Annotated in this window: 24 protein-coding genes (1 of these 24 running past the window's edge); 17 read left to right on the forward strand and 7 right to left on the reverse strand. The window is 47.6% G+C overall.

The window, feature by feature from the left end:
- Window positions 1–247: 247 nt before the first annotated feature.
- The 3 genes from ACN4EK_RS13980 to ACN4EK_RS13990 all read left to right on the forward strand — a co-directional run bounded on the left by ACN4EK_RS13980 (window position 248) and on the right by ACN4EK_RS13990 (window position 7,666).
- Window positions 248–2,266: an ATP-binding protein gene (locus ACN4EK_RS13980; RefSeq protein ID WP_431658555.1), complete on the forward strand. Its 2,019-nt coding sequence runs from the start codon at window positions 248–250 to the stop codon at window positions 2,264–2,266.
- Window positions 2,267–2,348: 82 nt separating this feature from the next.
- Window positions 2,349–7,052: an eCIS core domain-containing protein gene (locus tag ACN4EK_RS13985; RefSeq protein WP_431658556.1), complete on the forward strand. Its 4,704-nt coding sequence runs from the start codon at window positions 2,349–2,351 to the stop codon at window positions 7,050–7,052.
- Between the two features lie 353 nt (window positions 7,053–7,405).
- On the forward strand, window positions 7,406–7,666 hold the full coding sequence (locus tag ACN4EK_RS13990) for a hypothetical protein (protein WP_431658558.1): 261 nt from the start codon (window positions 7,406–7,408) through the stop codon (window positions 7,664–7,666).
- Between the two features lie 1,200 nt (window positions 7,667–8,866).
- Here the strand turns inward: ACN4EK_RS13990 and ACN4EK_RS13995 are convergent.
- Window positions 8,867–9,031, reverse strand: coding sequence for a hypothetical protein (locus ACN4EK_RS13995; protein ID WP_431658559.1), 165 nt, complete (start codon window positions 9,029–9,031; stop codon window positions 8,867–8,869).
- Window positions 9,032–9,272: 241 nt separating this feature from the next.
- Between ACN4EK_RS13995 and ACN4EK_RS14000 the strand changes: the two genes are divergently transcribed.
- On the forward strand, window positions 9,273–9,563 hold the full coding sequence (locus ACN4EK_RS14000; RefSeq protein WP_431658560.1) for a hypothetical protein: 291 nt from the start codon (window positions 9,273–9,275) through the stop codon (window positions 9,561–9,563).
- Window positions 9,564–9,702: 139 nt separating this feature from the next.
- Here ACN4EK_RS14000 and ACN4EK_RS14005 read toward each other — a convergent pair whose 3' ends face one another.
- Complete coding sequence (locus tag ACN4EK_RS14005; protein WP_431658561.1) at window positions 9,703–10,584, reverse strand: hypothetical protein; 882 nt, start codon at window positions 10,582–10,584, stop codon at window positions 9,703–9,705.
- A gap of 489 nt (window positions 10,585–11,073) precedes the next feature.
- On the opposite strand from ACN4EK_RS14005, the gene ACN4EK_RS14010 reads away from it, so the two are divergent.
- From ACN4EK_RS14010 to ACN4EK_RS14050, 9 genes are all read left to right on the forward strand, one after another.
- Entirely contained in the window at window positions 11,074–12,492 is a 1,419-nt protein-coding gene (locus ACN4EK_RS14010) for an NB-ARC domain-containing protein (RefSeq protein ID WP_431658562.1), read from the forward strand.
- A 296-nt stretch (window positions 12,493–12,788) separates the two neighbouring features.
- Window positions 12,789–14,072 (forward strand): hypothetical protein, encoded by a 1,284-nt coding sequence (locus tag ACN4EK_RS14015; RefSeq protein ID WP_431658563.1) that lies wholly within the window; start codon window positions 12,789–12,791, stop codon window positions 14,070–14,072.
- A 549-nt stretch (window positions 14,073–14,621) separates the two neighbouring features.
- Window positions 14,622–21,722 carry a SpvB/TcaC N-terminal domain-containing protein gene (locus tag ACN4EK_RS14020; protein ID WP_431658564.1) on the forward strand — a complete coding sequence of 2,367 codons (7,101 nt, stop codon included), beginning with the start codon at window positions 14,622–14,624 and terminating at the stop codon, window positions 21,720–21,722.
- Between the two features lie 46 nt (window positions 21,723–21,768).
- On the forward strand, window positions 21,769–22,806 hold the full coding sequence (locus tag ACN4EK_RS14025) for an IS5 family transposase (protein ID WP_431655305.1): 1,038 nt from the start codon (window positions 21,769–21,771) through the stop codon (window positions 22,804–22,806).
- A gap of 93 nt (window positions 22,807–22,899) precedes the next feature.
- Window positions 22,900–23,751: a hypothetical protein gene (locus ACN4EK_RS14030; protein ID WP_431658566.1), complete on the forward strand. Its 852-nt coding sequence runs from the start codon at window positions 22,900–22,902 to the stop codon at window positions 23,749–23,751.
- A 116-nt stretch (window positions 23,752–23,867) separates the two neighbouring features.
- Window positions 23,868–24,542: a hypothetical protein gene (locus ACN4EK_RS14035; RefSeq protein WP_431658567.1), complete on the forward strand. Its 675-nt coding sequence runs from the start codon at window positions 23,868–23,870 to the stop codon at window positions 24,540–24,542.
- An 860-nt stretch (window positions 24,543–25,402) separates the two neighbouring features.
- A complete protein-coding gene (locus ACN4EK_RS14040; protein ID WP_431658568.1) occupies window positions 25,403–36,814 on the forward strand; it encodes a Tc toxin subunit A-related protein in 11,412 nt (3,803 codons plus the stop codon).
- An 18-nt stretch (window positions 36,815–36,832) separates the two neighbouring features.
- Window positions 36,833–37,015 carry a histidine phosphatase family protein gene (locus ACN4EK_RS14045; protein WP_431658569.1) on the forward strand — a complete coding sequence of 61 codons (183 nt, stop codon included), beginning with the start codon at window positions 36,833–36,835 and terminating at the stop codon, window positions 37,013–37,015.
- Between the two features lie 53 nt (window positions 37,016–37,068).
- Window positions 37,069–38,133 carry an IS4 family transposase gene (locus tag ACN4EK_RS14050; RefSeq protein ID WP_431656348.1) on the forward strand — a complete coding sequence of 355 codons (1,065 nt, stop codon included), beginning with the start codon at window positions 37,069–37,071 and terminating at the stop codon, window positions 38,131–38,133.
- A gap of 1,011 nt (window positions 38,134–39,144) precedes the next feature.
- Here the strand turns inward: ACN4EK_RS14050 and ACN4EK_RS14055 are convergent.
- A complete protein-coding gene (locus tag ACN4EK_RS14055) occupies window positions 39,145–40,125 on the reverse strand; it encodes a transthyretin-like family protein (RefSeq protein ID WP_431658570.1) in 981 nt (326 codons plus the stop codon).
- Between the two features lie 183 nt (window positions 40,126–40,308).
- Window positions 40,309–41,235, reverse strand: coding sequence for a lipase family protein (locus ACN4EK_RS14060; protein WP_431658572.1), 927 nt, complete (start codon window positions 41,233–41,235; stop codon window positions 40,309–40,311).
- A 493-nt stretch (window positions 41,236–41,728) separates the two neighbouring features.
- On the opposite strand from ACN4EK_RS14060, the gene ACN4EK_RS14065 reads away from it, so the two are divergent.
- The 4 genes from ACN4EK_RS14065 to ACN4EK_RS14080 all read left to right on the forward strand — a co-directional run bounded on the left by ACN4EK_RS14065 (window position 41,729) and on the right by ACN4EK_RS14080 (window position 52,223).
- Entirely contained in the window at window positions 41,729–43,420 is a 1,692-nt protein-coding gene (locus tag ACN4EK_RS14065; RefSeq protein ID WP_431658573.1) for an AAA-like domain-containing protein, read from the forward strand.
- Window positions 43,420–47,532: an AAA-like domain-containing protein gene (locus ACN4EK_RS14070; RefSeq protein WP_431658574.1), complete on the forward strand. Its 4,113-nt coding sequence runs from the start codon at window positions 43,420–43,422 to the stop codon at window positions 47,530–47,532. The genes ACN4EK_RS14065 and ACN4EK_RS14070 overlap by 1 nt, the downstream gene beginning before the upstream one ends.
- A gap of 69 nt (window positions 47,533–47,601) precedes the next feature.
- Window positions 47,602–51,750 (forward strand): tetratricopeptide repeat protein, encoded by a 4,149-nt coding sequence (locus ACN4EK_RS14075; protein WP_431658576.1) that lies wholly within the window; start codon window positions 47,602–47,604, stop codon window positions 51,748–51,750.
- Window positions 51,751–51,827: 77 nt separating this feature from the next.
- A complete protein-coding gene (locus ACN4EK_RS14080) occupies window positions 51,828–52,223 on the forward strand; it encodes a CU044_2847 family protein (RefSeq protein ID WP_431658577.1) in 396 nt (131 codons plus the stop codon).
- A gap of 19 nt (window positions 52,224–52,242) precedes the next feature.
- Here ACN4EK_RS14080 and ACN4EK_RS14085 read toward each other — a convergent pair whose 3' ends face one another.
- From ACN4EK_RS14085 to ACN4EK_RS14095, 3 genes are all read right to left on the reverse strand, one after another.
- Window positions 52,243–52,443 (reverse strand): hypothetical protein, encoded by a 201-nt coding sequence (locus ACN4EK_RS14085; protein WP_431658579.1) that lies wholly within the window; start codon window positions 52,441–52,443, stop codon window positions 52,243–52,245.
- 53 nt (window positions 52,444–52,496) lie between these two features.
- Entirely contained in the window at window positions 52,497–56,279 is a 3,783-nt protein-coding gene (locus ACN4EK_RS14090; protein ID WP_431658581.1) for a WD40 domain-containing protein, read from the reverse strand.
- 486 nt (window positions 56,280–56,765) lie between these two features.
- On the reverse strand, window positions 56,766–57,671 hold the 3' portion of the coding sequence (locus tag ACN4EK_RS14095; RefSeq protein WP_431656348.1) for an IS4 family transposase. 159 nt of this gene lie beyond the right edge of the window; 906 of the gene's 1,065 nt are visible here — the last part of the coding sequence; its start codon lies beyond the right edge, outside the window — the gene reads right to left on this strand; its stop codon occupies window positions 56,766–56,768.

A 57,671-nucleotide genomic window follows, 5' to 3' on the forward strand; every position in this document is an offset into this window, starting at 1 on the left:
AGATGTGTATAAGAGACAGGGCGCAGCCTGATCCGTCGCTGGTGTCGTCGCTATGCCCGGATCGGACTTCCCACCCTGATCCACCGACCCGGAAAACTTCTCGCCACCCGAACCCACATCGATCTCCTGTTTGAGCCTGACCAGGCAGATATCCGTATCCGGCGGGCAGGTCTGGATCTCAATCCCGGTTGGGTGCCCTGGCTAGGACGGGTGGTGCTGTTCCATTACTCTACTGGAGGCTTGACTGATGAGTTCTAACACTAATCTACATACGCTTCCGAACTCTCAGCATCATGGCACTCCAGTTGCGGCAGAATTGCCCAATGGGAAGGAGCGATCGCCGACAATCACCCTCAAAACCTTTGCTCTGGCAGCGATCGCGGCGCACCTTCCTGCCAGCAGCAGTGAACCCGAACTTCAGTTCCTGCAACACCAGCGGCAACAGGTCGATCCCCAACAACAGGGCTGGCACCGCCGCTTTGCCACCTATCTGGAACAGCCGTCCCCTATTGATCAACCCCTGCTGCAACTGGCAGTTGACCTGTCGCTGACGCCGATCGAACTGCTGGCAGTGGCACTGGCAGCAGCAGTGGAAGCTGATGCGATCGTTGGGCGGGCACTGGCACGCATTCAGGCTCCTCTGGGTGGTTCCCGTCCCACCCTCAGCCTGCTCTCAACAGCTCTGGCAGCTATAGCAGAACCGGGGATGAGTCCGATTCATTCCCTGATCAACGGGGTGGCAGTGCATAGTGGACTGCTGCAACTGATGCAGGAAGGAGCGCCCCTACCGGAACGATCGGTGCGGATTCCATTACACCTCTGGTCTGCCCTGGAAGGAGAGGATGGCACCTGGGCAGGCACGACGATCGGACTGGGCACTGTGCCCCCCGTCCCCCTGCCTGCCTCGCTTCTGACCACCGCTCAACACCAGGCAGAAAGCCTGCACCATGCTTCTCGCCTGCTGATCCTGCGGACGGGTTCACTGGCAGAGGGACGATCGGTGGCGGCGGCGATCGCCCAGTGTCTCCAGTGCCGTCCGCTGTTCATTGAAACCGATCTGATTCCGGGTCTGAGTCCCTGGCTGCTGCTGCGTCGCCTGCTACCCGTTTTTTGCCTGGATCTGGCTCCCGGCGAACGGAAGATTCTACCCCATCTGCCGTTTTATTCGGGTCCGATGCTGGTCCTCTGTGGTCCCGATGGCAGTCCCGAAATGGGGGGCGCAGATGTTCTGAACTGGGTGATTCCTGTCCCCGATCGATCGGAGCGGCAAACGCTCTGGCAGCAGGCGGTCGAGAATCCCGACCTGGCGGCAGATCTGGCGTGCTATCACCGACATGGCAGTGGACGGATTGCCCAACTGGGACGACTGGCACAGCATTACAGCAGGTTGAATCACCATCCTCAACCGATCGCCGCAGATGTGGTACAGGCTGCCTGGACGGGGGCAGGTGTCGGACTGGATGCCCTGGCACAGCCCCTTGCCGCACCCATCCCCGATGATGCCCTGGTCGTCACCCCAGCCCTGCGGGAAGAACTGGATAACCTGCTGTTGCGCTGCCGTTCCCGCGATGGACTGGTGCAGGGGTTGGGAACCTCTGCCACGGCTCGCTACCATCCCGGTGTCTGTGCCCTGCTGGTGGGTCCCTCCGGCACGGGAAAAACCTTGGCAGTGGGATGGCTGGCAACCCGGCTGGGTATGCCCCTCTACCGGGTAGATCTGGCAGCGGTGGTGAGCAAGTATATCGGTGAAACGGAGAAGAACCTGGCACAACTGCTGGCACGGGCAGAACAGGCAGAGGTGATTCTGTTGTTCGATGAAGCGGATTCGCTGTTTGGGAAACGGACGGAGGTGCAACAGTCCACCGATCGCTTCGCCAATGCCCAGACCAACTACCTGCTGCAACGGATCGAGTCCTACGATGGCATCACCCTGCTGACCAGTAACAGTCGCACCCGGTTTGATAACGCCTTCTCCCGTCGCCTCGATCTGGTGATCGAGTTTCCCCTGCCCCGTCCCCAGGAACGCCGATCGCTCTGGCAGTCTCACCTGGGTAGCCACCACACTCTCACTGCAAAAGATTTGAACCAGATTGCCACTACCACCGACCTCTGTGGCGGGCATATTCGCAATGCCGTCCTGGCGGCTGCCGTCTTCGCCCAGGCAGAAAATCGCCCGATCGACTACAACGATGTGCTTCAGGGACTCACTGCCGAATATCGCAAACTCGGACGTCAACTTCCAGTCACCCTGAAAGCTGGTGATTAACTGAAGGAGATTTGCCTATGGCATCGGAATTGTGAGTAGCCCGTTGAGGAACTGTTGCTCGGTCGGATTTAGGAGAAAGGACGTGGAAACTGCTGTTGCCTCAAAGTCAGAACCCAGAAAAGCTGCAACTCACAGCGCCACCGACCCGATCGCCGTGCCAATGCCACCCCAGTTGGATGCCGGAGCCACGGCAGGTATGCCCCTGTTTCTCCAGCGAGCGAGCATTTCTGGCTCAAGCCTTCCGCTTCTGCAACAGCAAGCGGAAGAAGAAGAGGTTGAAGAAAATACAGGCACGTTGCCGATTCAACGAAAGTGCGAAACCTGTGCAGCGGAGGCAGAAGAGCAGGAGGAAAAGGATACTTCCCAGGTGCAACTGAAGCCTGTCTCTGAGCAGATCTCTCCTACAGAGGAAGATCCAGATGTTCAATTTCAGCTGACGATCGGACAGCCAGGAGATATATACGAGCGGCAGGCGGATGCCATCGCCGAGCAGGTGGTTAATCAGCCTCCTCCATCGGCTACACCGCAGATTCAGGCTCAATGCACTACCTGTGGAACAACACCCCAACTTCAGCCTAAATTTACTTTTCCGCTGGTTCCAGACGCAGAACAACCATCGGTAACGGAAGCTAGTTTTCCAGAAGAGACAACGGCTGTCCCCGAAGTTGCTGTTGAGGCAGAGGAAGCAGATGCAGGTAAGGGGGGGAGTGCCCAGGTCAACTTACCGAACATTCAACCACCTTCTATCACGGATGAAGAACCGCCCACTTTACAATCCAAGGCGATCGTAGCGGGTGATTCACCGATGGCAGGGGGTTCAGCTCAACAGCAACAATCGGCTAATCAATCCCGCATTGCTCTGAAGAAGAATTTGGACACCAGCCAGGGCAATGGACAGCCCCTCGCTCCTCCAGTTCGATCTCACATGGAACGACAACTGGGTCGAGACTTAAGCCAGATCCGGATTCACATCGATGGCACCTCTGCTCAGATGAATCAGCAGTTGCGATCGCGGGCATTTACCCATCGCAACGATATTTACTTTAACTCCGGTGAGTATCAACCCGATTCGCAGAAGGGGCAATTCCTGCTCGTACACGAAACAGTTCATGCGATTCAGCAAGGCGCGATCGGGGACAGAATTCAGCGATTTGTCCCCCCGGAACAGACGGCCGAACTTCCCTCAGAAGCGGAACGACCGGAAGATGGTACCGAAGTTGAAAGCCGAATGCGAGAAAAAATCAACACTGATTCCAGGGTTCAAGACCGGGATGATTTGAGTGAAGAGGAACGGGAGGAAGCTCGAAATCCAGACCGGGAAGAAGTCCGGCAGGAGTCCAGTGAAATTTCCAGTTCGGGTGAATCTCGACCTTCGGTAGACCGGGGTGCGATTGCCCGAGAACAAACCGAAACTCAACAGACACAAATTGATCAACAGGTACAGGATCAACCGCCAGAAGCCAGCGAAGAAGAGGCTGGAGCTACGGAAGAAGAAAGCAGGGAGCTTTCCGATGCTGAAGCTGCGGCTCAACGGGCTCAGGCTGCGGAGCAACAAGCCTTTGCAGTTCAGATTCCAGAACAACCGCAACCCTTCGAGCATCCTCCTATCGAAGCACCCGTGGACAGTGCTGGAGAACCTCTCCCCCGTAATAGTGAGATCGATACCCAGGTGCGTGGACTCGGCTATGTCGGCGAAATGCTGCGCCAGAAAGGGTATGAGATGAAGCTGTCTGCTGCCGAGCAAGAAATTGGTTCCTATGGTCAGGATGCCGTTATAGAGCGGCAACGGGAAGACCTGGCAAATGCCGAAACGGGGACTGACACAATAGAGGAACACAATGCTGAGCGGCAGGAAATTGCTCAACAATCCCATAAAGTGCTGAGCGAAAGTGTTGAACGACAGCAGTTTGTTGCAGATGCTGCCCCTGGTCTAGCTGCTCAAGCCGATGCCGGACAGGCAGAATCGGGTGAGCTGGCTGGGGAAGCCCGCAGTACTGCCGATCGCAGCGAGGGCGAAATTCCCGATGATCCTGATGCCCGCGCCGATGCCGAAGAGCAAAGCGGGGATATGCAGGATGCTGCTACGGGTGCCGAGTCAATGGATGAAGCCATTCAGCAAACCGGAGCGCGTGCTCGCCAGTATCAGCAAGATGCAGAAATGGCTGCTGAACAAAACCAGGCGTCAGAAGCTCAAATTACTGAAACTGAAGAAATTATTACCCAGACGGATGCTCGCATTGATGAAATGCATGCAGCCAATGCAGCTAGCCAGTCGCAAATTGAAGCGGTTGAATCGGGTCCCGCTCTGATCCGCAGTTTTGCTCGTCGCTCTGCCGAGTCAGGAGATGAACTGGTTGCCGCTTCGATCGTCATGGAAGATGAACTGAATTCACTCCAGGATGAGTACCTGAGTCGTATGGCGGCGATCGAAAGCCGCGAAGAGGCTGAACAACGGTTGCAAGAGCAGTCTGAACAGGAACCTCCACCTGAACTTTCACCAGAAGAACAGGAACTGGTTGAACTGGCAGGTATGAGTGATGCAGAGCAGGAACAGTATATTGCTGAACTGGATCAGAACCATCGAGATAGGCTGCTGGCAGCATTGGAGCGTATGGCGGCTCGTACCCCTGAGCAGGGTGTTGAAGAGGCTGAAGGACAGCGCATTCAGGTTGATACCAGTGAAGCCAGCCAATCACTGATGCGGGCTCAGGGATCTGCCAGCGAGGCAGTGTTTGGCACCGTTGCAAGTGCTTTTGTTGATGATGCAACAGCGGAAGCCTTTGGACAAAGTGCAACCCAAACTCTTGGCTTAGGCGAGCAGGCAGCCGATCCGCGTCAGGAACAGATACAAGAGGTGGAAAACCGCCGTATTGAGCGAGTGGATGGTGTGCTCAATGTTGCTGACCAGAACATGAACCACCTGACGGAAGAACAGCAGCAAATGCTGGCAAATCGCCTGGTGGCTCAATCTATTACTGACGACATTGCCAATATCAACGTTTTGCAAATGGGTGAAGACATGCTGAAAGGCATGATCAACCCTGCGACGGCAATGCAAGGGGTGATTCAGGGCTTCGGTAAGACACTTACTGGACTCGCCAATATCGGCAATTGGGAAGCCTGGCAGCGCGATCCTTTAGGCAATTTACTGCAAATCGCTGCCGATATTTCCACCGGACTGGCAACGGTCTTCTCCTCTATCCTGGGTATTGCCGCGATTATTACGGCTTTAATGGTTGCCCTCACTATTTTCTCCTGGGGCTTCCTTACACCTGTTACCGGACCTGTCATCGCCTGGATGGGCACAGTCATGACCTATGCCGGTTGGGGTGCTATTATTGCGGGCAGCTTAGCGGTCTATTTCAATTACCTCGCCTACATCAAAAATCTACACGATGCAGGGACTGCCGAAACCGCACGGGAACTGTTTGGCAATACTGAGCAGATGCAGCAAAACGCCAGCGATGGCTTCCAGGGTGCAATGGCAGTGGTTGAAGGGGTGGGTGCAGTCAAAATGGGACCCAGCCTCCGATCGGGTGATTTTTTCAGCCATGTACCGCGATCTCCCGGACAATGGGCGCGTCAGACCGTCCAGGGTGTGCGGGAAGGAGCCGCTGCCGTCGCTGCTGCACCGGGACGCTTTGTTAGAGGGGCGCGCAGGCTTTTCAGCGGTGGACGGCAAGGTTTACTTCAGTTCAAAGAACGTCTCCAAAGTCTGTTCCGCCGTCGTCATCCCGGTGAGATGGATGTTGATTTGGATACGCCAGAGACAAGAGCGCGGCATCAATCCCATTTAGATGAGGCACGCAGTAAGCGAGTCCAGGATATGGACGATGCCGAATTTCGGGCAGAAATGCAGGAAGCAGGACAAAATCGCCCCCGTCAGGTCGGACCTGATTCGGAACATTTTGACGATTACGATATTGAAATTGAAGCCAACGGACATACCTATAGAAGAAGACGGGACGGCAGGGGTTGGTGCCGATTCTCCGCTGAAGAGTGTGGTATTACAGATTCTAGCCTTCCACCCAAAATCCGAGATGAAGTTAGAGATCTTGAGCCTTCGCCTCGGAGGCATACCCTTGATGAGCATCAACAGTCTGTACTTGATGAGATTGCGGACGACATGGAAGCTTATGGGCTGGACTGGGAAGATCTCGGTTTGCGGGGGGCAGATGATATTGATGGCTTCCTAGCCAGGTATGATGATGTCTACGACGGCATTGCTGGACTTAATCAAAGACTTGATCGGCAAATCGATATTGCTGGTTCACGAGCAAGTTTGGAAAACAGAGGCATACCTAGCAGACGTCCGGAGCCTGGTCTCCGCCCCGATCAGCCTGGTTGGACACGCCGTACCGAGCGACTTGAAGAAAGCGGCGTATTTGGTAGAGCAAGTGAAATTGAGACCCGTCGTATGCTTGACCAGAGCTTCAATAATGTAGCGGACCAAGTACGTATTCGCCCCATTCTTGATAATGGGCAACCTGCTGATTTTTACTTCATAGTGGATCATTTGGGTAACAGCAGAGCGGGAGGTCAATTGATTGCTTTTGAAAGTAAGATTTCGCCTGGAGCACCACTGACACCCAATCAATCCGCTGGATACCCTCTACTCTCTCGTAATGGAGGTATCGTCGAGAGCCGTTCTGCTGGCATTTACAGACATGGAATGAACCTGCCATCTACTCAATCGTTCCGAGTTCAACCTCGAATCGATCCGCGTACTGGAGGATTTCTGGGTGCAGGACCAAGAGGTTATAAATTTAAGCCACTGAGTGACTGAGGATTTGAGTTCAAAAGCTTCTGTGCCAATTGATCTAAAGAGTGATTGCTATTGCACCTGCTGCAAAAAACACGAAAGCAGTTTTTCGCCAATTAGCAATCGAGGTAGAGCTAAGGAAATTTCCATCGGTTAATGTATGACATTCACCATCCAACTTGGTCATCCTAAGATCAATTCAGTTTTTTTCCTGCCTTTGAACAGGTAAAAGAAGTTTTTCTTGATTTGTTTCGGGCAGAAGAATACTTTATCTATTCTGGAATCAAATTCCACTGCGGTTTTGCTATCGGGAAGAGCTGTATCACGACTTTGATGGAATTCTGGCAATAGTGTAGTTAGTTTGGCAGATAGCGGATGTGCAGCAGACTCATCCCCCTCGATCGCTCCATCCAGACACCGTGAAGGCAGTGTCGCAGGTCATCGATTCCCTGGATGAAGAAGCCCTGTCCACGTTGCTGGCATCCTTGCAGCAATCTGACAACGCCGATCCACCCCCCGTAGTTCAAGCCCTGATTCAGCGCCTGGGACAGTCCCTTTCCCTGGGTGATAACGCCTCTCCAGAGGAAGTTCTCGCAAAGTTGGCGATCGTTGAACCGACATTCCGCACTTCTAACTAGAACATCGAATATTGCAACGAAGCAATCGGATCTCCAAAAGTTACGAACAGAGAGTTATCTCAATAATGCAAGGTGGTTCTCAATAAGGCATAAATGGTTCACTTAAACTAAAAATCTCAGATCCCTTACCTGTCAAAGCTTTTAGCGTTAAATGTTTGAGCGTGACACTTAAAGTGCGGAAAGTAGGTTGAAGTTTATTTTCTCTCGTCACAACCTCTGATATGCTCTAGACTCGATATAGTACATTAGCTCACCTAGACAGGTATTGCCATAATGCAATAACCGTGGCTCGACCTGTCGGTGTTAGTCCAATCGTATGGGTTCCACCATTGATCCAGGCAAAATAATCACACCATCCTTTGTGGGTGAGCGCATAATATGGCGCGATTAGCAAATTAGTGGCGCAACCCTATAAATTCTAAAAGCTCATTCTAGCAAGGCTTTTAGCGTTTTAGCTCGATTTCGGCTTCAAAAGTGTAATGAGCAAATTATTGGCGCATAATTATTATTCTTGCAATCTAAAATCATTGAGGTGAAAATTTGCACCTAAAATAATGGGCAAATTATTGGCGCAGATTTTCTGGTACTTGAAACTGTTGCTGGGTAACCCTTTCAGATGCCAAGCTACTTTAAATTTGTAATTGATACTGCCTATGAATGTTTCCTGCCAAAATTTGCACCTGAAATAATGAGCAAATTAGTGATGCAGATTTTCTGTTCTCCAAAACTGTTGCCAGATGCAGCTTCTATCCGCTTAAACAAACAACAGTGTGACTGAGCACATTATATTGCGCAATTTGCAAATGACTTGCGGTTCTTCATGAAGCCTAAAATCCTTGCATAGCAGCAACTTCAGCCTTTCTAGAACTTTTACATCCATACTAACCCTAAGAGCAAATGACCTGCGCAGAATTATTCTCTGCAAGCCGAGATAATTCTTCAGGTGAAAATTGCCCTTTTTGGACGCTTGCAAATGAGTTGCGCAGAATTTTAGCCGCTGAAACTATTGATGCAAAAGGGTTTCCGGCTGCGTTAGATTTGCGATCGCGAGCCAGTAGCAGACGATCGGCTATCTCTGAAATTGCCCTTCCGCATTGCTCTGCAAATGAGCTGCGCAGAATTCGTGATCGACTATAACTGTTGATGCATAGAGCTCTTGCTGCCTAGAGTGAGACGATCGCAAGCATTTTTTAGCTAGTTTTATTGGCGAATAGATTCAAAGACAACTGCGATCGCGCCAAAACACAGAATGATCATCGCCGATCGCCACAGTAATCCACCAACGGCTGGCAGTGATGGCTCAATCATTGGCAAAACCCCTAAAATCCCTGCCAACACAAAACTGACTGCACAACCAAACAGCATCAGCAGATAATACTTAAACGCTTTCGATGCCCATTTAAAAACAATAGACTTGTCATAGCTATCATTTTTTGATTGTGATAGGCGCAGTAGTTTTGAGGATTTCATATGTATAGAACCTTAGATAAAAATTGCTAAGAAAGATGTAGATTTAAGGTTCGACTAGTACACCAGAACTAAACTGATGTTAATATTGAGCTGAGTTTAGATACTTAAAAGCCATATTGCTGGTAAGGAGGCTTAGATGGATAGCTCTTTTGAAGCTGTAAAAAAGTTAGTTGAGCAAGGTAAAGAAATCTCATCTTCGCTCAAAAGGATATTGGTAAATTTTCAGGAAAAATCTTCAAAAAACGATTTTTCGGAGGCGATTAAATTGCTTGAAGAAACAGGAGATAATTTTGAAAAGGTTGGTGAAAAACTGAATAAACTTGAGGAAGATAAGGTAAGAAGCATTGAGAGTTTTATTCTACAATCTGATAGCGAAAATAATTGGTTTGAGCAGTTGAAAGAAAAGTTTGGTATAGGTAAAAGTTGAAATTTCACAATTTTTCTAGGGGGTAAGCGAGACTATTTGTCCTAGCTAAATCAAACAAGTAGTATGCTTACCCCCTATAATTCATACGGACTGAAGCTCTGATGCTTTAACTATGTCAATCTCGGTATATATAAGCCTTTTAATCACGTAGTTTTTTTAACAGGGAATTAAGAGAAGTCTGAATCATTTCAGCAACGTTATTAGTTAGTTCACCCTGATTTTTTTGTTCTTCAATCTCCGTATTAATATATTCAATTGCATCTGTACAAAAATCTTTTTTTTGTGATTTCAATAGATCAGACTTTTTGAAGTTAAGCTTATTTATAGGAATTCCTGCTTTAATGCATCTAATTACTACTTCTAAACATCTTTCTAAATCTTCAAAAACTCTCATTTCATCTTCTTTTACTAATTTCCGTTCTCCTTTCGCTGTCTTAAGACCTAATTTGATAAGGCTATTTTTTCTTTTGGTCAACCATCTCCCTGCCTCTCTCTCAATTGAAATCATATTATCTATTTCTTTTGCTCTTAAATACAAATTTTCAATTTTTTCATATAATTTTGCTTCTATAAATGCCTTTTTTATTTCTGGGCTTGCTTCTGCAATCTTCTCTAGTAAAGAACCAAGTATCTTTGACTCTTGAGATAAAACTAACACTACATCAACTAATGTTTCATTTTTTGTCTGTAGATCCTTGTTCTTAACCTTTAGGTCATCACTGAGAAGCTCAGCAATCCTTTGAATCTGTACTGCTAATGTTAGTACTGTCGCTATAGGAATTCCTACTTGAAGAGTTACAGTAAGAATTGATGTACCTATGTCTTGGTTAGCGGAAATGTTACTAGTTGCTTGATCTCTTAACTGAATGTTACTAGTTGCTTGATCTCTTAACTGAAGTTGATTGTTCTTAGTTTGATTAGCTTGAATTGTTGTCCAGTTAGTAATCAAAACAAGTATGCAAGCTGTAGCTAAAGTTTCGAGCCAAGCACGTAACGTTAATGAGCGAGATTCACTAGACATTGAGTAACTCCGTAAAAATGTAAAAAAGAGAGCATTTCTTGTTGAGATGCTGTAAGGCGCTTAGGTCACAGCTTCGTTATTCAGTACTTGGGATGAAAAAGCTGCTGAATTTACTTTGTCGTATCAGGTAAAAAAGTGCGATACGGATTTATTCAGGGGTTGTGATTGCTCAAATTCAGCCGAAATGATCAGGAAAAGTTAGGTGATATCAGATTTAGGGTCAGAATCAGAAGCACCGTAGTTGTAGTGATCGTCAAACTGCTTGATTCATCGTGCATTGGGAGGGGTTGCCTCCTATACAGATCACAGGCTGGTTGGTTGTCTATGACGGTAAGCCTGCTGAGCGATCGCATTCAGCCTGAAGTAGCAAAGATCAGAAAAGTTCAGGAATATTCAGGTCAAGTTCAGAAATGTTCAGGTAAAAATCGAGAAAAACTCAGTTAAACTATGGAAAAAGTTTAACCAGGGTGTTCTACTACCTCGCAATCTATGAATTACGGGGAATCGTTTGGTGCAGATGAAGCGCTCAATGTTGCCGATGAGGCTATTGTTTCAACGACAGGTAACCATCTAACGGATATACAGCGAGTGATTCTCATAGGTGCGCTCCAAGGGCATACCTATGAGGACATTGCGGCAGCGTATGATTATTCAGCCAAGTACCTGAAACAAGATGCAGGGCCTGCCTTATGGAAGCTGCTATCTCAGGCGCTGCAAGAAGATGTCAGTAAGCGGAATTTCCGGTTTGCTTTAGAGCGACGGTGGAAGGGGCAACGGGAAATTCCATTCGAGCTGCGATCGACAACCGAACATTCCTCCCAGTCGCAAAAGCAACTAGAACCTGATGTAGCCAATGGCAGATTCGGCAACTTAGCTCCCAACCACAATCCTCGCACCAGTTGGAGTACCCGCTGGGCAGCATCACCTGATATTTCGTCATTTCTAGGACGCGAAACCGAATTAGAACGATTAGAAGATTGGATGATCGGTGGGTGTCGTCTGTTAATGGTGTTTGGCATTCCTGGTGTTGGAAAAACAACTCTGGCGGTCAAGTTGGCACGGCAGGTGCAAGAACAGTTTGATATTGTGATCTGGCGATCGCTGAATAACTGGGAACTGAAAAATCGTCCTCCCTCTTTGCCAGAACTGCTGGAAAACCTCATCCTCTGTATTACCAGTCAGCCAGAGCATCGATTTGACCTCTCTCAATTGCTGGAATACATGACCCGATACCGTTGCCTGATTGTATTGGACGGTCTGGAGTCTGTCTTGCAGGGCGGTAGTTATCAGGGCTGTTACCAACAAGGCTACGAAGCCTATGGTGAGTTGTTATATCAAGTGGGACGAATGACCACCATTCAACAAAGCTGTCTGATTCTCACCAGTCAAGAGAATTGCAAAGCTATTGAAGAAATGGAATTTGAACTGCCGACTCGGGTTCGGTCAGAGCGGTTGAAAGGGTTAGGCGAGATCTCTGGGCGAGATTTTGTTGCCTGCAAAGGCAAGTTTTGGGGATCGGAAAGCGATTGGAACCGACTGATCAACTACTACGGCGGCAATCCCTTAGTCTTAAGCAGAACAGCCAGCCGCATTCAACATCTATTTGGTGGCGATATTGCCAAGTTTGTCGAAAACGTTAAACACAGCCCAGATCAGTTTGGCGATATTCAGGCTCTGTTATCACCCTTATTCGATCGCCTGTCAGCCGCCGAACACATGATTATTCGTTGCTTGACAGATAGCCATCAACCCATTACATTCGAGGTACTACAAACAATCGCCCCATCACTGTCTGAGCAGGAATTATCTGAAGTCCTGTCATCTTTACGTCGGCGGGGATTGATTGAAGGAAACAGCACCTATTTGCTGCCAACGATCGTAGGAAAGTACGTAGCAGCTCATTTATAGGATTCCTGAGTTTGGGGTATATCGGGGATCGCTAGTTGGGTTCGATGGCTGCTAATTGGGTTAAAGGTATAGAGGAATTCTCTAGCGATCAGCATCGCTCACTATTCCAATAACGCTTAAAAGATGCCTTGCCAGCCGTTGTCGTCATGCAGACTTGTCCTTCGTTAAGAGTACACTCTGGACATGACAACTGATAACTTAGAGCAGGCATCTTTCTCAATGATCGGGGTATTTAGCCTGAGCCTTTACGATCGCTGACTCACACTTCTGACTGCAAGTTCTTAAGGGTGTTATTCATGCTACCGAACGACTATCCCAGCCTGAAGTTTAAAACAGATGCAGAACTGATCTGTAATTACTTACTCAAGCTGCGAAATTCAGATGTAGAAATATCCGTTCAGTCCTTTCAACATCTGTTGATTGAAGGAATTAGTTGCCCTGAATCTGAAGTTTTGTATGCGTTAAACCAGATTGTCAACTCAGAGTGGGCAGAGACTGAGTTCACCAATTTCCTGAATCGATGCTGCTATATCCTGATTAATCATTGGTGGTCAAAATCAGAATTCACCTGGGCAACCGAAGATTTAGTCAATTTATTTAGAGACCCTCCACCTGTTGTCTCCAGCACTTTAGTCAATACACAGAAGCTCAGATATCTGATTCATCAATTTACCCAAACACCCCAATATCAAACCTTAGAACGCTATGCCCAGGTTGCAAAAGAGAGTAACAAATCAGAGAAGCTGCCTAATCATGATAAAGCCTCCGAACGGATGGAGAATTTGATTTATCGATATCCGTTTTTGTATCGCTACTTTCTACTGGATGGAAATAGTGGTGAGTTAGGGCATCATGCCGTTAGGCGCAGACAAATGGAAATGGAGCAGAAATTTGAGAATTGCCTCTGGCATTACGCTCCTGGCTTATTTCAAACAACGAATACAGCCGAAGTTAAAAATCCCACTTTGCTCAGTGATCAAGATTTAAAGCTCGCGATCGCACAATTTGCAGGTAAATCTGAAGGAGGCTCTAACTATCAGGACGCATCCCAGCAATTTCTAGTGAAAGCCGGACAATCTCAGTCTTTTAGATTCCTCAAACAAGAGATCCATACCTATTTAACAGATTCTATTAAATACTCTTGTAAACCAAATTATGGCAACCACTCCTTTAATGATTGGCTACAGGAACAACTGAAACACATTCTGCCTGAAAGTGATGATGTTCAACCGACAGGACAGTTATTAATTCAAACCTGTGATCAATTGATTGCTACCCTACTTGCAGATCCTACCCAGGCTCACAAGCACAGTATGTTTCTTGATCTTCACGGCAACTTAGGAGCAACCTTCACGATCGGATTTCTACTTAAAATCGTATTGATCTGCTGTAGCGTCAAATCTAACTTGAAATATATCAAAGATAAGCTGGCTCAACGGTTTTCAGCCATCTTGAGACACTATGAAGCTACCTTCCGAAAAGACGTTGAGTGGTTGGCTGAATGCTTAGACAATTGGATGATTGCCCATACGATTCACTTTGGTCGGTGGGGCGTCGCAAAATGGTCTAAGCTACTGTAATCTCTAGTGTGACTGAGCAGGTAAAGTGGCGCGATTTTCAATCAATGAAGTTTTTCTAAAAAGCCTAAAGCTTCTAGACATCAAGCTTTTTAGAATTCTCACTCTTTTCAATTTCTGAAGGCTCTTGATATTCAGATGTGCTAAGAGGCCAGCCATGCTGGTAAGCACACACTCCAAAACCTTAAAATAGGCAAAACTGTCTGGTTTAGGGATAGGCGACTGGAAACAGGATGCGCCTTCAGCGGCGATCGCTCTGTAAAGAGAGCACAGTTAAGCTTTAGGAATAGACCTGTTGGGAAAATAACGAGGAAGATAGCTAAAACGCTCACACTGGCTAGATTTCAAGGATTTCTGAGCTTATTACCCAGCAACTCTAATATTTTCATTTTTCCTCTCTAAAAGTTAAATTTAGATAAAAAGTTTCCTCCATCTCTTTATAACAACATAGATTTTAAGTAGTTTAAGTAGCGATGCATCTCCCCATTAGTTTGACGCCTACTTTACGTGCAGGAAGGCGCGACCTAGTTAATTAGCTGTGGGAGTTAGTTTATGCCAACCCTCTCGGACAGTCCGGACGGTAGTCAAGTCTCTGATTCGAGCAAAAGCTATTATTCACCTCCTGTGGCGGTGTCTCTACCCAAAGGGGGTGGAGCCATCAAAGGGATGGGAGAGAAGTTTGCGGCTAACCCCGTTACAGGGACAGGCTCCATGACAGTCCCGATCGCCGCCAGTCCTGGGCGTTCTGGGTTTGCTCCCCAACTTTCTCTGTCCTACGACTCTGGTGCAGGTAATGGACCATTTGGGTTTGGCTGGAATTTATCACTCCCGTCGATTACCCGCAAAACAGATAAAGGCTTACCGCGTTATGAGGATGCCACAGAGTCGGATGTTTTCATCCTCTCAGGTGCAGAAGATTTGGTTCCGGTTCTGGTTAAAAATGCTCAGGGAGAGTGGATACTCGAAAGCCCGATCAATCGCACTGTAGGCGATAAGACCTATGTGATCAAACGCTATCGACCGCGTATTGAAGGGCTGTTTGCTCGCATTGAATGTTGGACTAATGTAGCTGATCCCAACGATGTTCATTGGTGTTCCTTTTCCAAGGACAACATTCTTACGCTGTACGGTAAGGATCAAAACTCCCGTATTTTTGATCCAGCAAATCCCCGCCGCATCTTTAGTTGGCTCATCTGTGAAACCCGTGATGATAAGGGAAATGCCATTCTCTACCACTACAAAGCAGAGGATGGAGCGGGTGTGGATCTTAGCCTTGCCCATGAGCGTAACCGGGGCGATCGCAACGCTACACAACGTACCGCAAATCGCTATCTCAAGAATATTCGCTACGGCAATCGTATCCCACTGCTAGATTCAACTGGACAGCGCCCCCATTTCCTCACCCAGGCTGCAATTGACAATGCGGGCTGGATGTTTGAAGTGGTGTTCGACTATGGTGAGCATCATGCCACAGTGCCAACACCAAAGGATTCAGGGGATTGGGACTATCGCAACGATCCCTTTTCGACCTACCGCGCGGGGTTTGAGGTACGCACTACTCGCCTTTGCCAGCGCGTACTGATGTTCCACCATTTTCCCGATGAGCCAGGGGTGGGACAAAATTGTCTGGTGCGATCGACTGATTTCACCTATTCCCATGAAAACCAACCTACCCCTGTTCAGAATCCCATTTATTCCAAGCTGATTGCTGTTACCCAGACGGGCTACAAGCGTAAACCAGAGGGGGATTACCTCCCAAAATCACTCCCGTCGTTGGAATTTACCTATAGTGAACCCGAAATTGATCCGACGGTGCGGGAGGTCGATCGGGGCAGCCTGGAGAATTTACCGATCGGATTAGATGGATCGGCCTATCAATGGACTGACCTGCATGGCGAGGGCATTCCGGGCATTTTGACTGAACAGGCGGGAAGTTGGTTCTACAAGCGTAATCTCAGTCCCATCAGTCAACAGCCAGTTGAGTTTGCGCCAGTTGAGCTAGTGATCAGTAAACCTAATCTGTCTGTGTCTGGTGGGCAGGCTCAGTTTATGGACTTGGCAGGGGATGGGCAACCTGACCTGGTGGTGATGGATGGTTCCATGCCGGGGCTGTACGAGCATGATGGACAGGAGGGATGGCAGCCGTTTCGTCCTTTTACCTCACGGCTCAATCGCGACATGGGAGATCCCAATCTCAAGTTTGTGGATCTGGATGGGGACGGTCATGCCGATGTGTTGATTACGGAGCAGGATGCATTGGTTTGGCATCCTTCTTTGGCGGAGGAGGGGTTTGGGGCCGCACAGCGGGTGGCTCAAGCCCTTGATGAGGAGAAGGGTCCGCGACTGGTGTTTGCCGATGGCAGTCAATCAATTTATCTGGCTGATTTGAGCGGCGATGGGTTGACTGATTTGGTGCGGATTCGCAATGGAGAAGTCTGCTACTGGCCCAATCTGGGCTATGGACAGTTTGGGGCAAAGGTCACGATGGATAACGCACCCCATTTCGATTACCCAGACCAGTTTGACCAGAAGCGAATTCGTTTGGCAGACATTGATGGTTCTGGGACGACAGATATTATTTATCTGCATCAGGATGGAGTCCAGCTCTATTTCAATCAATCGGGCAACGGCTGGAGCGCAGCACAGCTTCTACAGAGTTTTCCTCCCGTTGACAGCTTAGCCAGCATCATGGCAGTTGATTTGCGGGGAAATGGTACGGCTTGTCTGGTCTGGTCATCGCCATTGCCCGGAGATGTTGGTCAGCAGATGCGCTATGTCAGTTTAATGGGTGAGCAAAAGCCCCATCTGCTGATTCAAACCCGGAATAATCTAGGTGCTGAAACCATTGTGCAGTATGCACCCTCAACGAAATTTTACTTGCGGGATAAGCGCGATGGTAAACCCTGGATCACTCGTTTACCCTTTCCGGTGCATGTAGTAGAGCGGGTGGAAACCTACGACCAGATCAGCGGCAATCGGTTTGTGACGCGCTATGCCTATCATCATGGCTACTTTGATGGCGAGGAGCGGGAGTTTTGCGGCTTTGGGATGGTGGAGCAGTGGGATACGGAAGCTTACGCGGAATTGGCAAAGGGGAATTTGTTTGCAGCAGGAACCAATGACGAGGAGAGTTTCCATGTGCCGCCAGTACAAACTAAGACCTGGTTCCATACGGGGGCATTTATTGATCGGGAGCATCTGTCAACGTACTTTGCAGAGACGGAATACTACCGGGAGCACCGACATCGAGTTCCAGAAGAGGCTACTGAGGCTGAGCGTAAACGGATTGAAGCGGAATTTAAGGCAATGCTATTGCCAGATACAGTGTTGCCTGATGGTCTAACAACAACTGTTACAGAACGGTTGCCAGATGGAACCGAGGAGACTCGGACGATCAGGCTCCCGCATCCGTTAACGGTTCAGGAAGAGCGGGAAGCCTGCCGAGCATTGAAAGGGAGTATATTGCGGCAGGAGGTCTATGCCCTGGATAGGACAGGCGAGGCTGAACATCCCTACACGGTGGCGGAATCGAACTATGAGATTCGGCAACTCCAGCCCCGGCAGGATGGGCAATATGGAGTATTCTTTGTCCACCCGCAAGAGAGTCTGACCTACCACTATGAGCGTCATCCGGAAGACCCACGGGTAGCTCATCAGATGACGTTGGAAGTAGATGGGTTCGGTAATGTGCGGAAGTCCGTGGAGATCGCCTATCCCCGCCGCATCCCTGCCTATCCCGAACAGGCTAAGACCTTAGCCACCTACACGGAAAATTGGGTGACAAATAAAGCCAATGTCTCTAACTGGTATCGCATTGGGGTTCCAATTGAAACCTGCACCTATGAGATTACAGGGATTGAAGCTCCTCAATCATCTACCTTTGTTCCCTTAACGCTGGACTTCATTCGCAGTCATCTAGCCGCAGCCGTTGAGATTCCCTACGAAGCGTTTGCCAGTGCTGGAGTGCAGAAACGGCTGATTGAACGGGTTCGATCGCGCTACCGGGCAAATCAGACTGCGAAGACAACTGATCCGAAGCCGTTGCCGTTGGGTGACGTGGATTCCTTAGCATTGCCCTGTGAAAGTTTTAAGTTGGCGTTCACACCGGAGCTGTTGGCACAGGTCTATGGGGCAACGAATGGCAACAAGATTGGACTGAGCGACCTGCAAGCATTGCTGCGAAAGGAGGGAAAATACATTGAACAGGATGGGCTGTGGTGGATTCCTTCAGGACGGCAAGCGTTTGATTCTGATGCTTTCTATCTGCCGATTCAAACGAAAGATCCCTTTGGGGGACTCTATACCGTTACCTACGATGATTTCCATCTATTAGCAATCCAGACTACTGACCCCATTGGCAACCAGATTCAAATTGCAAATGATTATCGGGTGTTGCAGCCTCGGCAGGTGACTGATCCAAATGGCAACCGATCGCAAGTTGTGTTTGATGCCCTGGGGATGGTGGTTGGAACAGCCGTCATGGGCAAGGAAACGGAGTCCCTGGGCGATTCCTTTGAGCGTTTTAATGCGGATCTTACGTCGGATGAAATTGCAGCATTTTTCGCAACGGATGATCCGCGATCGCAGGCGATTCAGCATCTAGGCACAGCAACCACGCGCTTTATCTACGATCTCGAACATCTCCCTGCCAGTGCGGCGGCGATCGCCCGCACAAAACATCACAGCGATTTGCAGGAGCAATCTCTTGAACTGCATGAAATCCAGGTGAGTTTTGTTTATTCAGATGGGTTTGGGCGAGAGGTGCAAACCAAAATTCAGGCAGAGTCGGGCGATGCCCCATTACGAGACGCGAATGGTCAACTGATTTGGGAAAATGGCAGGTTGAAGTTGGGCCATGTTGATCCTCGTTGGGTTGGAACGGGCAGTAAGGTTTACAACAATAAGGGAAAACCTGTTAAACAGTTTGAGCCCTTCTTTAGCAGCACTCACCACTACGAAATGGAATCTGATCTGGTGGAGTGGGGTGTCACATCAATTCTGTTCTATGACCCATTGGATCGGGTAGTCGCGACGCTGCATCCAAATTGCACTTATGAAAAGGTTGTATTTGATGCATGGCAGCAAGCAACCTGGGATGTGAATGATACGGTGATGCATAATCCCAGTACAGATGAGGATATCAAAGGGTTTTTCATAGACGATAAGGGGAAAGAGCGTTTACCCAGACACACCTATTTACCCATCTGGTATCAGCAGCGGATTGATGGAGCGTTGGGAACAGCGGAAAAACGAGCCGCAGAGAAAGCCGCCAACCATGCCGATACACCGGCGATCGCCCATCTCGACACGTTGGGACGACCGTTTCTGACGATCGCAGACAACGGAGACGACCAGAAATATCCGACTCACATCGACCTGGATATTGAGGGCAATCAATGGGTCATTACCGATGCCCGAAATAATCCGGTGATGATCTATGGCATCCCCCAGCGAGATAGCCAGGGGAAACCCGTGAAGGATACTCAGGGTAAACCTGTGCTAATTGGACGGGCGTTTGATCTGTTGAGCCATAATCTCTATTCCTACAGTGGGGATGCTGGAGAACGGTGGACGTTGACCAATGTGGCAGGTAAACCCATCCGTACCTGGAATAGTCGAGGCTTTACGGTGTCAATGACCTATGATGCCTTGCAGCGACCGACCCAACTGTTTGTGCGATCGGCAAACCAGTCGGGAATTTTGGCGGAATGCACGGTGTATGGAGAGAGACATCCACAAGCCGCGCAGCGGAACCTGAAGGGTAAGGTGTATCAGGTCTATGATGCAGCCGGGGTGGTGACAAATCAACAATACGACTTTAAGGGCAATTTGCAGGATAGTCAGCGGCAGTTGAGTCGCACCTATCGGAAAACGATGGATTGGATGGGAATATCTTTCCACCTGTATTCTGCATACTCTGACCGTCCTCTGGATCTTGAGACGATTAAGCGAAAACTGGTTCCGCTGCTTGAAAGTGAGGTTTTTACCTCCAACACAACCTATGATGCGCTGAATCGCCCGATAAGGATGACGACACCCGATCGCAGTGAGATTCGCCCGATCTACAACGAAGCGAATTTGCTGGAACGATTGGAGGCAAATCTACGCGGTGAAGAAACGGTCACTCACTTTGTCAGCAATATTGATTACAACGAGAAGGGTCAACGGGTGTTAATTGAGTATGGCGATCGCGATGCCGATGGCAAACCAACCGTAGCGCAAACCGAATACCACTATGACCTCAAAACCTTCCGGTTAACTCAACTGAAAACCACTCGAAAAACCAACCCGAAGGTATTGCAAGATTTGCAGTATACCTATGACCCAGTCGGCAATATCACCACAATTCATGATGCCGCGCAGCAAGAGATTTATTTCCGTAATCAGGTGGTAAAAGCCTGTGCAGACTACACCTATGACCCGATTTATCGGTTAATTACCGCAACGGGACGAGAACATTTAGGGCAGAAGCCTGATGGTAGTCGAGAACCGATCTCCATTGGTCATGACGATTCACTGCGGATGAACCGACCCCATCCCCATGATGGACAGGCAATGGGGCGGTATCTCCAGAGCTATGTCTATGATATGGTGGGCAACATTTTGGAAATGGCCCACCAGGGAACCGATCCCAAACATCCGGGGTGGAAGCGGTGTTATCAGTATGCGGTGGATAGCAATCGACTCCTTAGTACGGGGTATGCCAGTGATTTGCGGATGCCCTGTCCAACCCCCTATGCACCAGATCCCATGTATGGAGAGATTTACACCTACGATGCCCACGGCAGCATGACCCAGATGCCCCATTTGAAGGTAATGGAATGGGACTTTAAGGACCAGTTGCAGGCAACCCAACAACAGGTAGTGAATAACGGTGCAGGGGAAAAGACCTATTACGTCTACGATGCAGCAGGACAACGGGTACGCAAGGTGACAGAACTACCTGCCGCCGATGGAGCCACACCTAGACGAAAGCATGAACGGATTTATTTAGGTGGCTTTGAAATTTACCGTGAATATAACGGCAATGATATAACGGTAACACTTGAACGAGAAACACTACATATTATAGATGATGAGCAGCGAGTAGCGTTAGTAGAAATAAAAACAATTGAAGTTAAGGACAGTATTGTTAACAGAATTACTTCACCAAAAGCTCTAATTCGCTATCAATTGAATAACCACTTAGGATCTACTTGTATAGAACTAGATGAAAAAGGAAATGTAATTTTTTATGAGGAATATTATCCTTATGGAAGTGTATCTTATCAATCTAAAAATAGCGATATAGAAGTGAGTTTGAAGCGATATCGATATACAAGTAAAGAGCGGGATGAGGAGACTGGATTGAACTATCATGAAGCACGATATTATGCTCTTTGGTTAGGACGCTGGATATCAACCGATCCTGAGGAAATGCTTGATGGTTTAAACCTATACACTTACGTACTTAATATGCCGGTTAAGAAAACTGATCTCAGTGGTAGAGCAACAGATGAGGAGCGGCAAATTCAACAAGTACATATTGACGAGAAGCACCCTGTAGCTAAAGGAGGAAGCTCTGAAGATGCTGCTAACAAGAGCATAATTTACGGAGATGTTAATAAACATAAGGGCACCTCGAAAAATCGAAAAAAGGATGTCTCATTCTGAGATCAGAGAGATAAGATAGCAGCAGTCAGGCCATCCAAGGACAGCAATGGGACAACAAGGGTTCTGGGATTTAGAACAGCGCCAGCAAGAATTAGCCGCCAAGAAAAGCACTTTAGAAGATTTAGACCGGTTAATTCCGTGGGAATCGTTTCGGGCACAACTTGCCGTGATCCATGACAAACCGCGCAAAAGCAACGCTGGACGCAAGCCTATGGATGTGATTTTGATGTTTAAGCTGTTAGTGTTACAGCAGTTGTACAACATCAGTGACGAAGCGTTGGAATATCAAGTCAAAGACCGACTCTCGTTCATGCGATTTTTGGGGTTAGGAATTGAAGATTCGGTGCCGGATGCGACCACAGTGTGGTTATTTCGTCAGCAGTTGCAAGCGCATCAATTAGTAGAGCCGTTGTTTGAGTCCTTTGGAGAATACTTAAGCGCGCAAGGCTATCAAGCCCAAGGGGGGCAAATTATTGATGCGACCTTGATCCCGGTGCCAAAACAGCACTTTGACCAGGATGAAAAAGCCCATCTGGAGGCTGGAAAAAGGCCACCCCAATGGCAAGAGAATCCGCATCAGGGGGCACAAAAAGATGGCGATGCGACCTGGACGAAGAAAAACGGCAAGAGTTACTTCGGCTATAAGGATCACCTGAGTATTGATGCCAACCATGGCTTTATTCGTCGCTATGCCGTGACCGATGCCGCCGTGCACGATAGTCAAGCCTTCACGGCAGTGCTCGATGCTGACAATGAAGGCGATGAGGTGTGGGCGGACAGTGCCTATCGTTCCGTCGCCCTCGAAGGGTTGCTCGTGGTCTTAACCTTCATCAGTCACATCCATGAACGCGCCTATCGCAATCGCCCCTTAAGCGAGGAACAAAAAGCCGCCAACCGAGAGCGCTCTCAAACCCGGGCCAAGGTCGAGCATGTCTTTGGGGCTTGGGTGATGCAAATGGGTGGCAAACTGGTACGCTCGATTGGACTGGAGCGGGCTAAGGTGCAGTTAGGGTTGAAGAATTTGACTTACAACTTCCTGCGTTTGGTCTTCTGGCAAACACGCCCGGTTGAAGCTGACGGATAGATCTATCCAACATCCGGCATGGCAGCAAGTGGAGCGGAGAATCCACAGCAGATTTGACGGCATAGAGGACTGATAATCGACTTTGAGACTGGAATGAGACTTGAAATTTGTAAAACCTCAATTAATCGAGGTTCCCATAAGTCCGACAGACTTATTAAATCTTCCCAAATTGCTGCAGAGGCACAAGCCAATGGAAAACCAATCTCTCTTGCAGATCATCCATCCTTCGACATTATTGGGGTTAGATTTTCAGATGTTGTAGAACTTAATGCCATCCATGAAGAAGCAGTCCGAGCAGTTAAGGAAAAAAGGAAAGACACTTGGGACAAGCTCAGTGAACGACAAAAAGCAAATCTCATTAATGCAAAAACACGACACCTTATTAAGAAGAGTGAGAGTGAGAATGCAAGGCGTGTTCGAGCAGCTTTAGAAGCTCATGGCATTGATGGACGAACAATGCGGATTAAGGCTTCCAAGATTACTGAGATGCGCAGAGAAGCGCACGAACTAGCAAGGCAAGGGCAAGGAGTAAGAAGTAGCAGAACCGTAGGAACAATGAGAAGTGCAGATTCTAAAGCTGGACTAGTCAATACCGTAGTGCAACTTGCGCAAGGAGATTATGAGGGTGCTGTCGAAGGATATGCCACGAATAAAGCAATAGATGCTGCTGAGGTCATACTTCAAAAAGGCGTAGAAAAAGCTGGCGTGAAAGTGCTAAAAGGTGTCCCAGTAGTAGGTGCTGCTGTTGCGGGTTATCAAGCTTACCAGAAATATTCTGAGGGAGATCATTGGGGAGCATTGAGAGAAGGACTGCAAGTAGTTCCAGGGGCAGGTGCTGCAGCACTAGTAGGAGAGGTTGGGGCAGAAACTGCATGGGCAGTAAAGGAATATATTGATCCTAACGAGAATTTAGAATCATGGTTTTACCAGAAATTTCTCAAATGATGATTAGCCAACACACACTAAGGAGAAGTTCAAAAATAATTAGGAGTAAAATAATGAATCTTTACTGCTAAAAAAATAACACTAATAGGCCACATTGAAAATTTTGACAGCACAACATGAATGCAATCAAAATGCAATCAAACTCCGAAATCCTTAAAGATCTGCTGCTTGAAGACTATCGCTATCGTGCTGAGGCGATGAAAAATAGTGAGCAAGTGGGTGAAACACGGTTCAATATTTTTGTCGGTCTGGCGACTCTTTTATTGGGTGCAGTGGTTGCTTTAAGCACCGAAGACAATGGACCGAAAGACGATGCGCTTAAGAGCATTGTACTGGCAATATTCTTCACCCTATTTGTTGTCGGTTCCATGACGCTACTGCGAATTATCAAGCGCAATGAGCATACTGACGAATGTAAACATGACCTCGACCATATTCGCCAAACCTTCATCACCTTGTTTGATCAAGAAGGGTTACTCGTCGATTACCATCCCGTCGGGGCCGCCAATTCCAAACAATCATCAAAACTACAAGTTCGTAGCTTTGGGGGGTTAGCACATACGATGAGTGCCATTAATAGCCTTCTGGTTGCCGGGTTTGTTGCCTGCCTGGTTCTGCCATTCAAAGATAATTTCTCATTGAGTGCCCCCATTACCTGGGTGGCTCTGGTTTGTGCAGCCATTGCCTTTGTGATTTCCCTCCTTATGCAAACTTCCTACATTAAGAACCGAGAGGACAAAGCAAAAGCAAAACTTGAGAAGGCTTGCGAGAGATTAAATCCGAAGCCATGAGGGCGATCATCCCTTCCATCATTGCAAATCAATTCTTTCATTGCTTCAAACCGGGTTGCACTACCTCTTCACCGTCAATGCCTGGATAACACTTACCCAAAAATTAGCAATTTTCGGAGATCACTATGCCGAACGAAAGCCAACCAACTGGAACCTCTGAACAAAACTACACAGTTGTTTGTCAAGTTGTTGATGCCCACGGCAATCCGTTGGTTGGGCTTCTGGTCAAAGCCTTCGACAGCGATCCCAATTTGGTTCACGACCCACTGGGCACACCCGCTCTGACTGCTGCCAATGGGCAAGTCGAATTTCACTTCAAAACCTCCGACTTCACCGAGCATCCAGGAGAAGGTAGACCCGATCTTCGTTTCAAAATTTATCGGGGTAACACAGAGCTTGAATACACCTTAGCTGGGACAAATGAGCAATTTTTGAGAGGGTCTCGACCTCTACCAAACCCCGTGCGAATTACTGTCAACAAACATCACGTTGTTCAAGGCACCATTCGCGATCAGGCAGATGCTTCCCCTGTTAGTAATCTAGTCGTTAAACTATTTGACCTGGATTTAAACCAGACAGGACTGCAAGAGAGTCAGTTAGGGCAAACAACCAGCCATGCTGATGGCACCTATACCCTCACTTACCAACCCCCCGTTAAGCCAACCCTTCATCTTCAAATTCGGGTCTTTGATTCATCCACGGCAACCACTCCATTATTGGAGGCTGACCCGCAGTACCACGCGACAGCATTAGAAACAATAAATTTGAGTGTTAAGAGAACTCAACCAACCCGTTTATCTGAATTCGCGACTCTGAACCAGCAGATCACTAAGACTCTGCAAGATAGAAACATTCTACGATTGGTCGATCTGAAAGATAAACAAATTACCTTTCTGTCTGGAGTTTCTCGCATTCCAGAAAAACACATCACTGCCCTCAGAACTGCCCAACGGCTGGCAACTCCAGATCTTCCTGTTGAAGTCTTCTACGCGCTCCAACAACAAGGCTTGCCAACAGACTTAGACCAGCTCTACAGCCACTCTCCCCAAAACCTCCGAACTGCTCTGGAAGCCGCTATCCAAAAGAACGTTATTTCCATCATTAACCAACAAACTCTAGAACAATGGTGTCAGCGTTTAGAAAGCCGCATTCTCAATCAGGCAATTAGCACCGCCTGCCAGGATCAGCCCACCTCTATGGGTAAACTCCTGACCTCCGTGGAGCCAGACTCGTCCCTACGGCGACGGATTATCCAGTCTCTCTTAACCCTACAACGGATAGAACCCACCAGACCCCTCGATGCCTTCTGGCCCAAAATTGAGGCTGACCTGCACCTGGGTCTCCCCAAAATTAAAGCACTCCGCTTTGCTCTACAGGTGGGGCAGATCACCCGTAATACCCTTCCCCTGGTAAGTTCCCTGCAAACTCTCCATGAGCAAGGCCAGATTCTCTCTGCGATAGATCTGGCGCTCTGGCACACTCAAGATTGGGCAGAGTGGCTTCAAACCATTGCCGATACCGATTTACCTGCCTGGGCAGACGGTGACACCTCTGATGCTAAACGGGACTCTCTAGCTGACTTTCTGCATCAACAAGCTGCTGCCGTTTTCCCGACTACTACCACAAACCAATCCCTGATCTCAGGACGAATTCTCACTTCCACTGGTCGCCCGGTGCCCCATGTGAGGGTGCAGGCGTTCCACCAGGAATTCGCTGCAGACCAGCCAACACCCATCGGTTCTGCTGTCAAAACGCGCGTTGACGGTAGCTACCAGATCGTGCTGGATCCCTTCCAACTGGCTCAGCACCTTTCAACCGCTCCCGCCGCACTTTCACCTCTCCACCTTCATATCAGTGCTACCAGAGCCAATCAGGAACAGGAACCAAAACGTTCTGATGTTCAGTACAACCTCACGTTGCCCGTCACTATCGACCTGACGATGGAAGGGGAACCGGAACCTACAGAATTTGAGCAGGTGCGCGATCGCATCCATCAGGCTATCGGTTTAGCCTCTGACCTGTCCAATCTCCAACCCGAAAAGCTGACCTGGCTAGCTGGCGTTACCCGCATTGACCCCAAAACCCTGGAGCGGTTTACGGAAGCGCATCGATTGTCAACCCAGGCAGCGACTGAGCAATCCCCATCTCTATCACCGGAAGTGCATTATGCTCTCCTCCACCCCATTGCTCAAAAAGTCAGTCAGGAATCCATCTCTGCTACGCAAAGCCTGGAGGCTGCCATTGCCGCTGGCATCGTCGCCCCTACCGTGCAAGACTCAGTCCAGGATGCAGCATCCTGGTTACAAGAGCGGGCACGTCAGCAGGAAATTCAGACCCGCCTGGAACATCTGCGCTCCTCAGCCTCCCAGTTACCAGGAGCCAGCCTGAAGGAAATACTGACTGCTGTAGACCTACCAGAAGCTGAGTTTAGCCATTACACCCAAATTCTGGCGGAGGAACCTGATGTAAAACCAGAGCAGATTGAACATCGGCTGCAAGAAAAAGGGGTTTCTGTTCGTGGACGAGCCATCATTCGCCGCACCCAACGACTGACCCAAATTGTGGGAGCAGAAGACGATCTGGTAAAACATCTAGTAGCTGAAATGCCTCCTCTGTCTGGGTTAGAAGGCATCAGCTCGAAAGATCAGGATGAGGCAAAACTGCGTACCTTTGCCCAAAACGATACCGACGACTGGCAAGGCTGGCTGGCAACCAAACAGATTCGACAAAGAATTCCGGTCAGACCGATTCAATCCTTAAACAGCACCACTGCTGACCAGCCAAGCCTCCGTCTGCAAGCTCGCCACTTGGCCGCTAACTTTGAGAAAGTCTATCCCACAGAGGCATTATTGGGTCGATTGAAAAAAGTTAGTACCCAACCTGAGCAGGTTCCCAACCCAGCTAACTTTGTTGCCCTGAAGAATTTTGTGGAAGCTCAGATCAATCAAGCAGATCTCAATCAGGCAATCAATCTCCACGGGCCGGGACTCAAACTCCAACTTCTGCGCCTGAATCGAGCTAATGGGGTTTCGGGCAATGGAGAGGCAGCCCAGGAAAGGTCAGTGCTCTATGACTTTGTGCGATCGCAAGAGCCAGAAGCAGATGCCACCCTCCTTCAGGAGAAGGCAACCCGACTGGAAAAAGACCTGACCAGTTTGCAACGTCTGCTACGCATTGCTCCCTGTAGCGAAGCCGTACATCTGCTATCACAGGGACATACTTCCGCTCGTTCAATTGCGACAATGAGCCAGGAAAGCTTTGTTCAGCAAATGGTTGAAGCAGGTAAGCCTGCCGATGAGCAAGATCGAGCTTTCTTGCAGGAGCAAGCCAAAGTAATTCATCGTCGGGCAGCTCGGCAGTTTAGTAAAGCACTTGCGATCGCAACCACTCTATCCCCACAACTCCAACAGATTTCACCATCTGCTGTATCGGGGCTGGGGGCGGGCCGTAAAAAGCCTGCCTCTGGTAATGCAGGTGGTGCAGGTAGCACCGGGAGCGGCACCGAAACCCATCCCAATCCTCCTGAATTACCCGAGGGAGCCAATTTAGAGTCGCTGTTTGGTCCTCAGACATCATGCCTGGCCCCTCCCAGCCAATCGGTCTTAGGTACGGGGGCGTACCTGGTGGATTTGCTGGAGATGTTAAAAAACAATGGAGGAGTACCCAATGTTCAGGAGGTGTTGCTTAAACGCCGCCCGGATATTGCCGAGCTTGAGTTATCTGCGGCTAATGCTGAGACTCCAGTTCCTTACATTGACCTAGTTATCGAGCTATTGGAGCAAAAGGTCACTTCAGTTCCAGACTACTATCCACAGACCACATGGACTGCCGAAGAGTTAGCCGCTTTGCCAGAGCATCTTAATTCTCGGGCATATGACACTCTTGCAAACGCTGTATTTCCGTGGAGCTTGCCCTTCAACTTTACCCAAGCAGAAACCGCGATTTATCTGGCAGATCTGGGACTGAGCCGGGATAAATTAATTCGTTGTTTCAGGTCACAATCTTTAGCAAACCAGCATAGGCAGACAATACTTGATAGCACATTAGCCTATCTGGGACTTAGCACTACAGAACGTCAGATTATTACTGCTGTTTTAGAGGTACGTCTTTGCTTGCAAATAGATCCAGCCATACTTTTACCTCGGCTGGTACCCCAACTGATTGATGGGTTTGAACCAAACTCAGGAGATTTGATTCTCATTCGCAACTCTTCCACAAAAGCTCTCTTTCTTGCCAGAATCGAAGGCAATCCTCAAAACAATCTCGCCCTTCGTCTGATCCGAAAACTAAAGATGGGGCAGGTGGTTACAGTTCGGGAAGGCGAAAATTACGGTGGGATGGCTTGGATGACTGGCTTCGACCATCCCTGGCAAGGACAATTTAGCTTGTCCGCAACTATTAACGATTCCTGGAGATATTGGGGTTATTATTTCCGCCCTGATCGCTGGCCTCAGTGTGAGGGAAAAAATGTTCGAACTTTTCTTAATAAGAGTGGTTTAGAGTACTCCGATTTAATGGAGTTACTGACTGCTGATTACATTAATCCGCAACTCTCCGACCCACCTGGTTCTCATCAGGTAACGCTTCACATAACAGGCGATGGCTGTAACCTATCTAAGATGAATTTAGAAGGGGTAGACGAACCTTTCCTTAACCGCTTCCATCGATTTGTGCGTCTGTGGCGACGGCTGGGATGGACTGTTAGAGACTTAGATCGGGCAATAAAGATATTCCAGGCTACTGACTTAACCGATAATTTCTTGATTCAGGTTGTAGCCGTAAAACGGTTAGCTGAACGGCTAAATCTAGCTGTAACTACCGTCCTGACGTTTTGGGGAGATTTGGATACTCAAGCCACCTACGATCGCACTAGCAACCCCGCTCAACTTATCGCCTCACAGTACGACCAAATCTTTCAAGACAAAACCAGGTTGTCAGAGGACGATCGTCGTCTCCTGGCTATCCCACTAACGGCTTCCTTTGCAGATGTGAAAGTTGCTGTATGGTCAGCCCTAGGGTTATCTGCTGAAGATTTAGCTTTGCTAATCAACGAAACTACTCAGTTGAACCTGAATACCCTCTCAAAACTTTATCGCTGGGCTACTTTGTCCAAAGCCGTGCATTGGTCGATTAAAGACCTGCTACGCCTTCAGACTATGAGTGGTTTGGATGATCCCTGGATAAATCCTGAGGCAACCCAACATTTTTTGGATGCCGTTGAACAAGTTCGGAGCAGCAATTTCAATCTTCACGACCTGGATATTTTACTGTGCCATCAAACCAATCCAGAGTTTGAGCAGAAGTTAGAAAAAGATGCGATCGCTCTTTTCGAGAATTTGACAAAACGATTGACAGAGAATGCCCCTTGCGAATCAAGGGAAGAAAAAATTATCGTTTTAGCGCGATTGCTGGCTCAAGCAACTCCTACCGACAATGGAGTACAGTCTCAATTAGCCGACCATATCCCACACGCTACCCGAATTATCGAGATTCTTGAAGGTACTGGGGTCTGTATGCTCAGTCCTGATCAAGAAGGCTATTTAGAAGCTCATGGGGTTGAATTAACTCCTGACCATTCTAACAGCGAGCCTACCAGACTGACGGTTGCTGAGGTCGGTGTATGCCTACAGGGGATTGCAAATGTCTTGACCTACAACCCGGAGACCCTAACAGCCCAATTAGTAGGTTTTGGAACCCCAGAATCAGCTCCAGGTTCCCAACGAAGTACTCTGATCCTCACACCAGCTATTGTTCTGTTAACCCAATCGCTTTTGGTCAATGCATTTGCTCAAGCTTTCCACCTCCCCCAAGGTACTGTTAAGCAGTTGTTAGACAAACTACCAACTGCTCTAGAGCTCAACTTGAAAGCTATTCCAGTCTTGGTAGACTTTATTGCTCCACTCCGTTCAGGGCTAAATCTGCAACACCCTAAAGATCTACGCCAAAACCGAATATGGCCCCTATACGTGCAGTTTGTTAAAGGGGCCTGGTTGTTGCGAACATTCGGCTGGACTGATCAGGCGTTAGCGACAACTGGTATGCAACACCCCTTCAACCTGCTGACGCTCTCAAGATTACCCTATCAGACCACTCACTCTGCATCCTCCTCTGTAGAACAACGCCAAACTCTCTTCCTGTCCTGGTGTAATCTCTGTGACCTTAAACGCCTACAGGAACGATTTGCTGCACGGGGTCTTTCTTTCTGGGTAGCTCACACAGTCGCTTCTCAGGCAGATTCTATGGCCGATAGCTGGGGGGAGATCGCCCGCTATTTTGAAGTGTCTGAGGAAGATGGCAAGATGCTCCTTGACCCAGAACTCTTGGACATCCAACAATCGGCTCAGAACGCTTTACCAAAAGTCTGGCTATGTTTCCTGGATGCCCTTGAACTGGTGCAGTACTTGGGTGTTGCCGCCAAAAACTTAAAACCCTGGTTGGCAAATTCCCTAACAACTGAAGTCTCTAACGACATTCGCTTGATAGCAACGGCCAAACGTGGGGGAGCGGAGTGGCAAAAGGTAGCTCCTGCCCTCCGTAACCAATTACGTCTCCAGCAACGAGATGCCCTGGTGTCCTATGTGCTAGGACGAGATTATGCTGAAGATCTCACGAACAGCGATGCCTTGAACCATCACCTGTTGGTGGATGTGGAGATGGGGACAGAACAAAAAGTCAGTCGCATTGACCTGGCGATCGCCTCTGTCCAAACCTTTGTGCAACGAGTTTTGCTGGGATACGAACAAGATACCGCCGCCACCTTTGACCCATCCTTTGAAACCCGCTGGGAATGGATAAAATCCTATCAAACCTGGCGAGCTAATCGAGAGCTATTTCTATACCCAGAAAATTGGCTAATTCCAGAAACCAGAGATGATCAATCTCCTTTCTTTGTAGAATTCAATCAAGCCCTATCCCAGCGCGACTTAACCGATGAGAGCGTGGAAGATGCTTTCATTGCTTACCTGCAAAAGCTAGATGAAGTTGCCCGCATGGAAATTATGGGCACTTGCATTGAACAGCTCGAAAGCGAAAAAGTCCTGCACATCGTGGCGCGAACTCAAGGAATACCCCACCAGTATTACCACCGAACCTGGTCTTTAGATACACAACATTTTTCATCCTGGGCTCGTCTGGATCTGGATATTGATGGCGACTGGGTAGTGCCCATTGTCTTAAACGGACGTTTAAACCTGTACTGGATTAAACACACCAAACAACTCGAAAGTATGAAAGACGTGCTGGGGATGAATCCCTCACGGCCTTTTCCACTATTACCCCATTACCCGATTTATCAAGATCAATACACCCTGTCCTGGAGTACCCGCCAACGCAGAGGCTGGACACCCAAACGTACCGCAGACCACTACATTGCCCGCCCATTCTTCCCCCTTGCCCCCACTCACTTTGCAGTTCGAGTTGATGATGCGACAAGAATCCGGATTGGCGGCGTGACATTACCACCTTCATTGCTTACACCTGAAACACAATCTAATCCAAAGCTCTCCTATAAAGCTTGGAATCCTAGAAGCGAAATTAATGGATTAAAGGGAGAAGTTGATGGTCTCAAGAAGAAAATAGAGACTTTAAATGAAGAAATTGATTCGCTAAAAAGGGCAAAGGAAACGGCTGAACAAGGAGTCAGAGATCTTTCAGGAGAAGTCACCCGACTAATGAGAGAAGTTACTCAATTAGAAGCTGCTGAGCGAATAGCTCAAGAACTAAAAACTCAGGCTGAAGCCCTTGCCGAACAACTAGCCAAAGAAGTTGATAGCCTAAAGATCGAAATTGCGAGATTGATAGAAGAAGCCACAAAATTAGCTCAGGAAATCGATGTATTACAAAGCATCAAGAGGTCTGTGGATGCTCTTAAAGATAGCTTAGATGCGGTTACTGGAGTTATAAACGGTGTTAAAAGAAGTGTTAATATTATCGCAGATGTTCTGAATAAAACGGTTGGAGAGACACTTCAGGATATTGATAAGGCTATAAATAGCCTAAGCAAGATCTTGGAAAAGGGGCTTGAGTACGCTTGTATAGTAGAGAGATCTCTAAAATCTTTCCCACCCATTGAAACATGGCCACAACATTTGGTATCTAAAACCATTGAAGGAATTGCTCAGGTTGTATCCTCTATTCTAAAAACACTATGGAATGAGCTTAAGAGCCTTTCAGATCCAGAGAAGGTTCTTTTGGGTAGTGATGGTGATGGTTACAACTCAATTTTAAGTGAGTATTTACAAAATCATCTATTTAAAGGAGATTCACCTTTTTTCAAGGATGACCTTCTCAATCATCTTCAAAAGTATAGCCGTCTAGACGCTTATAAACTTGGATGGTCAGAACCTTTAGTTGGATTTGAATTTGGTTATTTTGATATCAATGAAGGTGGGGCAAAAGCTTTACGCTTAAACCTTCCACCAGGCATATTAGGTATGGCAGGAAGCTTCTGGGGTGGGTTAGGAACATTGGGTGTGGGTGCTATAGGTGCTGTTTCAGGTGGCGCTGGGGCAGCACTGGCTTTAGGTGGCTTGGGTCTAGCGCTCACTGCCGAGGCATCTGCTATGTTGTTATACTCGCTCTTTCCAGGATATCCAGGTTTATATGATGTGCCTGTTCTTACTAATTTACTGAGTTTTGACCTGCCCTCATCAAACTTAAAACCTTCATTGAAGAATAAAGATGACTTATTGAATGCTTGGCCAGGTAGTGGTTTTCTTCCCAAATGGGGTAGTTTTATAGAACCTGTAAGCTATTGCAAAGTAAGCGTTAATCTTCAAAAGATTTACGATGAAGAGTTGGCAAAATTGCAAAGTGAGGATAGTCCTTTCGGACGTGAATTAATTGGCCTAATAAGTGGATTAAACAGTGGTCTAGATACTCTTAAACAACAAGAGAAAGTTTCCCTTTTCAATACTAGTATGCGAGTTGTACGACCACTCCTTTTTGGTTCTTTCCCTGGCAGATTGCATTCACCTTTGCCAACCATTATCAGTGATGAACGTAATAGGCGTTCCTATTTGCTAAGATATAGCACCACAGAAAATCAGTGGAAAGCTATTGCCTTTTATCATCCATTAACAACAACATTAAGTCGTGAACTAGAACGTCATGGTGCTGAAGGAATTTATAGTGTTTCAATCCCTGAATCTGAAAATCAAATTTGGGAAAGGAATGGTGCTTTTTCCGATAGTTTTTCTGCACCAGCCAGCATTGCAAATTCTGTTTCAGGAGAGTGTCTTGCCTTAACTTCAGAAGCCGCCTACTCCCTTTATAATTGGGAATTGCTTTTCCACATACCCATTTTGTTAGGCACACGATTTGCAAGTCGTCAAAGGTTTAGTCAAGCTCTTGAATGGTACCGAAAGGTTTTTGACCCAACAATTACTCAAGGCAATACTCCTCAAAGATATTGGCGTTTCAAAAAGTTTTACGATGAATATGAAATAGAGTCTGTAACACGATGGTTGATCCAGCTTGCTAATAGTTCCTTAGCTAAAGATGCTGCTGAAACAACAGCCCAGCAGGATAGAGAGGATTTAATTAAGCGTTGGCAGAAAGACCCCTTCAATCCCCATCTTATTGCCCGTCTACGTCATGGCGCTTACCAACGGGCAACCGTCATGCAAACTATTGATACCCTCATTGCTTGGGCTGATGCGCGCTTCCGTGAAGATACCTGGGAATCTACTAACGAGGCTACTCAGCTTTACTTGTTGGCCAGGGACATTCTCGGCCCACGCCCACAGCTGGTACCTGTTCAATCCACTCAGGCCAGAACTTACAATCAACTCCAGAATGATGCAACAAGCCTTAATCGGGATATTGATGCTTTCGCCAATACCCTGTTGACTATTGAATCAGCTGTAGGAAATGCTCCTGCTTCGACACATGAGGAACGAGATCCGGCAGAGAGTGTAGTTCTTCTTAAAGGCATCTCAACCCTTTACTTTGGCATTCCTGTCAATGAAAAACTCCTCAGTTACTGGGATACTGTTGAGACTCGGCTCTATAACATTCGCCACTGCCTGACCATTGAAGGCAAGCCTCGCTCAGGCTTCACTCCCAACATTCTCGATTTCTCTAGAGGGACTTTTAAGTTAATAGCAGCAAGCTCTACAACCAGCCAAGACAATGAAAGACTATTTATCTTACCTCCCTACCGCTTCCAATTCATGCTGCAGAAAGCCAATGAGTTGGTCGGTGAAGTCAAAGCTTTGGGAAGCACATTATTAGCAGCGATCGAGAAGCGTGATGCTGAACAACTCACTAAAATTCGATCGAATCAGGAGATTAAGTTACTCGATCTGGTCACTCATATCCGGCAACTTCAGATTAAAGAGGCTGAAGAATCCCTTAATGCTGCTAAACAAGGTAAAGTTGGGGCAGAAATTCGTCGTGCCTACTACGCCAGCCAGGAATATAACAACACTGCAGAAAAGGTCAAAGAAGTTCTCTCAGCAGTATCTTCTGGATTCCAAATAGCTTCTGGAATACAAGAACTGGCTGCGGCAATCCTGCATGCAGCACCTGATGTTTCAATAGGTGCAGGAGGGCACGGTAACACTCCCAACGCTTCTATTTCCTATGGCAGTAGCCATCAGGCCAACGCTATCTCAGCAACAGGACGTGCTTTTTCACTGCTTGCTTCTGTCGCTCAAACAGGAGCATCAATGGCTGGCACAATGGCTTCCTATGAACGACGGCAGGAAGAGTGGGATCATCAACTCAACTTGGCCCAAAATGACATTGAGCAATTTGAAAAACAAATTGCTGCCGCTGAGCAAAGGTTATCTATTGTCGAACGAGAACTATCCAACCATGAACAGCAGATTGAACATGCAAAAGCGATAGTAAGCTTTATGTTGGGTGATCCCAATCAAACCTTTTTCGCATTGTCTAAGGAGAAAAAGTTTACAACCCTTGAACTCTACGAATGGATGATTAGCGAGATTGCTAAAGTTTACTTCCACAGCTACACCCTCGCCTTCGACATAGCAAAACAAGCCGAACAATGCTTCCGTTTCGAGCTGGGGTTGGCAGAGACGAACTACATCGAATTTGGCCAATTCGACGATCTTGGAAAAGGACTCCTGGCTGGCGAAAAGCTCCAGTACCATCTGCGCCGCCTTGAAGCCGCCTACCTGGAAAAGAACAAGCGCGACATCGAACTGACCAAACACATTTCCTTAAGACAGATTGATCCCGTTGCCCTGTTGATGCTCCAACAAACTGGGCAATGTTACATGACCCTGCCAGAATCTCTCTTCGATGCTGACTACCCTGGTCATTACATGCGCCGTATTAAGAGTATTAGCCTGACTATTCCCTGCGTTGTTGGGCCTTATACCAACATCAACTGCACCCTGTCTTTAGAAAGTGCCAAAGTACGCATTACTGATCAGGCCGATAACACCTACGGACAAAATGACGAAAGCAAAACCCGCTTCCGCTCTTACTTGGTTGCCGTCCAATCTATCGCCACCAGCACCGCTCAAAACGATAGCGGACTGTTTGAACTCAACTTCCGCGATGAGCGCTATCTTCCGTTTGAAGGATCCGGAGTTGTGTCAACCTGGCGTATCGAAATGCCGAAGGACTGCAATACCTTTGATTTCAACACGATTTCCGATGTGATCTTTAAACTCAGCTACACCGCTCGTCAGGGCAACGATAGCTTTAGAGACACTGTCAGGCAAGCTCGAAATCTGGTGAACACATCCAAAACAACCCAGAAAGATCTAGAACAGCTAGAAGCTATTGTCCAACCTTCAGGCTTTTTGAGCATGTTCAGCGCCAAGCAGGAGTTTTCCGCCGAATGGCATCGATTCCTCCATCCTCAAAACACGGATTCAAGCAGTAAACTTAACCTGCACCTGACGCCCCACCGTTTCCCCTGCCAATTTCGGGACAGAGACATCACCATCAACAGAGTGGATGTCTTCCTGAAATTTAAAGACTCCCAGACCAAGGACACCTACGCTTCTGGTGGTCAACCTTTAGGTATTTACCTGACACCGCCCAAGGGCAACACACAGGGGCCTACACCGCTGAACAGTGAGCCACTCCTGGCAAATACTCCCCATGGAGTTTTTGCCGAAAATGAATGGACTCATGTAGTGAAGGACGCTGATATCTGGGAGCTTGAAGTTAGGGATGATGAAATTGGTGCTATCGCCAGCACCTTATGGACTTCGGTTAGTGGTCATAATCGCTTGAAGGCAGAGGCGATCGATGACTTACTCATCATTTGTCACTATTCAGTTCAGGTGTAGAGAGAAAGCCGAATTCAAATGACACTCTACTTCATCCGTCATGGGAAGAGCGAAGCCAACTGCTTGCATATGATTTCTAACCGAGGCGATCGCTACGGTTTAACCCCCACTGGGAAATTTCAGTCCCAAACTTTGACAGAAAAACTCAAGTCGTTTCCCATTTCTGTTATCTTTACTCTAAGTACAGGACAAAAAGCTTGAAAGATTGAGCAGGGTAGGGTTTCATCAGAATTACGACACTCATCAGAAACCCTATGAGCCAATATAGCGAATTAAGGCGAGTCCTCCAAGCCCAATTGAACTGGCATGGAGCCAGGATTTCATTTCTGGCTTTGTTTTTGTTAGCCTTGCTGAAAGTCAAAACGGTAAATTTAAGCGAACTATGTTTAGGCTTTGGCGGCAAGGCTTTGCCCGAATCGAGCTACAAGCGGTTGCAGCGCTTTTTTCGAGAGTTTGACCTGGATTACACCGAACTGGCGACCCTGTTGGTGAGTTGGATGCAAATTCCACCAGGGTGGGTGTTGAGCCTGGATCGCACGACCTGGAAATTCGGGAGTCATTGGCACAACATTTTGACCTTAGGCATTGTGCATGAAGGGGTTGCCTTCCCGATTCTGTGGTGGCTGTTGGATAAAAAAGGGAACTCCAACAGCGACGAGCGGATGCGGTTTATGGAAACCTTTGCCAAACGATTTCCCACCGCTCGGGTGAACTGCTTGTGTGCGGATCGCGAGTTCGTTGGCCAAGCCTGGGTGCGCTATCTCCTGCTCGAACCGGCTTTAGCCTTTCGCTTACGGATTCGGGACACCGACCAGATTGAGCACGATGGCAAGGTCCTGGCGGCGCGGGTCGTCTTTGCCCATCTGCAAGTCGGTCAATCTCAAAGACTCACTGGCACTTGCCGGGTCTGGGGTTATCCGGTTGCTGTGGAAGCCCTGCGACTTGAGGATGGGGAGTTACTCGTGGTCATTGCGCCCGTCCACACCCAGAATTTGGTTCAAGATTACGCCAAACGTTGGTCGATTGAAACCTTGTTTGGCATTTTCAAAACGCGGGGTTTCTGTCTGGAATCCACTCACTTCACCGATGCCGAGCGGTTGAGCAAGTTGTTCGCCTTGTTGACCTTAGCTTTATGTTGGGCCATGAAAACAGGCGTATGGTTGCATCAATGGCAGCCGATTGAGATGAAAAAACACGGTCGTCGTGCCAAAAGTTTGTTTCGCTTAGGATTCGATTATTTGCGCCATTTGGTGCTCAATCCATCTGCGTCTAATGGGTCCGACTTTTTGCAATCTCTACAACTTTTGTCCCGTACTTAGGTTATTTACACGTCGCCTCTATTACAATCTAGTCTATTGGGAAGAATGAAAGAGGCAGGGGTCTGCAAAACTCCGAACATGCCAAGAGTAGATGGCTGATGTACGTTTTCACGAAAAATGGCGCGGCTTTCAAATTCGTGGCGCGGCATCATAAAGCGTGAAAATCTTTTAAGGTATAGATTCTATCGTTTTTACTGCCTCGAAACCCGTCAGGACTTACTAAATTTTAGTATCAAATTCATGGCGCGAAAGTTTTATTTTATAGAAATAAATTTTTTGGCTACTGTAACTTAAGTCTCTAAAGGTCTTCAAATTCGTGGCGCGGATTTTCGATCGCTCAAACTTCTGCTACATGAGGCTTTCAGTTTTAACAGGACGGTAAATCTTAGCTAGCGACTGTAAGCCAATTTCAGGCAGAAATTTATGCTCTCAAGTGTTTTCAAATTGATGGCGCAGATTTTATTTCTCTAGAAACCTCTCAAATACGAGGTTTCAGGCTTCTGGCTCAGATAGCTTCCATGCTGAGAGGTACCATTGCAACTAGAAACGAGATTGCCTCCCTAGCGATCGTCTTTATCTGTTTCGAGGGCGGTGGGGCAGGAGACACATTTACCCAGAGTCTGCCGATGCCATTTTACGGGCGGTCTTTAAGTAACTGGGGATTGAGGGAGTAGCTTCCGGCGCACAGTAATTACCTGGATTGGATGCACAGCAAATCATGGAATTTTTTATTTTGTGGAAATATTGACAGAAAGGGCTTGGGAGATCGGTGGCGCATCAGGTATTCGATCGTTTTGATGGGAGATGAGAAGTTACCGAGGAGGAGGGCAATCTACCTGCTCAGAGGTTCTGACAACAGGTGATAGAGGAGTATCAACCGATGAATTCTGGCAGGAAATTTCGTCGTAGAAAAGCCTCTGATCTAATGCGAACAGAGGCTTTTGGTAGGTAACAGACGAGAAGTCAGAGGTCGGTTCTTAACCTGTTTATCCGGCAAGACCCTAAAATTTCTCAAGCAGGCAGGGAGGAAATATGCAGATTACCATTACCACCAACACGCCGATAGCTGTTGACATCTTTTGCATATTGGCTAATACCTTCTGCATCAAATTTGGCACTGGCCAGCCTATCCTGTATCCGCAACGGATCAGCTGCATTAGCCGCATTAATTGCCTCCTGAAAGCTACCGCCTAATACCCAGGTTCCTAAGAAGGCCGGGAAACTCAGGAGGGAGTCAGCATAGATCTTCTCGGATCCAGAGGCAACTTGGAAGCCGCCATCTAACCACTCATCGATATGGGATGCTCCATAGCAGGCGGTTGAGAATACCATGCGGAACTTACGACGGTACATCTCTGGAATGGATTTGAGCTTATCTGCCACCATAGCCATTGCGACCCCTTCATTGGGATAGAAGTAGATTCTGTTGTTTAACCCATGAGGTGAAATCAACAAATCAACCGCTTTAACTGATGATTTGGCTGCTACCTGCTCCAACTGATGACAAAGGTTTGAGAGGGTTGCCTGATCCTTCTCCAGCAAATGAACTTTGCCATAGTTTGGACCTAGCATTGTATTAGAAGCTAAACTGGCACCCATCTCTACTGCTTCATACAGCAGCTTATTGGCTCCATCCATTGCCTCGCTTAGGGTAATCAGGTGAATGACTTCACGCTGAGTTTTGGTGACAGGAGGCGTGATAGGCATCACGATCGGAACTGATCTATTATCACCGACATGGAAGTAAGGACCCTTGTGGGCTTGCCCATCGACTACCACACGAAACTCCAAAGCCATGATATCAGGTACTTCTTGTGTAAAAGGACCGAAGGGAGTGTCAAACCGGATAGTGTTTCGATCAATCCATTCCTGTGATAAACCTGAAAATTCGCCGTTACCGTTGGTTTTCCCTTCATAGATTTTGTCGTTGCCGTTGCCGCCTTGGTCGAGGTCATAAATCTGAACTTGGGCATTGACGACAGGGGTTTGCATGTCGTTGTAGAAAACCTTTCCACCCAACGATAACCTAGACATAATTGTCTCCTTTGAACATATTTACAGAGTGTGTTAGTCGTTTATTTTGGTAAAGCACCCTTTTCCTACTACGTTGAGTCGTGGTAGTAAGCGTTTCAGCACTTCTAAACAGAGGTAAGATGCGTTGAGTTTTAGTTCCTTTTAGTGTTGAAGTGCAGGTAATGGAACATTCCCTTGTTGATTGGGTTGAAACCTTAAGTTGTGGAACAACGCCGCTTCGTATCGCTGAACGTCATGGTCTTTTACGTTGCCCCACATCCGAACTTCAGGCGAATCAAGGTCGAGTGAAGAATCGTAGGGACCCGCACCAGGAAATGGTAGGACACGAATGTTGTTTGTCTTACCAACATGGCGATAACCCAGGAACAGATCGTCTGGTAGCATGGGTACCAGATCCAGGGCATAGACATAACGCTGAACATTCATCCTGGCGAACAAGCGGCTAAATTGTTCATTGCCAATGCGAGGACATCCATAGGTGTAGAGCCCCTGAACAGGTATGCTTTGGGCTTGGAGGGTGATCGCAGTCAGTACCGCCTGTGCACCACCCAGGCTATGGCCTGTCACCCAAATTCTCTGTTGAGATGTTCGATGCTTGTTCACCAAACGAATGATGTCGTCTCGAACTTCTTGAAAAGCATTCCAAAATCCTGAATGAACTTTGATGTCAGTACCAAAATCACTCATGGGTGCTTTCACAATGTTGGTGTTGGTTCTGATAAAGTCTCGGACTCTAGAACTCCAACTAGCAGAAAGTTCCGTACCTCGAAATACAACGATTATGACTTCGTTGTTTGACATAACAACGCCATCGGTGTCGTATTGATGATGGCTGGCAAGATCGCTGGCAAAATCGAACTGATCAACTCCTAAAGGACGGAACCGACCTTCAAAGGTTTGATGAACATTCCAAAGATCTGTCCAGTTGATACCTAGCTGATCAGGGAAGATCAAGCGACTGGCAACCATGAGTAAGTAAGCATTAACTCTGTCATATCCAGTCGCATTAGAATTGAATACAGACTTGAAACAGTTCGCTCCTCGAATAGGGGCAATCGAGGTCGTCATAGTAGAACTCCATTCTTGAGTAAGGTGTTGGAACTTAGCAGGTTGAGTTATGGAGCAGCCTGAAGTTTTGCACTCTTAGGTTTGACAATTTCACTATCGCCAGTGGAGTTGCCCCTAAGAAACCTCAGGTGTGAAACATCTGAAAGCCTTGAAGCAAAGAAACTGAGAACTTCAGGGAAAATAATTTACTTCAGTGATCCCCCAAGTTCTTTAAGAAGGCTATGAAGAAGCTGATCTTGACTAACTATTACAGGTAAAATGGCTACCTTTCTTCTTAAAGCTTTTGTGATACGGCAAATACAATAGCTGAGTTTGCAACTGCTGCTTGATATGTTTTACTCAAATCTGTAAAGTCTCTTTAACGAATGAGTTTTAGTTAAAAACTTTGAATAATTTTGGTATTATGCTTCAGATAGAAAATTCTTTGGAATAGGCACGTCCTGTACGGCAGCTACCAATCTCTAACCTATTGCCCCTATAGGTAAATAGATCCATGCATAAGATTAAGATCCTGATTCTGTCTGCGAATCCTAAGGATACGGATAAGCTACGCCTTGATGAAGAGCTTCGAGAGATTAAAGAAGCCTTAAAACTGGCTAAAAAGCACGACCTCTATGAAATCATTGTTGAGAGTGCTGTGCGGGTGGATGACTTACGACGCGCATTGCTAGAATACACTCCCCAAATTGTCCATTTTTCAGGTCATGGGGGTGGGAGTCATGGTATTGCGCTGGAAAATAATTCTGGGAAGATGCAGCTCGTAAGCACTGCCTCTTTAGCCCGACTATTTAAATTCTTCAAAGACAACATCCACTGCGTTTTTTTGAATGCCTGTTACTCAGAAGTACAGGCAAATGCTATCTGCAAGCACATCAACTACGTGGTAGGGATGAATCAGGCAGTTGGAGATCGCGCGGCGATTGAGTTTGCCAAAGGGTTTTATGATGCTCTGGGAGCAGGGCGGTCGTTTGAAGAGGCCTATGAGTTAGGTTGCACATCCATTGATTTGGAAAGCATTCCTGAGTCTTCAACCCCTGTGCTTAAAATTCGGGAGGGACAGATCTCTGTACCACCTCCTACTCCACCTTCTGAAGGAGAGCCCAAGCTCCCTCCGGATCCCCCAGAATCATCACCTATTCCTGTTCCAGTTGCTCCCCTTGAAATTCCTGAGGGACAAGTCCCGTTAGATTCACCCTTTTATATTGAACGACCTCCCATTGAGGTGGATTGTTACGAAACCATTTTGCGACCGGGAGCCCTAATTCGGGTGAAGGCTCCCCGACAGATGGGTAAAAGTTCGCTGTTATCACGCATTCTGGACGCTGCTGCGCAGCAGGACTATGAGATAGCGGCGTTGAGTTTTCAATCTGCGGATGCCAAGTATTTAACTGATCTCGATCAGTTTTTGAAGTGGTTTTGCGCCTGTATCACGAACGAGTTGGGATTGCCCAACAAAATCAATGAGTACTGGGCAGATGATTTCCTGGGCAGCAAGGATAAATGTACCAATTATTTTCAGCGGTACTTACTGGCTGAGGTAAAACATCCCCTAGCACTTGGGCTGGATGAAGTGGATGAAGTTTTCAAACACCCAGAGGTGGCAGTCGATTTCTTTGGTTTGCTGAGAGCTTGGCATGAAAAGTCGAAAAATAATCGAGTCTGGCAAAAACTACGGTTGGTATTGAGCCATTCCAAGGAGGTTTACATTCCGCTGAATATTAACCAATCTCCCTTTAACGTAGGAGTCGCCGTTGAATTACCCTTGCTGACAACTTCTCAGGTCCAAGAACTGGTATTCAAACATGGGCTGGACTGGTCGAATGAACAACTTGAGCAGGTGATGAGTCTGTTTGGAGGACATCCCTTTCTGGTGCGGATGGCATTCTACCAACTGGCCAAGGGTCGAGTCACTCTGGAAACCTTAAAGCAGGTCGCTGCGACGGAGGAAAGTTTTTACAGTGATCATTTACGGCGGCATCTGCTGAATTTAAGAGCCGATGATGCGCTATTTCTAGCTGCCAGAAAGGTATTTGCCAATCCTGGTCCCATAAACGTGGTACAAGTCGGTTCAGCTGAGGCCTTTAAGCTCCGCAGCATGGGAATTGTGAAAACAAAGGGAAATGATGTCATTCCATTGTGTACTCTGTACTGGCAGTATTTCTCAAATCGTCTGGAGGTGGGCTGATGGCTGCAACTCCTCCAAACTATACCTATCAGGTTGGTGGCAGTTTGCCTGTTGAGGCGCCAACCTATGTGAAACGCCAGGCCGATCGCGAATTGTATGAGAGCCTGAAGTGGGGTGAGTTTTGCTATGTACTGAACTCCCGGCAGATGGGTAAATCTAGTCTGCGGGTGCAGGTGATGCAGCAGTTACAGGAAGAGGGGTATGCCTGTGCTGCGATCGACATTACTTCCATTGGAACAGCAACGCTTACACCAGAACAATGGTATGGCGGCATTATTAATAATCTGGTGAACAGCTTTGATCTTTACGATCACTTTCATTTGAGCGAATGGTGGATGAAACACCATTTACTATCGCCTGTGCAACGACTAAGCCAGTTTATTGAGACAGTGCTACTCAAGGAAGTGGCATCGAATATTGTTATTTTCATTGATGAAATTGATAGCGTTCTTAGTCTAAATTTCAACCTGGATGACTTCTTTGCCCTCATTCGAGATTGCTATAACCGCCGAGCAGATCAACCGGATTACCGACGGCTGACCTTCGCCCTTCTGGGTGTATCAACGCCATCTGATTTAATTCAAGATCGACGACGAACTCCCTTTAATATTGGACGAGCGATCGCTCTTATCGGTTTTCAACCCAACGAAGCTTCCCCCCTCGCCGCAGGACTGGCTGAGATTGGGGATGCTCAGGTTCTGATGTCAGCCGTGCTGGAATGGACAGGTGGACAACCGTTTCTCACCCAGAAGGTCTGTAAGCTGCTTTGCAGTGGTAGAGATACTCCTGCACCGGGAGCAGAGGCAGTATGGGTGGAAGAGATCGTGCGGCGACAGGTGATTGCCGATTGGGAAGCCCAAGATGAACCGGAACACCTGAAGACGATTCGAGACCGGATTCTATTGAGTGGAGATCGCCAAGTGGGGCGCTTACTAGGAATGTGTCAGCAAATACTACAGGAGGGCAGTATTGCTGCGGATGGAAGCCCAGAGCAGGCAATACTACGACTGACGGGGTTGGTGGTGAAGCAGGCAGGAACGCTACAGATCTACAACCAAATTTACCAGAAGGTGTTTAACCCACAGTGGTTTGAGCAAGAACTGGGAAAGCTGCGCCCCTACGGGTTGGAACTGAATGGATGGGTGGAGTCGGGGCGGCTGGATGAGTCGCAATTGCTGCGGGGTAAGGCGTTAAGGGCGGCGCAGGCTTGGGCAGCGGATAAACGGCTGGATGACGTGGATTATCAGTTTTTGGCGGCGAGCCAGGAAGTTGAGCAGCGGGAAGTTGAGCGAAGTTTGGAGGTAGAGAGGAAGGAAAGGACGGTTCTAGCGGAGGCGAATCGAAAGGCTAGGCAACGAATTCAGTTTGGCTCCGTAATTTTGCTGGGTTCTATAGTTGCAGCAGTCATCACTGGACTTTGGGCGAATAGAACTCTGTTTCGAGTACAAGAAGTAGCACGCTTAGAACGAGCTGGAACAGAGGCTCTAAATCAATTCCAATATAACCAGATAGATGGACTAATTTCGGCGATGAGAGCAGTTCAGGATTTAGAGGCTTTGCCAGGTTTTCGTCATTTATCAGGTAGTTACCGTCCCGTTAGCCCAGTCTCCTCATTACAGGAAATCTTATTCCAAGTCAACGAGAAAAATCGATTTGAAGGACACCATGAGCGTGTATGGAGTGCTAGCTTTAGCCCTGATGGACAGCATTTTGTGACTGCAGCAGGAGATGGCATAGTCCGTTTGTGGAATCTCGATGGTAGCTTGGTTAAGCAATTCAAAGGGCATGACCAAGTAATCTACGGTGTTGCTTTTAGTCCTGATGGTAAACAAATAGCTACTGCCTCAGGAGATGGGACTGCTCGTCTCTGGACGCTTAATGGCAAGCTATTACGAAAATTTCAAAAACATCAAAAACATATTAGCAGTATAGCTTTCGACCTAAACGGACAACATATAATAACAGGCTCAGCAGATGGCACTGCTCGTTTATGGAATCTTGACGGTACGCTAGCACAAGAGTACAAAGGACACGAAGGCTGGGTTAATGCACTCAGTGTTAGTCCGGATGGGAAACAGTTTGTTACTGCCTCATCGGATGGAGCAGCTAGACTCTGGAATTGGAACGGTTCTCTAGTACGTGAAATCAAAGTTTCTAATGAACCTGTAAGAGATATCAATTTTCGTCCTGATGGCAAACAAATTGCGACAGCTTCAGAAGATCGAGTTGCTCGGATATGGAACTTAGATGGAAAATTAATTCAGGAACTCAAAGGGCATCAAGGATCAATATTTACTGTTAGTTTCAGCCCTGATGGCAAACAAGTTGCGACAGGAGCATATGATGGTGTTGCTAGATTATGGGCTCTAGATGGAAGCCTTGAGAACGAGTTTAAGGGACATATAAACTTTATTAACGATATTACTTTTAGCCGCAATGGAAAGTACATTTTAACTGCTGCTGCTGATAATTCAATTCGTTTATGGTCAACATCTACTGATGATTCATTAGTGAGAATACTTGAAGGTCACGAAGACGATGTAAGAAGCATTAAAATTAGCCCTAATGGAAAGTGGATAGCTACTGGAGACGGCAACGGTACAGTACGAATATGGGAATCTACTGGTTTGATGGTCAGAGAATTCAAGGCTCACAGTCAAGGTAGAATTGGTAGTATCGATTTCAGCCCTGATAGTGAGCAGATATTGACTGCTTCGGATTTAGAAAGCACTGCTCATTTATGGAACATTAATGGTTCTCTAATACGAAAATTCAATCGACCTTATCGAAAAAATGTATCTGAAATATATAGTGTAGCTTTCAGCCCTGATGGGCGATGGGTTGTGACTGGCTCAGCTAACGGGGCCGTCCATCTTTGGTATTTGAATGGTGAAGTTAAAAAAGAATTTATGGCACATCAAAGTTGGATTAATGCCGTAGTCTTTAGCCCCGATAGTAAGCAGATCGCTACTGCTGCATCAGACGGTAAAGTCCGTTTGTGGACCTTAGAAGGTTCTTTGATCCAGAAATTCCAGGGACATGGTGGAGGAGTACGGAGCGTGAATTTTAGTCCTGATGGTCAAATGGTTGCTTCTGCTTCTATAAATGGAACTGCGTATATATGGAACATTAGAGGCTTATTTATGAGAGAACTTAAAGGGCATCAAAGCGGCATTGCCAGCATTAATTTCAGTCTCAATGGAAGCCAACTAGCGACAGCCTCGGATGATAGTATTATTCGCCTATGGGATCTTGATGGATCCTTACTTCAGGAGTTTAAAGGTCATAAAGGTCGTGTTTGGGCTGTGACCTTTACTCCAGATGGGAAGCATCTATTGAGTTCTTCAGCAGATGGAACTGGTAGAATTTGGAAGATTTTCGCGGGTGACACAGAGCGCTTATTGTCTGAAGGATGTCTTTATCTGAATGACTATCTCATTACGCATCCTGAGAATTTAGTTAACTTAGAAGCTTGCCAAAGCCCAGAAAGAATTGAAAAAGCAGCACCTTACTTAGTTGAAGTAGGTCAAACTCAAGCCAGAAACGGGAAGCTAGAAGAAGCGGTTAATACCTTCCGCCAAGCCCTCCTATGGAAGCCTAATTTGGGGATTGATCCAAAGATCGAAGCAGACAAACAATATGCTTATTTCCTGGTTAGTAATGGCGAAGAGCTAGTTCAAGACGGCAAAGTAGATGGAGCTTTAGCTGCTTTTGCAGAGGCTCAGAGGCGTAATCCAGACATCAATATAGATTCTTCATCCTGGAATACTCTCTGTTGGAACGGTAGTCTCAACGGTTTTGCAGCTAAGGTTATCGATGCTTGTGAGCAGGCTGTTGCATTAGCTCCTGACAGTGCTGGCATCAAGGATAGCCGCGGACTGGCTAGAGTACTCACAGGTGATGCTAAAGGTGCAACTGCCGACTTCAAGGCTTTCATTAATTCAACAGCCGATGAAGCCTCGAAAGCGCGAAGACAACGCTGGGTCAATGCTTTAGAATCCTGGCTGAAAAATCCCCAACCAGAAACCTACCCCTTTACTTACGAAGCCCTGAAAGAAGGTAGGCATCCCTTCGCCCCGAAAGAGCTAGAAGCTCTGCGAGGAGGAGCATAACGATTATGAACATCTATTGGTATCAGTTCACGATTAGTCAAAGTCTTGCCCTCTCTCAGGAGTAAGCAAATGAACGAGCCCCCTCTCCCCAACTATGACTACCAGGTTGGTGGCAGTTTGCCTGTTGAGGCACCAACCTATGTGAAGCGCCAAGCTGATCGCGAATTGTATGAGAGCCTGAAGCGAGGAGAGTTTTGCTATGTACTGAACTCCCGGCAGATGGGTAAATCTAGTCTGCGGGTGCAGGTGATGCAGCAGTTACAGGAAGAGGGGTATGCCTGTGCTGCGATCGACATTACTTCCATTGGAACAGCAACGCTTACACCAGAACAATGGTATGGCGGCATTATTAATAATCTGGTGAATGGGTTTGATCTCTATACGGACTTTGATTTACGCAGTTGGTGGAAAGAGCAGGAACTACTATCGCCCGTGCAGCGATTGAGTCTATTTTTTGAAACAGTTCTACTCCAGTTTATTCAAGAAAGTATTGTCATTTTTATTGACGAAATTGATAGTGTTTTAAGCCTCAGTTTTAATCTGGATGATTTCTTTGCGGTAATTCGCGATTGCTACAACCGTCGTGCCGATCGCCCGAATTATCGTCGTCTCACGTTTACACTACTAGGAGTCTCCACCCCATCTGACTTGATCCAAGATCGGCGGTTAACGCCATTTAACATCGGTAAGGCGATCGAACTGACGGGATTTCAGCCCCAGGAGGCAAAACCACTGGAAACCGGACTGGCAACTGTAGGGAATTCTCAGGCATTAATGGAGATGGTGCTGGACTGGACTGGAGGACAGCCGTTTCTAACACAGAAGGTATGTAAACTGATTCGTAGTGCTGAAACAACCGTTGCTACTGGTGAAGAAGCTGCCTGGGTAGAGAGCTTAGTCCGACAACGCATTATCGAAAACTGGGAAGCTCAGGATGAGCCAGAACATTTGAAGACGATTCGCGATCGCATTTTGCTGAGTGGAGAACAGCAGATGGGGCGACTATTGGGCATGTGCCAGCAGATTGTGCAGCAGGGGTCGATTCCGGCAGACGGCAGCCTTGAGCAGGCAGCACTGCGGTTGACTGGACTAGTAGTGAAGCGAGGCAACACACTACAAATCTACAACCGGATTTATCGGGAGGTATTTGATCAGAATTGGTTTGAGCAAGCCCTAGAGCAATTGCGTCCTTATGCGACAGAACTAAATGCCTGGATTGCATCAGCCTGCCAAGAAGAGTCCCGACTGCTCCGGGGACAGACGTTACAGGATGCCTTAGCCTGGGCTGCGGGTAAAAGCTTGAGTGACCAGGATTACCAGTTCCTCAATGCCAGCCAAGAGGTTGATAAGCGGTTGGTTCAGCTTGCGCTCAATGCCCAGGAAGAAGCCAACCAGATTCTTGCTACAGCCAACCGTCAAGCCAATTTTCGACTGAAGATGGCGGCATCGGTGATGGGAGCGAGCCTTGTGGTAGCGGCACTGGCGGGATGGTCGGCAAGGAATTTCCAATCGGAGGCTATTGCAGCTAGACAGGATGCGAAGGTTGCCAAGCAGGAAACAGCTCAATCTCTCCAAGCACGAGATATGGCAACTCAGATAGCTAATGCAGAGAAACAACGTGCACAAACTTTGAAGCAACATGCAGATGCAGAAAAGAAAGTTGCTGGGAAAGCAAAGGCAGACTTAGCGCAGACTCAACAAGCTTTGAGCACCGCAAAAGTGGAGCAAGCTCGGATTGTCCAGCAGTCCAAAAAACAGGTTGAGGTGGCTGAGCAGGAGGTCAAGAATGCAGAACAGCGTGTTGCGACCGCTAATCAGGTAGAGCAAAAGGCTCAACAGGATGTGCAACGGGCAAACACACAATTGCAAAGCGCACAGACCCAACGGCAAACAGTTGAACGGGATCTGAAAGATGTTTGGGCGCTGAGCCAGGCTGAAACCCAAAGGTTACAAGACAAATCGGATGAAGCCTTAAAAATTTATGACCAAATTCTTAAACAAAACCCTAGTAACTCCTTCGTCCTTGTAGCCCGAGGGTTTGTTTATCTGGAGAAGGAGATGAATGAGCAGGCATTGTCAGACTTTCAGGCAGTGCTGGAACAATCACAGGATAACCCGATGGCATGGCTGGGTTTTGGACTAATCCAATATAGCCGTAAGAACCTGGACAAAGCTATCTCAGCTTATCGGAGCGCCATTAAAATTGATCGCAGTTATGCAGCGGCATATTACAATTTAGGAATTGCTTTGTATGACAACCAGAACTTGGACGAAGCAGTTGTTGCATATCGCCAAGCTGTTGAATATGATCCTAATAACATCCAGGCTTATATTGACCTCGGAAACATATTAAGAGATAAAAAGAAACCAGATGAAGCACTTGCTATCTATCAGCAAGCTCTTGAAAAAGAACCTACAAATATTTTTATACATATTTATATTGGATATGCTTTAAATGAGCAAAAGAAGTTTAGTGAAGCGATTGCAATTTATCAAAAAGCATTGAAACTACCGGATGTATTAGGTTCCCGAGTAAGCATACCCGTTCTCGCCTACAGTAGTTTAGACAGCTCTCTATCTGGATTTAAAGGGACAAGTGATACTGGTAGCCCGTATCGAATTATTAATGTCGCCAGTAAGCAAGGGTTTAAAGTTAAAGCCCATGCCTTTACTTATCATGGGTTAGGAAATGTGCTGAGTAATCAGAAGAAGTGGGATGAAGCCATTGCTATGTATAAAAAGGCGATCGAGCTTGACCCAAACTTTTCTTATCCCTATAACAACTTAGGGCTTGCGCTGTATAACCAGAAGAGATTGGATGAAGCCATTGCTATGTATAAAAAAGCGATCGAGCTTGCTCCCAATGATGCCTATCCATACAACAACTTGGGGAATGTACTGAACAAGCAGAAAAAATTGGATGAAGCTATTACTATGTATAGAAAGGCGATTATCCTTGATCCCAACTATGCCGATCCCTACAACAACATCGGGCTTGTGCTGGATGAACAGGAGAAGTTTGATGAAGCTATTAGTATGTATAAAAAAGCGATTAAGGTTGATCCTAATGTTGCCTATTTCTACAACAATCTGGGTGGCGCGCTGTATAAGCAGGAAAAATTGGATGAAGCTATTAGCATGTATAAAGAGGCAATTGAGCTTGACCCAAACTATGCCGCTGCTTACTACAACGTCGGGCTTGTGCTGAGTAATCAGAAGAAGTTGGATAAAGCCATTGTTATGTATAAAAAGGCGATTGAGCTTGACCCAAACTATGCCGTTGCTTACAACAATTTGGGGAATGTGCTGTATAACCAGAAGAAGTTGGATGAAGCCATTGCTATATATAAAAAGGCGATTGAGCTTGACCCAAATTATGCCGTTGCTTACTACAACATCGGGCTTGTGCTGAACGACCAGAAGAAATTGGATGAAGCTATTAGCATGTATAAAAAGGCAATTGAGCTTGACCCAAATTATGCCGTTGCTTACTACAACATTGGGCTTGTGCTATATAACCAGAAGAAGTTGGATGAAGCCATTGCTATATATAAAAAAGCGATTGAGCTTGACCCAAACGATGCCTATCCATACATTGGTTTGGGAATTGCGCTGAGCGTCCAGAAAAAGTGGGATGAAGCCTTTACTGCCTATCAAACGGCGATCAAACTTAGCCCCAACGATGCCAATGCCTACAGTAACTTAGGAGTTGCGCTATATGAACAGAAGAAGTTTGATGAAGCCATTGCTGTTTATCAAACGGCAATTAAGCTTGACCCCAACGATGCCTATATTTACAACGGCTTAGGAAATGTGCTAGCCATACAAGGTAAATTGAATGAAGCTATTGTTCATTATGAAAAGGCAAGCGCCCTTAATGACAATTTCTGGGAGCCTGTAATGAAAATGGGGCTAATTCGTTATGAGCAAAACCAGATTGATGAAGCCATTCGTCTCTGGCAACGATGCCTCACCCTTGATAGTACCGCAGCCGAGCCTAACCTGGCTCTGGCAGTTGCCCTGTACCGCCATCAAGGTCAAACAAACAAAGTGATTAAGTTGGCGGAAACCGCGATCAAACAGAACGCTAAAGTCAGTGACCTCAGCTACTTAAAAGAAAACCTTTGGGGCAAAAAATTAATCATTGATACCCAAGCTCTATTACAACACCCTTCAATTCAGGAGATTGTTTCAAACACCAAAAACAGGCAACCTTAAAGAGACTCTCAATATCCTGTAATGACTATCCTTGCCCCTAGCCAGAAATCAAACTAGTGACAACCAAAACAACTTTTATGGCACAACTCACCCCCCTCGAACTCGATGATGGCAGCCTGATCTATATCGAAGCTGCGGACAACTCAATAGCAGAGATTCCTCCAGTTATCCCTCGTCCCTCTAGGGATACTGACAATCCTAAACGGGGCATCCCTGGTCTCACCCCTACCGACCCTGGCAGGCAAATCACTCAAAGTTTCCAAGCTGTGGAACGCACGATTCGTGCCCACACTCTCTACACCTTAAACGCCTTCAAAAACTTGGGACTGGCAGAAGTCAGCGAAGTCACCTTGAAATTTGGCGTCAATGTTGATGTGCAAACTGGAGTTCCCTACATCGCCAATGGCAAAGCCGGATGTAGTACTGAAATCACTGTAAAATGCGTCTTTCCACCCAAGCCCATCGCCGAGTAAACGGCATCAACGAGTTGAACTATTTGGGTTCAATCGGCTTGCGGATGCCTTCAAGCTGTTCCAGTTGGTCTGTATTAGGAGCAACAGCATCCCGTTCTGTCTTTTTCGGGTCACGTGCTCCATCCGATTCCGTTTTGTCCTCCGAATTGCGAGGAACAACTAACTGTCTGACCATCTCATCGTCAGAGGGATTGGATTCCTGATTCTCTGGATGCATCATGAGAGCGTTCTCCAACTGAAATTGGCAAAATCCCGCTAGCCCTCAGCTTACCATCATCCTTCTCGTTCCACCGCCCCCAGCGCAAATAACGTTGCCCGTTGTGCCGCTGTCAGCCCGATCGCACCCTTGATATTCATCCCTTCATAGGGGCGGGCAACTCGCAGAGTTTTGAGGCATTCCCCCGTTTGCCCATCCCAAACCTGAATCAACTCATCCTCGCCACCACTGATAATAGTTTGAGCCACAGGATGAACCGCGATCGACCACACCGTTTTGCGATGCCCCTGCATCGTTTTCGTGTTTTGCCCCGTTGTCACATCCCAGACCCTCACTGTCCGATCGTCACCCCCACTGGCTAACCACTGCCCATCCGGGCTAAACGCCACTGTACGCACCCGCTGAGTATGCCCCTGCCAGATCTGCTGACAGATTCCCGTTGCCAGATCCCAAATTCGAATCACCTGGTCTGCGCTGCCACTAGCAATCCATTGCCCACAAGGACTGAAAGCGATCGCGCTGACTGCCCCCGCATGTCCCTGCAACGTCTGCAAATATTCCCCCGTTTCAACACTCCAGAGCCTCACCGTCTGGTCGTCACTGCCACTGGCAACCGTCCTGCCATCGGGACTAAATGCCACACACTTCACGCGACTGCTGTGCTCTCGCCAAGTTTGCAGACATTCTCCAGTTTGACAATCCCACAGTTTCACTGTCTGATCCCAACTGCCACTGACACACCAGCGTCCATCTGGGCTGATATTCACTGAATGAACCCAACCATCATGTCCTTTAAAGGTGCGTAAACACTCACCGCGATCGCAGTCCCAGAGCTTAAGGGTGCCATCATCACTCCCACTGAGCAGAAATTGGGACTGGCATTGCTCCAACGAATTTAGAGCGGTTACAGTCCCGCTTGGAACAAAAGCCAGTGTGGAAACCAGATCAGCATGTCCCTGCAAAATCTGGAAGCATTCCCCCGTCGTCATATTCCACAACCGGATCTGGTAATCCTCACCACCACTTACTAGGATTTCCCCGTTAGAACTAAGGGCGATCGCAAACACCGAATTGCTGTAACCATGCTGTGATCGAATACACCGACCTGATGCCACATCCCAAAGTTTAAGCACCTGATCACTCCCAATACTGAGCAACGTTTGCCCCTGGGGATGAAAGTCTACCAACCAGACCCGTTCTGCATGTCCCTGGCAGGTTTGTAAGCATTCCCCCGTTGTCACATCCCATAGACGAACTGTCTTATCTTCACTAGCGGTTGCCAGCAGTCGCCCATCCGGGCTAAACGCCACCGCCCAAACATCACTGCGATAATCCAACAGGCTGCGAGTACACTGCCCTATGCTTAAATCCCACAATTTGACTGTTGCATGATCGCTACCTGTTGCAAGCGTCCTGCCATTAGGACTGAGGGCGATCGCAAGTGCCCAATTTACTGGAATCTGATGAACCTTGTAGCAGTTTCCACTCCTGACATCCCACAGCCGTACCGTTTGATCAGCTCCACTACTAACCAGTGTTTCTCCATCAGGAGTAAAGCGAACTGAAAAGACATGCCCCTGATGTCCTGACAAAACACGAAGGCATTCCCAGCACTCCCTATCCCACAATCGAATCGTCTGGTCATGGCTTCCACTTGCCAGCACTTGTCCGTCTGAGCTGAAGGCTAGAGACTGAACAACTTTTTGATGTCCACGCAGTGTCTTAAGGCATTGCCCCGTCTCCACATCCCACAACCGAATTGTCTGATCATGACTGCCACTCGCCAATACCTGTCTATCCGGGCTAAGGGCTAGAGCCTGCACCCAGGCAGTATGCCCTTTGAGCGTGAGAACAGGTCGATGCTCTGATACTTGCCAAAGACAAATTTCATGATCAATCCCTGTTGCCAGTAAACTCCCATCTGGGCTAAACGTGGCAGAGAAAAGACTGCCCAGGGTTTGTGTAAAGACAGATCGCAACAGATCCGCATTTGCAAAATTAACACCGCATAAGTTGGCACTTCCCAGAGAGGCTTGCCAGATGGTCAGGTTAGAAAAATCAAACTCGCCGATGGGAATCTTTAACTGTCCCAGTAGGTTGAGCAAATTTCCAGCCCCATATCCAGGCTGCCGGGGTGGTTGTGCCCGCAGGTTAGCCAGTACCTGATGCAGCAGTTGACGAAGTACTTCCTGGCTTCCGAACTGAGCCATGAGTCGATCCACAAGGGGTTGGAGAATTAAACGAATTTGGGCCGTTCTCAAGTAATCCTTTGTCTGTGCTTTCACCAGTACATGGTGGTTAAACAGTGCCAGATTCCCCTGAATGATTTCGCCATGAATTTGCTCGATGAATTGCTCAGTCACATACTCCATCACCACAGGCTGTTGCGTAAAGCTGACCGATCGCCCCTCAGCAGATGCGCTTTTCTCAATAAGCGACCGTAACTGCAAAGACTCTAGCGTTTCTAACAGCGATCGCACGTTCACTGACGGCACCATATCCTGCTGCAACTCTGCCAACGTCATCCATTCCCGCTGAATTGCCAGCCAATACATCACCTGCTTTTCCATTGCCGACAGTCGATTAAACTGCTGCTCCAGTAAATCCGAAATGTCGCCAAAGATGATGGTTCCCTGTTCCAGAAACAATGCCACATTTCCGCCAAAGACCTCCTGGATCGTCGTCGCCACCATCTTCAAAGCCAGGGGATTACCCGAATAATGGGCAATTAGCGATCTCCCGTCCGCTTCCAATACTTGAAATCCCTTTTCTCGTAGGATCTCCTCTCCAGCAGATTGCATCAATCCTGCCAATTTCAAAGACCGAATAGGGAGATCCTTACCTTCCTTCGTACCCAATTCTCTCAGTTTTTCGCGGCTGGTTAACACTAGACAACTTTGATGAATGGACTCTCCCACACTTCGCAACAACTGACCGTAGCTCTCGTAGCCTGCGCGGTAGCCTCCAGCCCGCTGCTCCGTCTGCAAAATCGATTCGCCATTGTCGAGTACCAGCAAACATCGGGCTTGACGAAGATAATTCAATAAGAGAGAAATGCGTCCATCCAAAGATTCTGGCAGATCAGTAACCTGGTGGTTTGAGAGAAAGCCAATCACGTCGGTCAGCAACTCTTCCACAGGAGGAGCATTGCGAAGCGATCGCCAAATCACATACTCAAACTCATCCTGCACCTGCTCCGCCAGCTTGATAGATAAGGCTGTTTTACCGACTCCTCCCATTCCCAGCACTGTAACCAGGTGGCAACACTCATCCATAATCCAGGTATGGAGCACCGCCAGCTCATTTTCTCGCCCATACAACGTCGATACATTTGGGGCTTCTCCCCAGTCCTGATGCTGGACCATTTCAGGCTTTACTGACCCTGGAGTTTCAGCTATCTCTTGAAATAACGGTTCCTCTTCATCCCCCGTCGCTTGCTTCGATCGTAACGGTCGCCGCCGTTCCCACTCTGCTTCAAACTGTTGCAAGTTAGCTGAGAGCTCTCGTCGTCGATACCACAGGCTTAGGGTAAAATGCCAATCTTCTGCTCCCTGAGTAGCCGTTCGGTTATCCTCCAGAATATCCATGAAATCCTGAAGGCGTTTCAACGCTTCTTTGATCTGCTCCCCTGTTAAAGCCCCTTCATAGCGATCTTTGGCCGTCAGTGCCTGCAAAAATCGTACCTTTGTTTTGACGACCAATCGCTTCTCTGTCTGCCAGTTCACCTGAATGGATAGGTGTTCAACATCGTCCAGTTCATAATTAGCATAGGTAACCAGGGCTTCAAACAGACGTTTAGCCCGCTTCTTCGCTTGCGGTCCATAGTTAGGTCTTGCCATCTATACCTCTGTGCTAGCCAAGAAATCCTAACACTCGAATATTTGACATGGAAAACATTGAGAGATAGGAGAGCATTTTCCAAGTAGTTCTGGAAAGAACAGCTGGATTGCCCAGCTCCCTCCTGCCGATACAGTAGGCGAACACTGTTGAACCCCGCCATCTCTCCTTTTTGCTACTCACAGGTATTCACCAACTAGAAGGGCTAGAAACAGCATTAAATCAGATCAATAATTTGTCTTGAAAACAGTTGTACAGCTGTGTTTTAGAAAAACTGTATCATTGTTATCAAATTGGTGGCGCGAATTGTTTGAATTTGGTAGAGTACTGATAACTTTTCAAGGAACTCTATTAGGCTAAGCTGTGCTGTATAGCTATGGATAATGCTCCCTTTACTGAACTTCCTGAGTGCCCTGATGATGCTGTGCTACTAGATGAGAGTAGCTTTAGCACGGACATTGACGAGTTTGTGAGACACCTTGTAGTTCCTAAGTACGGGACAAAAGTTGTAGAGATTGCAAAAAGTCGGACCCATTAGACGCAGATGGATTGAGCACCAAATGGCGCAAATAATCGAATCCTAAGCGAAACAAACTTTTGGCACGACGACCGTGTTTTTTCATCTCAATCGGCTGCCATTGATGCAACCATACGCCTGTTTTCATGGCCCAACATAAAGCTAAGGTCAACAAGGCGAACAACTTGCTCAACCGCTCGGCATCGGTGAAGTGAGTGGATTCCAGACAGAAACCCCGCGTTTTGAAAATGCCAAACAAGGTTTCAATCGACCAACGTTTGGCGTAATCTTGAACCAAATTCTGGGTGTGGACGGGCGCAATGACCACGAGTAACTCCCCATCCTCAAGTCGCAGGGCTTCCACAGCAACCGGATAACCCCAGACCCGGCAAGTGCCAGTGAGTCTTTGAGATTGACCGACTTGCAGATGGGCAAAGACGACCCGCGCCGCCAGGACCTTGCCATCGTGCTCAATCTGGTCGGTGTCCCGAATCCGTAAGCGAAAGGCTAAAGCCGGTTCGAGCAGGAGATAGCGCACCCAGGCTTGGCCAACGAACTCGCGATCCGCACACAAGCAGTTCACCCGAGCGGTGGGAAATCGTTTGGCAAAGGTTTCCATAAACCGCATCCGCTCGTCGCTGTTGGAGTTCCCTTTTTTATCCAACAGCCACCACAGAATCGGGAAGGCAACCCCTTCATGCACAATGCCTAAGGTCAAAATGTTGTGCCAATGACTCCCGAATTTCCAGGTCGTGCGATCCAGGCTCAACACCCACCCTGGTGGAATTTGCATCCAACTCACCAACAGGGTCGCCAGTTCGGTGTAATCCAGGTCAAACTCTCGAAAAAAGCGCTGCAACCGCTTGTAGCTCGATTC

Source organism: Pantanalinema rosaneae CENA516, assembly GCF_050753385.1.
In the GTDB taxonomy this organism is placed as follows: domain Bacteria; phylum Cyanobacteriota; class Cyanobacteriia; order Leptolyngbyales; family Leptolyngbyaceae; genus Pantanalinema; species Pantanalinema rosaneae.

What these genes read in the sequence shown, in the direction of transcription:
- ACN4EK_RS14060 (WP_431658572.1), bottom strand. Translation starts at nt 41,235, where the DNA reads ATGACGACCTCGATTGCCCCTATTCGAGGAGCGAACTGTTTCAAGTCT.
- ACN4EK_RS14090 (WP_431658581.1), bottom strand. Translation starts at nt 56,279, where the DNA reads ATGGCAAGACCTAACTATGGACCGCAAGCGAAGAAGCGGGCTAAACGT.
- ACN4EK_RS14000 (WP_431658560.1), top strand. Translation starts at nt 9,273, where the DNA reads ATGGATAGCTCTTTTGAAGCTGTAAAAAAGTTAGTTGAGCAAGGTAAA.
- ACN4EK_RS14080 (WP_431658577.1), top strand. Translation starts at nt 51,828, where the DNA reads ATGGCACAACTCACCCCCCTCGAACTCGATGATGGCAGCCTGATCTAT.
- ACN4EK_RS14025 (WP_431655305.1), top strand. Translation starts at nt 21,769, where the DNA reads ATGGGACAACAAGGGTTCTGGGATTTAGAACAGCGCCAGCAAGAATTA.
- ACN4EK_RS14005 (WP_431658561.1), bottom strand. Translation starts at nt 10,584, where the DNA reads ATGTCTAGTGAATCTCGCTCATTAACGTTACGTGCTTGGCTCGAAACT.
- ACN4EK_RS14030 (WP_431658566.1), top strand. Translation starts at nt 22,900, where the DNA reads ATGAGACTTGAAATTTGTAAAACCTCAATTAATCGAGGTTCCCATAAG.
- ACN4EK_RS14075 (WP_431658576.1), top strand. Translation starts at nt 47,602, where the DNA reads ATGAACGAGCCCCCTCTCCCCAACTATGACTACCAGGTTGGTGGCAGT.
- ACN4EK_RS14020 (WP_431658564.1), top strand. Translation starts at nt 14,622, where the DNA reads ATGCCAACCCTCTCGGACAGTCCGGACGGTAGTCAAGTCTCTGATTCG.
- ACN4EK_RS13995 (WP_431658559.1), bottom strand. Translation starts at nt 9,031, where the DNA reads ATGCTGTTTGGTTGTGCAGTCAGTTTTGTGTTGGCAGGGATTTTAGGG.
- ACN4EK_RS14035 (WP_431658567.1), top strand. Translation starts at nt 23,868, where the DNA reads ATGAATGCAATCAAAATGCAATCAAACTCCGAAATCCTTAAAGATCTG.
- ACN4EK_RS14045 (WP_431658569.1), top strand. Translation starts at nt 36,833, where the DNA reads ATGACACTCTACTTCATCCGTCATGGGAAGAGCGAAGCCAACTGCTTG.
- ACN4EK_RS14070 (WP_431658574.1), top strand. Translation starts at nt 43,420, where the DNA reads ATGGCTGCAACTCCTCCAAACTATACCTATCAGGTTGGTGGCAGTTTG.
- ACN4EK_RS14085 (WP_431658579.1), bottom strand. Translation starts at nt 52,443, where the DNA reads ATGATGCATCCAGAGAATCAGGAATCCAATCCCTCTGACGATGAGATG.
- ACN4EK_RS14010 (WP_431658562.1), top strand. Translation starts at nt 11,074, where the DNA reads ATGAATTACGGGGAATCGTTTGGTGCAGATGAAGCGCTCAATGTTGCC.
- ACN4EK_RS14065 (WP_431658573.1), top strand. Translation starts at nt 41,729, where the DNA reads ATGCATAAGATTAAGATCCTGATTCTGTCTGCGAATCCTAAGGATACG.
- ACN4EK_RS14055 (WP_431658570.1), bottom strand. Translation starts at nt 40,125, where the DNA reads ATGCAAACCCCTGTCGTCAATGCCCAAGTTCAGATTTATGACCTCGAC.
- ACN4EK_RS14015 (WP_431658563.1), top strand. Translation starts at nt 12,789, where the DNA reads ATGCTACCGAACGACTATCCCAGCCTGAAGTTTAAAACAGATGCAGAA.
- ACN4EK_RS13980 (WP_431658555.1), top strand. Translation starts at nt 248, where the DNA reads ATGAGTTCTAACACTAATCTACATACGCTTCCGAACTCTCAGCATCAT.
- ACN4EK_RS14050 (WP_431656348.1), top strand. Translation starts at nt 37,069, where the DNA reads ATGAGCCAATATAGCGAATTAAGGCGAGTCCTCCAAGCCCAATTGAAC.